Origin of the sequence: Bacillus cereus group sp. BfR-BA-01331 (genome assembly GCF_022663915.1) — a bacterium.
GTDB classification, from domain to species: Bacteria; Bacillota; Bacilli; order Bacillales; family Bacillaceae_G; genus Bacillus_A; species Bacillus_A mycoides.
This window is the reverse complement of the sequence record NZ_JAKUGJ010000023.1, coordinates 1-57,671: the sequence shown is the minus strand read 5'-3', so window position 1 is coordinate 57,671 and position 57,671 is coordinate 1. Positions and strand designations below refer to the sequence as shown.

Sequence of the window (57,671 nt, the reverse complement as noted above, 5' to 3'; positions counted from 1 at the left end):
GATTTTCTTTTTCGCTTCTAATGGATACTCTTTTACAGATTTCCCACCAACTTTTATATCACCACTATCGTATGGAATTAACCCGCAAATCATTGATATCGTCGTTGATTTCCCCGCTCCATTTGGTCCAAGCAACCCAAATGTTTCACCTTTTTTCACTTCAAAAGAAACATTCTTTACGATTTCCTTCTTGCCAAATGATTTCGTAATATGATCTATGACTAACATATTGATTCAGCCCCTTTGTATTCATCTACACTTTCATTGTAGAAAAATTTCTTTTCTTCTCCATCAGCCTTAAGATAGAAATACAAAATAAAAAAGCAGCAAATTCCGCTGCTTTTTCACACTTATATATGCCAAAAGTCATGTGTACATCGTGACGCCATACCTTACTGCGTATATCGCAGCTTGTGTTCGATCTCTCAGTTCTAGCTTACTAATCAAATTAGAAACATGATTCTTAACAGTTCCCTCGGTAATAAATAGCTTTTCGGCAATCTCTTTATTATTTAACCCCAGTCCAATTGCTCTTAAAACATCTACTTCTCGCTCAGTTAATTGTTTTAGTTGTTCTGGTGGGTTACACTCTACTGCCACTTTCGTCTTTTTTAATTCCTCTATAATTTGCGCTGTTATATCCTGAGGAAGCACAACCCCGCCACTATGCACCGTTAAAATTGCTTGCGCGATTGCATCTGTCTCCATATCCTTCAATAAATAACCACTCGCTCCTTGCTCCAATGCTTCAAAAATAAGCTCACTATCATTGAATGTCGTCAACATAAGAACCTTTATATGAGGGAACTGTTCTCTAACTAAACGTGTTCCTTCAACACCATTCATACGAGGCATCCGAATATCCATCAAAATAATTTCAGGATGTAGCTCTTTCACTTTTTGTAGCACTTCGTCTCCATCCGTAGCCGTTCCCACTACTTCAAGTTCTGGACGTAAATTTAATAACATCGCTAAACCATCGCGAATGAGTGATTGATCATCAACAATCATAATGCGAATCATACCGTTCCCCCTATTACCCATGTTTTCTCCTGAAGCGGAAATTCAATCTGTAACTGGAAGCCTTTTTCTATCTCACTCTCAAATTGAATAGTTCCACCATGTTCCTCTACACGTTCTTTCATATTAAGTAAACCAAAACCTGGACTTACCTCGTTGACTCCCACACCATTATCCGAAATACAGAGTTTAACTTGTTTCATTGAACAAGTTAAACTCACTTCACATAAACTCGCTTTCCCGTGACGTTTTGCATTTGTTAAAGACTCTTGCATAATACGAAGTAATGTAGGATGTAGCGACAATGGAATTGTAACAGGATCTCCTTGCAATCGAAAAGATGCTTGTACTTTCGTCATTTTAGAATATTCATTCAACATTCCACGCATATTTTCTACTATGTTTCCTAGTTTGCTTTCCTCTTTTAAAGCATGAACAGAAGCTCTTACTTCTTGAAGTGACTTTCTAGCCAGTTCATAACATGTATGTAAAACCGTTTCTGTCGTATCTGAGTTTTGCTTCCATAGCGCTTCCGCTAGTTGCAACTGCACAAGCAAAGCTGTCATATTATGACCCACGGTATCATGAATTTCTCGGGCAATATCATTTCGCTCCCGAACCGCCGTCAATTCCTCTACCTCTTTGGCATATAGCCTTAATTGTTCATGTGCTTCTTTTAAAGCTGTATGGGATAATGCTAATTCCTCATATTGCTCATCTACCATTTTCCGCGCAGCTGTAAGTTTTTTTATTAAGTTTCCAGCTAAAGCACTGAAAATGATAAACATAAAGTTAATTGCATTACTCTCCAATTCCAGACTCTCTGTATGTTGATACGTATGTAGTATATTTATAAACCAACAAAGAAAGAAAAAAGCGATAAAAAAATAAGTCATCCTTTTACGCCAATCATGAATAAATAATCCTACCGCATCAATTCCAAATATAATTAAATACAAACATGTCTCGGGAAATAAAAACCCTAATAACGCTGTGACAATACCATTTGTGAGCAAGGTATAAAAAACAAGTTTCCTACTCCCTTTTGCTTTTACAAGCAAAATATGATTCACAATATAAATAAAAAGTGCAATACCGACAAAAATTTGTAAATTTTCTGTTTCACGTGAAACATGATTTGCGTAAACTAAGCAAATCATGACGATTGTAGCAATCCGCGCATATCCTAACATAAAATTCTCCCCACGTTTTAGTGACCTAAAGTTCATTCTCTTATCACATTAACAAGAAAATTATACCAATTTTTCTACTTTCATTATACTAAAAAGAGCAAGCCCTCCCCAAAAATATGAGAAAACAACTTGCTCTTTTTCATTCTATTTTCTTTACTCCACAATATTCTCTAACTCATTATATAACTCCGCTCGCAAAAACTCGTTTTTCGTTTTTTCTTCATACAATTGTTCAAGCATTTCAACATCAACTACATGTTCCATTTTACATTCGAGTGCATATATATCTTCTTCTATATGCATTAACTCGTTTTCAACTTCCTCTAAATTCCTAGACTCCTTCTTTTTTATAGGCATTACTTTTAACACTTTATTCCCTTGCTGTTGCTGCTTCTGTTTTGCTACTTGTTTCTCAATTCTTTCTTCCCACTTTTGACGAGCCCATGCATAGTTCCCTGCAAACTCAAATAATTTGTGCTCATCAATCCAATATGTTTTTTCAAATAACTTATTTAAGAAATAACGATCATGTGAAACAGCTAAAATAGTCCCATTATATTGTTCAAGGGCCTCCTCTAAAACTTCCCTTGATTCAATATCAAGATGATTCGTCGGTTCATCTAAAATAAGAAAATTAACATCTTGATACATAAGTTGCGCGAGTCTTAACCTCATTTTTTCTCCGCCGCTAAGTTGCGTTACTTTCTTAAAAACAGCTGGACCATAAAATAAAAATCGCGCTAATATATGTCTTGCTTCTCCCTCTGTTACAGCCACGCAATCTCTGAAAGCTTCCAATACATTGTTCTTCATATTCCCGTGCGCATGTTGCGATAAATAACCGATTTTCACACTACTACCAATTCGAATTTCTCCAGCATCTTGCTGCATTTCTTTTAGTAATAGTTTTAATAGCGTAGTTTTTCCTGTACCATTACGTCCAACGATAGCTGCGCGCTCCTGAAAACGAAGATGCAAATTTACTTTCTCAAATAAAGATCGTTCAGCAAATCCTTTACTCACTTCTTTCATTACAACAACATCTTTCCCGCTTCTCTCTTGCCCTTCAAACTGAAGTCCCATCTGTTTTCTATCCAAAATGGGTCTCTTTAGTTTCTCTATACGCTCTAATGCACGTTCCATATTTCTCGCTCTCTTATGCAATCCTTCATTCGGCGGATTCGCTTGATTTGCCCATTCACGTAGACGCTTAATTGCTTCTTTCATTTTCTTTATTTTCTTTTGCTGTTCTTGATACGCTTGAAATTCTTGAAGCAGCCTTTCTTCCTTTTCCTCAACAAACTGTGAATAGTTCGTATGATATACGTGAATTTCTCCATCTTCTAAATCAAAAATTTTCGTTACAACTTCATCAAGGAAATAGCGATCGTGCGAAATGACCATAACTGTTCCTGTATATTCTTTTAGAAATTGCTCTAACCACTCGACTGCAAATAAGTCCAAATGATTTGTTGGTTCATCTAACAAAAGTAGATCTGGTTTCTGCAATAGCATATACGCAAGGCTTACTTTTGTTTGTTCTCCACCACTTATCTCCATAAATGACCTTCGAAATAGTTCCGTCACCTGTAGACCATTTGCTACCTTCATAATATTCGCTTCTATTTCATAACCACCGAGAAACGCGTACCTTTCTTGAATTACTCCGTATCTCTCCATCAATTTTTGTAAAGCAGATGATTCCTGTTCTTCTGCCATATTTTTTTCTAAAGCATGCATTTCTATCTCCAACTCTTTTTCCTTTTTAAAAGCGGAGCTTAATACATCATATACATTCATTTCATTATTGAATTTTGGAATTTGTGCTACATGACCGATGCATGTACCTTTCTTCATATGAATGGCTCCTGCATCCAAACTCTCCATTCCTGTTAGAAGCTGAAAGATAGTTGTCTTCCCACTACCGTTACGACCAACTAATCCAATACGTTCTCCATTCTTTATTTCAAGCGATATATTTTCAAATATGATGTTTCCACCAAAAGATTTCTTTACATTATTTACACTACAAATTGTCATTTTCCGTACTCCTTTCAATATAAAAAACCATGGGAAAGAAACATTCCCCATGGTTTTTGTCATAGAAAAAGGAAGCCAAATAGCTCCCTTTTCACACGTTTATCAAAAATGGGTGAAGAGACCTCTATCGTTCAATAGCTACTATGCAATTGTTAAAAAAGGGCATACGTATCCCGTTAACAACTACATCATGAAAAATCGCACGACAAATATAGATATAATCTAAAAATTTTGCGCGCGTAGCTAAAGAACATTTCATCTCATTCACTCCTTTCGTACGGAATTTAATACTTACTTCTTTATTATACTTCCCCGATTTATGTTTGAATAGTCATTTTTCTGAAAATAATGAAGATAGACTAAACATTTCAATAAGTGACATCAAATCTTACAAAACTGTTATGTTCACGTAATGGAAAGCGATAGTACGAAAAGATGCCTCCCTATACAATAAAGATATAAACAAGAGAGACAAAAACAAGGAGGAAACAATCATGATGAAAGAACTCGTAAAAGCAATCTTTGAGGTATTAGTGAACGGACAAGCAGTTGTAAAAGAACTAAACGAACTATAAAAGGGAGGAAAGAACTATGATGAACATGGTAAAAATGATCTTACATGCTTTAGTTGATGCGAAAGCAGTTAGCCAAGAATTAAACCAACAATAAAAAGGGGTATATGAATATGAAGAAAGCCATTATTGTAATCGCAAGTACAGCAATTGCCTTATACACAATAAAAAATAGAAAAAAGAAACAAAATGAAAATGAAAATGCTCTATATTATCCATACACACTATTAAAGAAAAAATAAAAGACAAGGTACCCTATTGCAATGAGGATATCTTGTCTTTTATTTTTCCCTATTCCCTTTAAAGGATTTCCTTCTCCTTTTCCCGAATGTATTAAGCGGGATTTTTACATATATTTTAAAGGGGCATATATACAAATGGATACACAACAACTATATTTTTTAAACGATATCGGTAAACAAAAACCAGAAAGCATTCGGAACAGACGTGCTGCATGTCCTTTTTGTGACAGAAAAAATTTAACGGATATTTTAGCAACTGAGGGCTCTATTATTTGGTTAAAAAATAAATTCCCTACATTAAAGGATACCTTTCAAACCGTGCTAATCGAAACAGATAATTGCGAAGACCATATCGCAACATATACAGAAGAACATATGAGAAAACTAATTCGCTTCTCTATTCTCCATTGGTTAAACTTACAGGAAAATGAAGAATTCACTTCTGTGATTTTATACAAAAATCATGGTCCATTTTCAGGCGGAAGTTTGCATCATGCACATATGCAAATTATCGGAATGAAACATGTAGACTATCTTGAAAATATTGAAGAAGCAAATTTTCAAGGGGTAATTGTTCAAAAAAATGAACGCATTGAACTCAACATTTCAGGGCGTCCTATTATCGGCTTTACTGAATTTAATATCATCATTGAAGATATTGCATTTATAGATGAAATGGCCAATTATATTCAGCAAACTGTACGTTACATACTGACAGATTTCCATAAAGGATGTAGTAGTTATAACTTATTCTTCTATCATCTAAATGGAAAAATGATTTGTAAAGTTGTTCCTAGGTTTGTCGTTTCACCGTTGTATGTAGGATATAAAATACCACAAGTTTCTACAAAACTAGAAGAGGTGAAAATACAACTAGCGCAGTATTTCACGAAAGAAAAGGATGAAATTATTCATAAAAAAACAGAGTAGGTATAAAAAACCTACTCTTTGATTACACCTTTATTTCGATAGTATACATCCTCTAATCCGATGTTATACTTCATATTGTTATCCGTCCACTCTGGTCCTAAATTCCCTGGCCATCCAGATGTATTCGCTATATATTTCAGTAATGCAAAATCAGTCAAACCTTTTTGCACCCCGCGCTTATAACCTTTCATTAAATGCGGCATTGCAATTTGCGCATTTGTACGTGGATCTTTCAGCTCTTCATCAGTTAAATGATCTGGCGCAAGCCCACCACCGCGGTGTAATTGAAACAATCCGAATGAAGTTCCGTTATCTCCAACACTTCTTGGATTTAACCTACTTTCGTGTTCGGCAATTGTAAGAGGTATCCATTCCGGAAGGTTTACTTTCTTTGCTTCCTCTATAATGATTTGTTTCATCTGTTTTGCTTCTTCTGAATCAACATAGCTTGTCTCATTCATTAGCTTACCCATTCCTTCAGACTTTCCTTGGAAATATAAATACACTCCAAGAACAACTAAAAATCCTACAAAGAATTTCTTCACTACCTCTACCTCTTTCTCCGCTGAAATTTGTCCCCTTTCAGCCTTTCTTTTACAATTACCAACACTCTATCATTCTCTTACCTTTCAATCATAGCAAATTACTATACATATTATCATCATGCTTTAGACCGATTTTGCGAAAAAACATATGGTAAATACGTGCAAAAATGTAACTTACATGGACTATAACTTATTTCTTGTATATAATTGTAAATTGAATTCCATATATAGAATAGGAGCATAAATAAATGAAAAGAACTCTACTAATCTTTTTCAGCATTTTACTACTCATTCCTATACATACCTCTGCACAAACATCATCAAAATCAAAAGTACTCGTTTTGTATAGTACAGAAGACAACAAAATTACAAACAATGTACAAATCCTTAATACTCAGTTAGGGCACTTTACAAAAGATATAACAGTAAAAAGCTTAAAGGAAGTAAAGGAAATTACTGAATCATCTTCTTATACACATATTGTTTATATCGGAGAGAAAAAAGAAGATTTTTCTATTGCAGCAAAACAATTTCTAGAAAACTTCTCAGGTCCCATATTAGTTTTAGGACAAAATGTTGAACAATTATCTAATCGTTTTTCTTTCATTACCTCGAAAGAAACCGATATACGAATTCACACTATAGAATATCCGACTAACCAGTTAAAAAATGAATTACATGAAGAACGCTTAATGAAGAAAATTGAAACAAAAGGAACAACTCTTGCTTACGCCTTGAGTGCTGATGGAACTCATCCGTTAATCATTCAGCAAGGAACATCCTATTATGTTGCAACTCCAAACCTTTTCGATTGGATGTCTCATTACGTCGGTGAAATGTTATTTTCTTATTTCGGACAAAAACCTGAAACAAATAAAACTTCAGCTTATTTACGTCTTGAAGACGTTCATCCAGCTGTAGATGTAAAGCAATTAAAAGAAATCGCTGAATTACTAAAAGAGAAAAAGCTCCCTTATATGATTACCGTTATCCCTGTTTACAAAGATCCAGACACAGGAAAAACAGTACATTTAAAGGATAACTCTGAATTAATCGATGTTTTACACTTTATGCAAGATAATGGTGGCTCTATCGTTATGCATGGTTACACACATCAGTTTTATGATAGTGAAACTGGCGAAGGTTTTGAATTTTGGGATGTAAAAACAGATCAACCAATTCGCCAACCAAACCATGAAAAATCAAAAACAAAAAAAGATTTTCAGTCTACAGAAGACTATAATAAATACGTAAAAAACGGGAAAGCCTTCGAAGAAAAATATATTAAAGATCATATTGAAAAAGGGATTACAGAGCTTGTAGAAGCTAAATTATATCCAGTTGCCTTTGAAGCTCCGCACTATACAATGTCTCAAAAAGGATATGAAATACTATCACAATATTTTTCAACTTATGTAGGACAAATACAACTAAACGATACAACTTGGAAATCAATGCACTCACCGGCTTATATAAGTACACCGTCATTTTTACATGGGATGAAATTAATTCCTGAAACTGTTGGCTTTATTGAAGAAGGGAAGCCACAAGCTATAGCAAAAATGAAAGAACGTGCTTTATCTATCACTAAACTATCTGATGGAATTATCGGTGCATTTTATCATCCTTACTTGGGCGTTGAACCATTAAAAGAAGTATTAAAAGAACTAGAAAGTATTCCAAACATAGAGTGGATTGATTTACAAAAAGAAACAAATGAAGTAAAAATGAAAGATATTCATATTACTACTAATAAAGACGGCATTCACGTTGAAAAACCAACAAGTGCGAATGACATAATTGATTATATAAAACAATATGGGTTCTTCCTTATAATTGGGTTCATTATAATTGTCTTTCTTTTATTATTAAGACGTGCGAAAAAATTAGAGTCATAAAAAAACACCAAGCGAGATGCTTGGTGTTTTTTTATGACTCACTAACTTTATAAAATCGCACCGTATTCGCATATATTTGCTCAGTAACTTTCTCTACTGATATTTTTTTTATTATACTAATTTCTTGTAATACATCTTTTATCATATAAGGATGTGTCATCGTATCCTTCTGAAATTCCCACGGCCCATCTGTTTCTACCATCATATATTCAAGCGGATAATACGAAACGATTTTTCTAATTTTCTCCTTATGTAAAACATCCGGTGTGATAGAAATATAATAACCGTTCCTCATCATCCGTTTCATTGTCTCTTCACTTCCTTTAAACCAATGAAAGTGTGCACGCGAAACTTTATATTCTTCAAGTAAACCACATACAGTGTCAGTATCTTCATAAACCGCATGCAATATAATTGGTAAATCGTATTTACTAGCTAGTTCCACAAACTTTTTTAACACCGCTATGTATGGATCAATAGCAATATTTTCATCTTCTTTCCTTAAATAATATGGCAAGCCCACTTCACCAATCGCAACGATTTCCTCTACATGATCTTCAATTAATTTATAAATTTGTTCACATTCCTCTTTATGAATCGGCTGCTCCGGATGAAAACCTATTGCTGGATGTACAAAAGGATATCGCTTTGCTAAAGATAAAGTTTCTAGACATGATTGATAATTCATAGATACTGCAATAAGCCCTTGTATCTCTTTACTGTTTTCCACATCTATAAATAATCTACTTTTCTCTTCATTCTCATATTGATCAACATGTATATGGCTATCAATCAATTTCATCTTTATGCCCCCATAAAAAAAACAAGAAAGGGTCTTCCTTCTTGTTTTATCATCTATATTAGTTAACAATTAAATTTGTTATTATATCAAATAATCCAATACATACTACGGCAACAGTAAAGTAGCTACAGAAATCTTTAATTGGAAACTTCACTACTTCTTCTTTACGCATCCCAGTTTTCTCCCTTCTTAATATATCCCTAATTATTTTTTATCTATTTGTATCTATTATGCAAAAAATATGACAAATTTACTATCGAATTAACTTACGTAAACCTTACAATGTTGTAAGGTTTGAAAAAGAGCCTCATCTAAATAGAGATGAGGGCTATTAAAAATTAGTTGGTTTTTCATTCTTCATTAACATTACAAACAGAAAGTGATACAGTGAGACTTTCTAGTTACACTATATGAAATTTACTATATTTTAACCATCGAATTACATTACAGAAGGCTTACATGTTTGTAAGCTATGTGTAATGTAATTCGATAGTTTCCCTTACCTATATTTCTTACAATAAAGTTAGAAAGTAAGCCAAATAAGAAGAACACTCACATAACCAAATTACATTGCTAGTAGCCGACTCTTCTTATACCTTTCACTCATGCTACTACAATGTACCCCCTTTCCCTTTATATAATAAGAAAAGCCTTAGTCCATATGGACTAAGGCTTTTTCACGAACCTAAAATACCCCTACCTAGTATTTTTATTTTCGACAAAAAATAGGCGGGGGTATAATTCGCTATCTCATCGTTAAAAGTTTACTCTTCGCATTAATAGGAATATTTACAGCTTCAATTTCTTCAATTGCCTCGCCGTAGCGTCCTTTTGCGTACACCTTTAATGCTTCATCTCTCTTTAACATATGCTTAACAGTCTTCTTTACTTTTTGTTCTCTTCCACGTTCATCAAATGCAATAAATTCATATTCATACCATTCATCACCGACATGCTGACCAATCGCATCCACAATTGTATAGTATTCTTTCGTCGTATAAAGCGGATTATATTTATCAATAACTGGTCCAAGTTTCGTAGGTAGTAATACTACTAGTATCACTACCATAGCTATTACAGTAGTAATTATTTTTTTCTTCATAATACTGATCTTCCTCCTCTGCAGGATAGTTATATATCCATTCTAAAGAGCAGGAATTTAATCTACCATTCAATCCCATTACATTACCCTTACATTTTTGTAAGAATAAAGTGGAGCCTTAATCAGCCCTCACCAATCGGGCGTTTACGGGCAGTGGATCTCCCACCTAACTTCTTTGCTCCAGCTGAATTTTGAGGTGGGAGTTCTACTACCCGTTAATGCGGGATAAAAAAAGATGAACGAATTTTCTCGTTCACCTTTTAGCTTGCTTTAAAGCCACCGCCAAGTACATCACGCACATCGTGAATGACAACGAAGGCATCTTCATCAACTCTACTAATAACTTGCTTTAACTTAACAAGCTCTTGTTTATTAATAACGATATATAAAACTTCTTTATTTTTACCAGTATATCCGCCGCGTCCTTCTAATACAGTGACACCGCGTGTCATGTTTTTTGTAATAGTTTCACGTATTAAATCCGGTTGATTTGAAATGATTGTAACAGCTGTTTTTGTATCCATACCTTCCACGATGAAATCAATTACTTTCGCTCCGACAAATACAGCTACAAGTGTATACATTGCCTTTTCTTGTCCTATTATAAATACAGAACCCGCAATTACAACGATATCAATAATAAGTACGCCTTTACCAACGCTCCAACCTAAATATTGATTTGCTAGTCGAGCTAAAATTGCCGATCCTCCTGATGTACCTCCAGCTTTGAACATACAGCCTAATCCGATACCTACAAATACACCAGCAAATAAAGCTGCTAGTAACGTATCACTATTTACTTGATATTCGATATGTTCTGTAACATATAAAAACAAAGATGTTTCCACAATACCTATAATTGTGTAAACCATCGTTTTCTTATCAAAAAATTTATAACCTACAGCTAATAAAATTGCATTCAAACCAAAATTCACAATTCCCGGTGACCAATCAAATAAATAGTACGTAACAACTGTTAAACCAATAATTCCACCCTCTGATAAACGGTTTGGAATTGCAAAGTAATTAATACCAATTGCGAATAATAATGAACCAATTGTAATTAGTGTTATTTCCTTTATACGTTGATTAACCATAGTTCATACCTCCCCCCATTTGACATTGTATCACTATCTCCTAGAGGTTTAGAAGTTGTTTTTATTCCGCATTTCCCCTCACAAAGACCAAGATATTATGTTTAAACAAAGGGGTGATTAATTATTCATATTCGCTCTAACTGTACGGACAAAGCGCTCCACATTCCCACTCTGAATATACTTAGCTCTAATGGTTTCACGATTACAAGTACATTCGAAATATGGACGGAAATCTATGTCATCTATATGCAAATACGAATACTCTTCAAATATCGCAGGATAGCACGGAAATTTCCCGTAAAATAGAAGACGTCTAGTAGTGGCAACAAAAATCCCATGTTGATAACATAAAGTAAAGTCATCCTTTTCAAATATCCCTACGACAAACGCTAAAATCTTTTCGTCATCCTCTACATATTTTTTCATACTTAATAAAAGTTCATTCATGCATATCCCTCCAAATTCTATTCATTGTTTTAACACTTGAAAAGAATCCATGGATTATTACAGACCGGTGTAACTCTTTTATAAAGTATGAAACGCGTTTCCTGTCAAAGACATTTCAAAAAATAATCCGTTATGTGATTATACACATAACGGATTATGACTAAACTGTAGAACGTTCCACAAGTTTATATGGAATTTCCATCTTTTCTTGTTTAGAACTCTCATCACTTACTTGCCTGTAAAACATTTCAAAAGCCGTCTTACCTATTCCCTTTAAATTTTGGTCAATGGTTGTCAGTTGTAAAACTTGAGAAATCGGTTGGTTATCAAAACCAATAATCGCTAAATCCTCTGGAACTTTAATACCTAATTTTTCAACTTCTGTCATGATCCCAATAGCGACCTCATCTCCTGCCACTATTAATGCTTCAGGAGGATTCTCCATCTCCTTGAATTGATGTGCAACTCTTACACCATCTTCTAACGTAAAGCATTCTGTGAAAATCCAATCTTCCATCACTTCTTCATCTATTAATTGTAGCTGTTGTTTATAAGCATCAAAACGTTTCTTACTACTTGGCCCTAACTTTCTTCCCGTACAATATCCAATCTTCTTATAACCTTTTTCAATAAGGTAACTCATCCCTAATTGAAAGGCATTAAAATGATCTGTATATACACTCGATATGCTTTCAATATCATTATCCTCACAAGCAATAACCGCCCCATACGCTGCATAAGGCTCTATAGTTTCCCACTCATTAGCACGAGAACAAATGATAAGACCGTCTAGTTGCTTTGTTTTCAACATATGTAAACTTTTCATTTCTTCTTTTTTATTGTAGTTCGTTTGACAAAGAAGCACTCGATAGTTGTGAGCTAACGCAACTTCCATCATTCCACCCACCATCGCATCAAAAGACGGATGATTAATATAAGGTAAAATCACGCCAACAATATTCGTCTTCCCTTTTGATAAATGAACAGCATTTGCATTTTGCGAGTAATTCAATTTCTCAACTATTTCTAAAACAACTTTCCTTTTTTCTTCACTTACATATGGATGATCATTTAATACCCTCGAAACAGTCGTAACTGAAACCCCAGCCATCTTTGCAATATCTTTAATATTAGCCATACACTCACCTCTACTTTTAACTTAATGAATCACATGAACATATGTCAAATCTTCTCATCATGACACTTTCATTCGTTTTTCTTACAAAAGTGTAATTTCCCTGTAAGCTAATTCGATAGTGACTCTCCGCAACATTTCATATAATTAAGTCAGAAACAGGGCAACAACCATTTGAAAAGGAGCGGATCTATATGATGAACAAAATGAAAATGAACAATTTCTTAAATACAATGAGCTTAGTATTTTCCGCTCTTATCGATGCAAAAGCTGTTGCTTCTACATTAAACAAGTAAGGAGAATTTATAATGAATAACATGACTTTTAACAAATTAGATTTTTTAGGACTGGCTAGCGGCTCGATTCTTCTTACTGCTTTCATTTACGCTGCTACGCTTATATAACTTTGTGTCCCCTTTCCCCTTTATATAAATAATAATAGAAAAGACGACCGTCTATACCCGGTCGTCTTTTTTAGCTTTGATTCGGCTGCAAAACTTCCTTTAGTTCTTCAAACTTTGCATTTAATTCATCTGTCATCATCTTCATAGCCGTTTTTCGATCTATTTGTTCTTCAGCATCAATTTGAATTGGGTCTCCAAAAACTAATCGCGCTTTTTTTCCTTTTATCAATTCTTTTATACTTGATGGACCAACATAAGCTGCCGGTATTAACGGAACGTTAGAACGCATTGCAATCGTAACAGCCCCAGCTTTTAGTGAAACGTCTTCTGATGACCTCGTCCCACTCGGGAAAATCCCTACTACTTTTCCTTCTTTTAATAAACGTGATGGAATTTTTAATGTGCTTGGCCCTGGATTCGCACGGTCTACAGGGAATGCATTTACATTTTTAAAAAACCAATTTTTAAATTTCCCTTCAAACAATTCTTTTTTTGCCATGTAATGAATTTGGGTTGGGTACATTCCTGCCGCTAACATTAAAACATCCATAAAACTTGTATGTGTACATGCAACAACGTAAGGGCCATCTTCCGGTAATTTCTCTCTCCCTTGTACTTCTACCTTCCCAGCCATTTTAAATATATATTTCAACGAAAATGTAATTGGTTTATACATTTGTTTCGTTCCTTTCTGAATATCCGAAGTATAATCATTTTCTTACAACGATTATAACACTAAGTTTTAGGAGTTGGTAATAAAAATAAGTATTTATTGTTAAATTTCAATTCTTACAAAAGTGTAATTTTCTTGTAAGCTAATTCGATAGTGACTCCCTCCACTATCTTATACAATTAAGTTAGAAAGTAACAACAACCATTTGAAAAGGAGCGGATCTATATGATGAACAAAATGAAAACGAACAATTTCTTAAATACAATGGGCATGGTATTTTCCGCTCTTATCGATGCAAAAGCTGTTGCTTCTACATTAAACAAGTAAGGAGAATTTATAATGAATAACATGACTTTTAACAAATTAGATTTTTTAGGACTGGCTAGCGGCTCGATTCTTCTTACTGCTTTCATTTACGCTGCTACGCTTATATAACTTTGTGTCCCCTTTCCCCTTTATATAAATAATAATAGAAAAGACGACCGTCTATGCCCGGTCGTCTTTTTAATTTTTTCTTTCCTTCAAGTCTTTTAAAAGCTGTATCAGTTCAGCTTGTTGTTTTATATTTTTACGACCGTTTCGATTAATTGCTGCAAGCTCGCAGGCAACTCCAGCAGCAAAGAAAAACAATAAACTTTCTAACATATAAAATCCTCCAGTTGCCTATTAAACAGCTTGACGCAATTGCTTTTCTTGCAAAATTTGTTTATTTATATTTTCTTCTTTTCTCTGACAAACATTATTACGAATAAGCGCTGCAATAACAAATAATGTTCCTAATACATCAAATGTCGTTATTTTATATCCTTGTATCATCATAATAACTAAAGTAGTAATTGGCACAAAGTTAATAAATAAAATACCATTAATTGATGATAAGATTTTCACACCGTAGTTCCAAGCAAGTAGCGCTACAATACCTGGTAATGTCATCATAAATAATAAATCATATTTCACAATAGAAATCGTTTCCATACTTGGGACTGAAACGTATCCAAGCGCCGTAATGATTACCGTTATAATTCCTGTGACAGCCGTACCAAATACACAGGTCAACGTAGAATAACGTAACGTAGACCAATCACTACACGTTTGACCACCCATCGTATAAATAACCCATCCTACAACACCAACAAATATAAATGCTAGTGAAAACATGTTATCTTTCAATGTTAAAAAGAAACTCATATCACCTTTCGTAATAACAAATACAGCCCCTACAAATGCGATAATCATGCTCGTTATCATATACTTCTTCGGCTTTATATTTTTATATCCCCATAAAATACAAATTGAAATCATCGGCATAAGCGCCTCCATAATAGAAGCTACCATCACACCTGATTTTCCCATTAACATTTGTCCTAGAAAAATTAATACATTATATACGGTAAACGCCATTGTTCCAAAAAAGACGAGTAACTTTCCTCTTCCTTCTAAGCGAAATGCTTTCTTTCCTTCTTTCATTAGCAATAATACAATCAGTACAATTGCTACCGCTCCATAGCGAATAAGTGAAAAATAAAATGGATCTATGTATTCTAGAGCATGATCAGCAACCGGAAACATTGCTCCCCATGACATACTTGCAACTAAACATGCCAACGCACCTATTATCATTTGACTTCTTCTCACCGCAATCCCTCACTTCTTTCTATTTGCACAAAGAGAATTGTAAAAGAAAAAATATATCACGTAAAATGATTCAAAATGATGTTAACTATCATTTATAATGATAGTTAACATCAAGGAGGAGCATAAAATGGAATTACGAGACTTACAAATCTTCCAGAGCGTTGCCGACCGCGGTAGTGTAAGCGGCGCAGCAAAGGAATTAAATTATGTACAATCAAATGTAACCGCACGTATTAAACAATTAGAAAACGAGCTGAAAACACCTCTCTTTTACCGTCATAAGCGAGGCATGACTTTAACAGCTGAAGGAAGAAAGATGCTCGTTTACGTTCATAAAATTTTGCAAGATGTTGAAGAGCTAAAACAAGTGTTTTTAGATAGTGAAACACCATCTGGCATATTAAAAATTGGTACAGTTGAAACAGTCAGTACATTACCTACCATCTTGTCTTCTTACTATAAAAGCTATCCAAATGTCGATTTATCATTACAAGCCGGTCTAACGGAAGAACTTATTAGAGAAGTACTTGATCATCAATTAGATGGCGCCTTTATATCAGGTCCTATTAAACATCCACTAATTGAACAATACGATGTTAGTACTGAGAAATTAATGCTTGTTACACAAAATAAAGCTTTTCATATAGAAGAATTTACTACGACGCCCCTACTCGTTTTTAATCAAGGATGTGGATACCGTTCAAAATTAGAGCGATGGCTTAAAGATGAAGGTTTGCTGCCAAAAAGAATTATGGAATTTAATATATTAGAAACAATACTAAACAGTGTTGCACTTGGCCTTGGTATTACACTCGTACCGCAGTCTGCTGTCCACCATCTTTCTAAAGCTGGTAAGGTACATTGTCATGCAATCCCTGAAAAATACGGTAGTATTTCAACGGTTTTCATACGCCGCAAAGATAGCTACATGACCAATTCAATGCGTAGCTTTTTAAAAACAATTGAAGAGCATCATCATATCAATATGCTGTGAAGGACATTCTTACACGAATGTCTTTTTTTCTTACAAAAGTGTAAGTCTCCCGTAAGCTAATTCGATAGTTGTAACTGATCATATTTCCTATAATTAAGACATAAGCAGGGCAACAACAATTCGAAAAGGAGCGGATACGCATGATGAACAAAATGAAATCAAACAAATTTTTAAATACAATGGGCATGGTGCTATCCGCACTTGTCGATGCAAAAGCAGTTGCAACTACATTAAACAAATAAGGAGAGATTATTATGAACATCATTACATTTAACAAATCAGACTTTATCGGACTTGCAAGTGGAGCTACTCTTCTTACTGCATTCATTTATGCACTTGCTCAAAGTCTTATTTAACACTTTGTTTCCCCCAACCCCTTTATATATAGAAAAGGCTGCTCGTCTTATAGACAAGCAGCTTTTTAGTTTGTTTCATATATAATTTGGCCTGTTTTGCTTATATCATATCCACCAATTGCTTTTAATTCATTGTGAAACTCTTCAGATTGCAAAACCTCTTTTATAACCTCAATAAGTTCCTCATTTTCTCTATTCTTCAGAAGTACTAAATCATACTGTTCTTTCATTATTGGAATAAAGTCTACATTTACAATTTGCGAAAACTTTTCTGACCCTACTCCAACATCAGCTTTTCCATTCGCAACTTGCGAAGCAACACCAAGGTGATTCGATTCTTCCCATTCATAACCGCTAATATCTTCTTTATTTATTTTTTGAATTCGCAATTGCTCATCCACTAATACCCTAATACCGGAACCCTTTTCTCGATTTACAAATCGTATAGATGACTGAGATAAATCAGCCCATGTTTTTATATTTTTGGGATTCCCTTTTTGCACATAAAACCCTACATTCCTTGATAATAAATTAATCATAATACATGGTTGTCCAACTAAAATACGTTTTACGTAAGGAACATTATATGTACCCGTTTCACCATCAAATAAGTGTAAACTAACGACGCTTCCTTCTCCTTGGTACATCTTCACTAAACTCGTTAAACTACCTTGATACGCTCTCAATATATTAGAATTTGGCAATCGATTTTCTATATGCTTTGCCAACATATCTAACGTTAGTTCTTGACCACTAATGATGCGTGTATTCGAACTACTAATTTCGTCCTTCTTTACAGGAGTAAATTGTACCTTCCCTGTTTTCATTTGCTTTATATATTGTTCTAAATCAGCTGCATCAATGCGCATTTGTCTACCAACCCTATAAGAAGGAAGTTCTCCCTTTTTAATCAAGTCATATACAGTTAATTTTGATACCTTTAATCGCTTCGCTACTTCTTCCGTTGTGTAGGAATGATGATCCATAGACGATTCCTCACTTTCTTCCTTCATTGTAACAAAGAAAAGAATATTTCTCCTAGTTTTAAAAAACAACTATACCGTTCAAATTATATTCAATTATAACTAGTTATAATTAGTTATAATTAGTTATAATTGAATATATCAAAACAAAAGGGGATTTTTTTATGAATAAGTTTACATTACGATCCATTGGGGCACTTATACTTTCTTTTCTTCTTATATTTAGTGCTGCATGTACAAGCGGAGAAAAGAAAGAGAAATCAACTGCCAAAGAAGGAAAAACAGTAGAACTTACTATATCCGCTGCTGCAAGCTTACAAGATGCACTAAAAGAAATTGAAACAAAATATAAAGAAAAAGAACCTAATATTAAACTTTCTTTTAACTTCGGTGCTTCTGGTGCACTTCAACAACAAATTGAGCAAGGTGCACCTGCTGATTTATTCTTCTCTGCAGCAGAGGATAAATTCCAAACTCTTGTTAAAAAAGGATTTATTAATGAAAAAGAAGGAAAAAACCTTCTTGGAAATGAACTAGTTCTAGTCGTTCCAAAAGATAGTGCTCTTACAAGATTTCAAGATTTAAAGGATGAGAAAATCAAGAAAATCGCACTTGGTACACCCGAATCTGTACCTGCAGGAAAATATGCAAAAGCTTCTCTCACATATGAAAATCTTTGGAATGACGTTCAAAATAAAATCGTATTTACAAAAGATGTTCGCCAAGTGTTAACATATGTAGAAACAGGTAATGTTGATGCTGGTATTGTATATAAAACAGACGCTCTCGTTTCAGACAAGGTAAAAATTGTAGAAGCGGTAGCAGCTAATTCTCATGAGCCAATCCACTATCCTTTAGGTGTTATAAAGGAATCTAAGCATAAGAAAGAGGCGACTTCATTCTATGAGTATTTACAATCAAAAGATGCACAATCTATCTTTAAGAAATATGGATTTACAATCCTGCCATAATCGCTATGAGCTTTGATGCAATTTTGTCACCTGTCTTTCTATCCTTGCGAGTAGCTGCGTGCGCCACAATAATCGTTACGATCTTAGGAACGATTATTGGACGAGCATTAGCGCGCTCCTCGTGGCGATATAAAGTACTACTAGAAACTATTTTCTTATTACCAATGGTGCTTCCACCAACTGTTATCGGCTTTTTTCTAATTATCATTTTTGGAAATAACAGTCCCATTGGAAAGTGGATTGAATCATTATTTCAGCAGTCCATTATGTTTACATCTACTGCTGCTATCATTGCTTCTACAGTCGTTGCATTTCCGCTCATGTACCAATCAGCAAAAACAGGATTTTCTATCGCAAATGTACAAATTGAAGATGGCGCGCGCGATCTTGGTGCAAGTGAATATCAAGTTTTTCTACATGTTACACTCCCGCTTGCATTCCCCGCACTACTTAGCGGTATGATTTTAAGCTTTGTTCGCGCACTCGGTGAATTTGGTGCAACTTTAATGTTTGCAGGAAATATACCTGGCAAAACTCAGACGATTCCAACGGCGATTTATATGGCTATTGATGCGAGTAATATGCAACTAGCTTGGACACTTGTAATCATAACGATTAGTATGTCCCTTCTATTCTTACTATGCATTCAACTCATTAATAGAAGAATTACTACTTCTTAAAGCAACTTTCGACAAAAGTTGCTTTTTATTTCCCGAAAAATAAAATGATTTGATTAATAACTGAATTTTTACCCTTATTTAAATATACATTTTATTTGAATTCACTTTCTAAAATAGGTAATTTCCTGTTATTATATGAAAGTGTTTCAAAAAATGAAGAAATGAAAACGCATTTATATCGTAAATTCTTCATCCTGTTTTAGCGATCGGTAATCTTCTACTCTATTAGTGGGGCATTACCGATCGTTAGAACGATATGTAATTATATTGGTATAGAAAACCGAAGGGAGTCTTGTAATGGACATTTTATTAGCGCTTCTTCCTGCAATCGCATGGGGAAACATCTTATTAGTAAGCGTAAAAATGGGCGGTGGTGCATATAGCCAAACGGTAGGTATGACAATCGGTGCTCTATTCTTCGCAACAACTATGTATGTATTTACTCAACCAACTTTAACAATGACAGTCTTGATTGTTGGCTTTATTTCAGGTTTATTCTGGGCTTTAGGACAAGTAAACCAATTAAAAACAGTTGAAAAACTAGGTGTTTCAACTACTGTAACTATTTCTACTGGTATGCAACTTGTTGCAACTTCTATCTTTGGAGTTATCGCTTTTCGTGAGTGGACTACTACTACAACGATTGTTCTGGGAACGATTGCAATCCTATTAATCGTAGTTGGTGTAGTATTCACATCACTAGATGATAAAGAAAATGCACAGCCACCAGGACAATTGAAAAAGGGACTTCTTACTTTAATTGTTTCTACTTTCGGTTATCTTGTATATGTAATTATTATTCGTTGGTATAACATTGATGGTTGGTCTGCTATTTTACCACAGGCAGTTGGTATGTTCGTTGGTGCGGTTGTACTGACGTCTAAACATAAACCATTTAACAAATATGCAATTCGTAATGCTGTATCTGGTTTACTTTGGGGAACAGGAAACTTATTCTTACTTCTTTCATTACCACGTGTCGGAGTAGCGACAAGCTTCCCATTATCTCAAACTGGAATCGTTATCTCAACATTCGGTGCGATTGTCTTCTTAGGTGAAAAGAAAACAAAACGTCAATTGATCTTTATTGCTCTAGGTAGTGTTTTAATTATCGGCGGCGCTGTATTGCTTGGTATGACAAAAGCATAAATTTATACTATATTTAAACCCCCTGAAACGTATATGCTTCAGGGGGTTTTTTGATTACAATTATTTTCTAAATATAATTATTTACACGTTCTCGCTCTTTATGGTTTTTCTTCCATTCTAGCAAGCCATCGATACATAAAAATAGATTAATAATAGCTAATACTAACATGACGTATAAGCCCGTTGAAATATAAATCACAATGCTAACTATGTTATACAAAATCCATAAATGCCAATTTTCTAAGATTTTTCGGCTCAGCATAAATTGAGCTACTAATCCTAATACAGCGTTTAAAGCATCTAAATATGGACTTGTCGATTCTAAATAACGGACTTGATAATATCCCCAACCAATCCAAGCAACTAAAATAAAAAGTATATAAATAATCCATCCTTTCAAATCTAAGCGAACTGTCGGTTTTACCTTCTCCTCCCCACTACGCGCAATCCAGTAATACCAACCGTACACATTAAATATAAATTGGAAGGCTGCTAATACTGCCATTGCGTATAAGCCTTGTGTAGTGAAAATATACAGAAATACCGCAACTGTAATCATCCCAAATAAAAAGTTTGATACCTTTTCCCTTGCAAGTAACCAAACATTAATAATCCCCATAACCGATGCGAAAATTTCAATATAACTTGATCGGATATAGAATCCAACTAATATGCAAATAATACTAGAAATGAGTAAAAAAAGTGGACTTCTAACCATATTTATCTCTCCCCAGATATGTAATAAACTCCCTATCAACAGTATAAGAAATAACTCTTATACTTACTATAAATTTTCTCCTGTAAAACTCCCCACTCATCTATTCCACTTACGATAAGCCGTTTCTTTTTACAAAATTCTCTTAAAAATGGTATCGTTTTTTATAACATATTCTCATCAGAAAGGAATAAAGGATATGCCTAATAAACATCGAATTTTATTTATTGGTGCCGGTCGTATGGCAGAAGCTATATTTGCTGGACTACTTACAACAAGTAAAGAATACATCGAAGAAATTATTGTTTCCAACCGAAGTAACATAGAAAAACTAACGCAATTACAAACTCAATATGATCTATCGATTACAACAGATTGGAAACAGCATATTAAATCTGTAGATACAATCGTTTTAGCAATGCCGCCTGTCGCACATGAACAGCTATTAGCGGATCTATCCCCTCTTCTAACTAATCAATTTGTCGTGACAGTTGCTGCCGGAATCGGACCATCTTATCTAGAAGAAAGACTTCCCCAAGGGACACCTGTTGCTTGGATTATGCCAAATACAGCTGCTGGAATTGGAAAGTCTATCTCCTTATATACGACGGGACATTCTGTAGCTGAAACACATCAAGAAACGTTACAACTTCTTTTAAAAGGTATCGGTACCTCACAGTTTTGTACCGAAGAGGAAGTTCACCAACTTACCGCAGTTACTGGTAGTGCACCCGCTTTTCTCTATCACTTTGCTGAAGGGTTAATTGAAGCAACGAAAAGCTATGGTATTGATGAGGAAACAGCAAAACACCTTGTTATTCAAATGATTGCTGGCTCTGCCGCTATGCTCCAGCAAAATCAGGATCCAGCTATGCTCCGCGAACAAGTAACAACACCAGGAGGTTCAACGGCTGAAGGCTTAAAAGTTCTATATGAAAATAATTTTTCAGAAGTCATTCAACAAGCAGTTGCAGCGACCAATAAAAAAGCTAGGGGGAATTAATATGACTTTAACAAGTTTAAACGACTATACAACATTACATAACGGCGTGAAAATGCCTTGGTTCGGCTTGGGTGTTTTTAAAGTTGAAGATGGTACAGAAGTAATTGATTCTGTAAAAGCAGCTATAAAAAATGGATATCGTAGTATCGATACTGCTGCGATATATAAAAACGAAGAAGGCGTTGGACAGGCAATTCAAGAATCTGGTATTCCTCGTGAAGAGTTATTCATCACTTCAAAAGTGTGGAATAGTGATCAAGGTTACGAGTCAACACTACAAGCATTTGAAACTACATTAGAAAAATTAGGTCTAGAATATTTAGATCTATATTTAGTACATTGGCCTGTAAAAGGAAAATACACTGAATCATGGAAAGCTTTAGAGCAGCTTTATAAAGATGGTCGTGTTCGTGCTATCGGTGTGAGTAATTTCCATATTCACCATTTGCAAGACGTATTTGAAATTGCAGAAATTAAACCAATGGTTAACCAAGTGGAATACCACCCACGTTTAGCACAAGAAGAATTACATGCCTTCTGTAAAGAACATAACATCCAGCTTGAAGCTTGGTCACCATTAATGCAGGGGCAGCTACTTAATCACCCAACATTACAAGAAATCGCTACGAAATATAATAAATCGACTGCACAAGTTATTTTACGTTGGGATCTACAAAATGAAGTTGTAACAATCCCTAAGTCTATTAAAGAACACCGCATTATTGAAAATGCAAACATCTTTGACTTTGAATTAAGCTCGGATGATATGAAAGCAATTCAAGCTTTAAATGAAAATCATCGCGTTGGTCCGGATCCTGATAACTTTAACTTCTAGTAGGGAAACCACTGCCATATGCAGTGGTTTTTTTATTTTTAATAAAACTGAAAATTTAAACTATATTCCATTTGATTGACACTTCATTATCTAAGGTGTAAGATTTTGAATTATCAAAGAAACACAAAAATTAATAAAATTTATTTGTTTACTCATTGTATCAAGAGAGGTGGAGGGACTGGCCCTTTGAAACCTCGGCAGCAGGTTCATTTTGAATACTGTGCCACTTCCTGCAAGCTTTGTGCTTGAAAGATAGAATGAGGGACTTCGTTTATATACGGGTGCATAACTTGTACGTAAAAATCCCTCTTTCTCAATACGAAAAGAGGGATTTTTTATTTTTCATTTCCCTCATCATCATCCAAACTTAATTATTTAGGAGGAAAATCAAATGAAAAAGAAGTTTGTACCCGGTATTGCATCAGTTGTAGGAGTAAGTATTTTATTAACTGGTTGCGGTAGTTATAAAAACGAAGCGAGCGGAGCAAATGCAAAAGACGAGGCACCTAGTAAACAGGTTTTAAACTTATCTTCACCTACCGAAATACGAACAATGGATACGGCTCGTGCTACAGATACTGATTCTGGTCAAGTAATGAGAAACGTATTTGAAGGTTTGTATAATCTTGGCGAAGGTAACAAGCCTGTCCCTGGCGTTGCAAAATCTCATGAAATAAATGGCGATAAAACGAAATACACATTCCATTTACGAGATTCAAAATGGTCAAACGGCACTCCTGTTACAGCGAAAGATTTTGTCTTCGCTTGGCAAAGAGCTGTCGATCCAGCAACAGCCTCTGAATATGCATTTCTATTCTTTGATATTAAAAATGCAACAAAAATTAACAACAAAGAACTTCCTGCCGATCAACTTGGTATAAAAGCAGTTGATGACCATACGTTTGAAGTAGAATTAGAGCGCCCTGTTCCATATTTTATTAGCTTAACGGCGTTCCCAACATTTCTACCAATCAACGAGGAATTCTTTAAAGCACAAGGTGATAAGTACGCTTTAGAAGATAACAAAATCTTGTACAACGGAGCTTTTACACTAAGCGATTGGAAGCATGAACAAAGCTTTAAATTTAAGAAAAACCCTACCTATTGGGATAAAGATAATGTCAAACTCGAAGAAATCAATTTCAACGTTGTGAAAGAGAAATCAACAGAAGTAAATTTATTCGAATCCAAACAATTAGACCGTATAAAACTAACATCTGACTTCGTTGATAAATATAAAAAGGATGCTAACTTTAAAGAACGTCCGAACGTAGGCGTACAGTTTTTACGTATGAATCAGCAAAACAAAATACTTCAAAACGTTTCTGCACGCCAAGCAATCGATCAAACAATTGATCGAAAATCTTTTGTAAATACGTTATTAAATGATGGCTCTACACCAACCTTTAGTCTCGTGCCGAAAAACTTTGCAAAAGGGCCTGATGGAAAAGACTTCCGTACTGCAAACGGCGATTTAACAAAAGTTGATACAACATCTGCACAAGAATTATGGAAGAAAGCAAAAAAAGAACTTGGTTCTGAAAAGATAACATTAGAATTATTAACAAGTGATGGTGACCTTGAGAAGAAAACTGGTGAGTTCCTAAAAGGACAACTAGAAAAGAATTTAGATGGCTTAACGGTAAATATAAAACCGCAACCACGTAAACAACAAGTTTCACTCTTATTAAAAGGTGACTACGAGATTGGAATTGACGGTTGGAGCCCTGACTTTGCTGATCCAATTACATTCCTTGAACTATTTACGACGAATAACCCTTACAATTTAGATCATTACTCTAATAAAGAGTTTGATGACACAATTGAAAAAGTTAAAACTACTTTGGCTGGTGATGAAAAAGCTCGCTGGGAAGCGTTACTAGCATCAGAAAAAATCTTATTTAAGGACTCTGTTATTGCTCCTCTTTACCAAAAAGGAGAATCTTATCTAGAGCGTTCTTATGTGAAAGGCATTGTGCAAGTAGACTTTGCAGGTCAATTAAACTTCAAATGGGCAAAAATTGAAAAATAAAGTGAAACTTTAATCAGCCCTCACCAATCGGGCTTTTACGGGCAGTTGATCCCCCCTAACTTCTTTGCTTTCACTGAATTTTGAGGTGAGGATCTTACTGCCCGTTAATGCGGGATAAAATGCAACTTAGATCATCGTGTTCTCACCCACACCCATTGTTTTTTTAGCAAAATATATTAAAAGCAGATTCCCTAATATGAGGAAATCTGCTTTTTCAATATATTATTCCAAGAAATTAACACTCCACTTTTTATTATTGACATATAGTTCTTTCCAGTGTTAATATTCTAAATAATCAAAGAAACAAAATATTTTACCATCAAAATGTAATGTCTACTAAGTTGAAACATATAACGATAGATTATAGTTCAACATGTATATACATATAGAATACCTGATTACCTATATACACATATTTATAATAGGTTTTCTCTCCTTCTATAGCTACACTTCAAGACATGGACATTATGACGTTACGAACAACACATTTAGGGAGGAAAGAACAATGAAGAAAAAAGTTGTACCTGTTGTTGCATCTGTTTTAGGGGCAAGTCTACTACTAACTGCTTGCGGGGGAAATAAAGATAATGCAAGCGGAGCAAAAGCGAACGATAAAGCAAATGATAAACAAGCGATTAACTTATCATTTGCTTCAGAAATTCCAACAATGGATGTTGCAAAAGCAACGGATGGGGAATCCATGAACGTAATGCGAAATGTTTTTGAAGGTTTATATGCTATAGGAGAAGATAATAAACCGATTCCTGGTGTTGCTGAGTCGGTTGACGTAAGTCCCGATAAAACAAAATATACATTCCACCTGCGTGATTCAAAATGGTCAAACGGTACTCCTGTAACAGCAAAAGACTTTGTATTCGCTTGGCAACGTGCCGTAAACCCTGAAACAGCAGCTGAATATGCATTCTTATTCTTTGATATAAAAAATGCGAAACAAATAAATCAAAAAGAAGCAGCGATCGATCAATTAGGCGTTAAAGCTCTTGACGATAAAACTTTAGAAGTACAACTGGACCGCCCTGTTCCCTACTTCTTAAGCTTAACGACATTCTCAACATTCTTACCAATTAATGAAGACTATTTAAAATCTCAAGGCGATAAATACGGTTTAGAAACAAATCATTTAATTTACAATGGTGCTTTCACATTAGATAACTGGAAACATGAACAAAGCTTCCAATTGAAGAAGAACCCTAACTATTGGGATGCTAAAACTGTAAAACTAGAAGAAATCAACTTCAATGTCGTTAAAGATAAATCTACAGAAGTTAACTTATATGATTCAGGACAAATTGATCGCGTTGCTTTAACTGCGGAGTTTGTTGATAAGTATAAGAACGATACCAACTTCAAGGAACGTGCTGAAGTCGGTATCCAATTCTTACGACTAAATCAGAAAAATGCAGTATTAAAAAATCAACATGCACGCCTCGCTATTAACGAAGCAATGAATAAAAAAGCGTACGTAGAAACAATTTTAAATAACGGTGCAATTCCAGCCGAAGGAATGGTTCCTGCGAAGTTCGCAAAGAGCCCAGACGGCAACGACTTCCGTAAAGAGAATGGAAATCTAGTCAAAGATGATGTAAAAACGGCAAAAGAAAACTGGAAAAAAGCGAAACAAGAACTTGGTACTGACAAAGTAACAATTGAACTATTAACAAGTGATAATGCTTTAGCTAAAAAAACTGGCGAATATTTAAAAGGTGAACTAGAAAAAAATCTAGATGGATTAACAGTGAACTTAAAGCCTCAACCACGTAAGCAACAGTTAAAACTACTATTAAGTGGTGATTACGAAATCGGAATCGATGGCTGGGGTCCTGACTTCGCGGATCCTATTACATTCTTAGATCTATTCACAACAGATAGTGCTTATAACTTCGATAAATACTCTAACAAAGAGTACGACGAGCTTATTCGTAAAGTAAAAACTGATTTAGCTGGTGATGAAAAAGGTCGCTGGGAAGCAATGAAGCAAGCTGAAAAAATCTTATTACAAGATGGTGCTGTTGCTCCTTTATACCAACAAGGCCGTTCTTACCTACAACGCGGATTTATTAAAGGACTTGTAACAACTGACTTCGGTGGTGAATTTAACTACAAGTGGACAGAAGTTGCAAAATAATCAACGCTAGTAAAAAGGTATCCCATGAAGGATACCTTTTTTATTTTATATTTCTTTAACTACAGAACTTCTTCCCTTCACCATCTCTTTTATACCTATAGTAATTCCCGCTACCAATTGTGTAACTAGTATAATAAGTAATAATGAAATAATATTTTTCTCCAAACTAACTCCGCCGAATATTATTGTATAATAACCATTTACTGCGTATGTTGCGGGAAATAATTCGCCGATCGTTTAATATGTTTTAGAAAGCATCATTGCATTTCCAAATACAGTGATGCTTATTTGTGTTAATGATTAGAAAGCGTAAAGATATTTTTTAAAAATCCCCATATACATACAAATTACTTTCAATTTTATTAATAAGCATGTGTTCCCCTTAAGGAAATAATTTATTAGGCTTATACATAATTACATGAAATTAGGAAAAACTTGTATAGAAAGAAGTTACATAAGGAGGAATTTATAATGAGAATTTTACTATCAATTTTATTAGCTCTTATGCTAGTACCTGCATTAACAGGATGTAAAGCTCCTGCAAAAGAAGACACAACTTCTAATAAGAAAACGACTGAAGAAGCAAAAAATGAGGCTCCTGCAGATTTAAAACTAAACTTTAATGAATTTGATTTAAAAGCGGACTATCAGGATACAAAGAAAGACTACGAAGCTGATTATAAAAATGTAGCAGCCGATAAAAAAATGGAAGCAAAAGTTGAAGACCATAAAGCAGATGTAAAATTAACAGGCGACGAGGCTATTACAAAATTAAGCCCACTTCTACAAGAATTAAAATTTGATAAAGATACTCCTGACCAAGAAGTAATTGATCAAGTAGTAAACGTGTTCAAACTTGATAAAGACTACCAAAAATTCGCTTTAGAAGTTGTATTCTCTGATGGAACGAAAAAAGAATATAAAAGAGAAATAAAATAAAGAAGTAGGCGGTTGCCTACTTCTTTGTTTTATTTTTTAGCATATCGTAAGCTCGGTTGAGATCCTACGTAGTATTCTAATCCAGATACAGATGATTTTTGTAAATAAGAATCTGTTGGGAATACAAGTGGGATTAAAGGGTATTCTGTAAACATAATATCTTCTGCTTGATGTAATAAGTCAAAGCGTTTATTTTCGTCTTGTTCTAATTTTGCTTGATTAATTAAATTATCGAAGTCTTTATTAAACCATTTTGCATAGTTATTTGGTCCATCCCCTGCATAAATTTCTAATTGAGCAGCTGGATCTAATGTAGATCCTCCCCAGCCCATATATGCGATTTGGAAGTCACTTTGTTTATACATATCAATATAACTTTTCCACTCTTTACCTTCTATTTTTACATCTACACCAAGATTTTTCTTAAACATTTCTTGAAGTGTTTCAGCTATTTTCTTCTTATCTGAATATTTCACTGTCACTTCTGGAAGAGTAGTCCATCCTTCTTCTTTCATTCCTTCTTCTAATAACGTCTTAGCCACCGCAGGATCATATTTAAAATAGTCACCTTTCTCTTTACGGAAGTCGCGACCACTTTCTGTTTTTGCTCCTTCTGGTACAAATCCATATGCTTCTTTTGCATTATTCTTTAATACTTTCTCTACGATAAACTTACGATCTACAGCCAATGCAAAAGCTTTACGAATTTTCGCATTTGTAAATGGTGGCTTTTCTGAATTAAATGAGTAAATATGAGTTGAGTAGTCTTGCATTTTTTTAAACTCTTTATTGTTTTGTTCCTTTTCAATTAAATCTGTTGGTATGTGAGATAGTAAATCTAGTTCTCCAGATTTGTATAATTGATACGCTGTTTTACCTTCAGGAATAATACGGAATTCAATTTCTTTTGATGCTACTTTTTTATCATGAAACTCTTTATTTTTTTCTAGAATAATCGCTTGATTATGCTTCCATTCTTTCAATGTGAAAGGACCATTTGTAATTAATTCTTTTGGATCTACTTTTAGTTTACCTTTTTCATCAATAGATTTTTTATTAAGTGGAATATATAACGACTGAGATAATGTTCGTTTAATAGATGTTACTGGATGTTCAAATTGTAGCTTTAGAGTTACATCATCTACCGCTTGAATTCCTACTGCATCTTCTGCACCTTTCCCTGTATTAAATGCTTCTCCACCTTTAATGAAATATAGTTCTGTTGCATTCATAGAACCCGTTTTAGGATTTAATATTCTCTTCCAAGCGAATTCAAAATCTTTTGCTGTTAACGGGGAACCATCAGACCATTTCAATCCTTTTTTCAAATAGAATGTGTACTCTTTTCCATCTGCCCCAGCTTCCTCTTTCTCTACTAAATCCTTTTCAAATTTCCCATCAGTTGTCTGTCTATACAAAGTTGCAAATAAGTGCTCAATTACATAATTAGAGTTATTATCCGTTGAAATTGCTGAATCTAGCGTATAAGGATCACTACCAAGATTCGTCACAAAACGGTCTCCTTTACTAGCACTTGCTTTTGAAGTATCTTTCTTGCCACAAGCGACAGAAGTAATTGCTAATACGGTCATAATGACAAATAATAAAAACTTCTTCATCTTACATTCCCCTTTAACCTAAAATTTTTGGTGTTGATGTCAATAATGTTTTTGTATAAGAATGTTGTGGATTACGGAATACTTCGTCCGTATATCCAAATTCAACAAGTTCTCCTTTGTATAAGACAGCCACTTTTTCACATAAATAGTGAACCATCGGTAAATCATGTGCGATAAATAAATATGTATAGCCTTGTTCCTTTTGAATCTTTTGCAGCAAATGTACAATTTGGATTTGCAGTGAAACATCTAATGCTGAAATTGGTTCATCAAGGATTAATACTTCTGGCTCACATAATAGCGCTCTTGCAATGGCAATACGTTGACGTTGTCCTCCGCTAAATTCGTGTGGGTATCGATCAATATATCGCCTATCTAATCCAACACGTTCTAGCGCATCACCTGCCACCTTATCTTTCAATCCTTTATCTCCTAAACAGAATGAGATATATCCTTCTGTTACGCTATCTCGTACTTTCCAGCGCGGATTTAATGCAGCTGTGGAATCTTGAAAAATGAACTGTACTTTCTGCAAGAAATCCCGCTTATGAGCTGACTTCAGCTTGTGAACAACTTGACCGTTATAATCAATTTCACCAGACGTTGGACGCTCGATCCCAGCTATGAGCTTACCAAGTGTTGTCTTTCCAGAACCACTTTCTCCAATAATGCCAAGCGTTGTTCCTTTTGGGATAGAAAGTGATATACCTTTTAACGCTGCGATTTCTTTATTTTTACTTCCATACGTTTTCGTTACTTGCTTTACAGTAATTAAATCTGTCGTCATGAGGCATTCACCCTCTCTTTTGGTTTCGCTTTATTATGCTCCAGAATATGCTGCCAGCAATGTGAACTATGCTCCTCAGAATATGTTGTTCGCTCTGGGAAGCGATGAATACATTCTTTTATCGCTACAGGACAACGATTCACAAACGGGCATCCAAAACTATTTAACGTTTCAATTGAAGGCGTTGTTCCCTCAATTGCTCTAAGTACCTTTTCTGAATCATCCATATTCGGAATTGCTTGTAATAAACTTTTCGTATACGGATGCTTAGGTGAGCCAATTACTTCTTGAATCGTTCCTTTTTCAACAACACGTCCCCCGTACATAACTACTACTCGGTCAGCTACTTCACGTACAAGTGCCAAATCATGTGTAATTAATAAAATACTCGTATTTTGTTTTTCCTTTCTTTCTTTTAACAACTCCATAATTTGCTTTTGAATCGTTACATCTAATGCTGTTGTAGGTTCATCTGCAATAACGAGCTTCGGGTGACAAGCAAATGCAATTGCTAAACAAATACGTTGCCTCATACCTCCGCTTAATTGATGTGGGTATTGTTCAAAACGTTTCTCTGCTTCATGTATCCCTAAATCATTTAATAAGTTAATTGCAATTTTTTTTGCCTCTTTTTTCGATTTCTTTTCATGCTGCACAATTACTTCTGTAATTTGTCTTCCAACCTTCATCGTTGGATTTAAAGATGAAAGCGGGTCTTGAAAGATAAAGGAAATATCTTTCCCGCGAATTTGATTCCATTCTGATTCTTGTAAATCCGTTAATTCCTTTGATTGGAAAGATATATTTCCATCATCAATATGAATCGATTCTTGATTTAAGCCGATAATTGATTGTGCTGTAACACTTTTCCCTGAACCACTTTCTCCGACAAGTGCAACTATTTCACCTTCGTTAATAGAAAAGGAAACATGCTTCACAATTGCTTGCTTACTATTCTCTTTTTCAACGGCCAACGTTACGTTTTCTAAAGATAAGATTTGTGCCATGTTTTTTCTCCTTTCGATTACGTTTTGCGATTTTCGGATCAATCGCATCTTGCAAACCGTCACCAATTGCATTAAATGCGAACATGATGAGCGCAATCATCAGCGATGGGAAGAAAAGTTGCCACCATTCCCCGCTTAATAATGTCCCGAGCGCATCATTTGTCATCGTCCCCCAGCTCGCTGCTGGTGATTGTACCCCTAGTCCGATAAAGCTTAAAAATGATTCTGAGAAAATAGCTGCTGGAATTGTAAATGATAAATTTACGATAATAATACCTGTTAAATTCGGAATGATATGTCCGTATATAATCTTCATATGCGATGTACCTAATCGTTCTGCCGCAATAACAAATTCTCTTTGCTTTAAAGATAAGACTTGCGCCCTAACGAGACGTGCCATACCAATCCAACCTGTTAATGCAAGAGCAATAATGATTGTAAAAAGTCCTGGTTTCATAATGATTAGTAGTAAAATAACAATTAATAAATATGGAATACCGTATAGTACTTCAATCCCTCGTACAATCCACTCATCAATTAACGTTCCAAGGCGATTACGCCCTCTCACATATCCACTAAAGCCCCCAATTAGTACACCAAGTCCTATATCAAGAACGGCCGCTACTAATCCAACTACTAATGAAATTTTCCCTCCAGCCCAAGTACGTGCCCAAATATCCCGACCTAAATCATCTGTTCCAAACCAATGCTCACTACTAGGAGGTAAATTTGTCGCCTCTTTTACTTGTTCACTCGCAGTAAAAGGAGTTAAACTTTCACCGATAAGAGAGAAAATAATAATGAGTAATAATGTCACCGTTCCTAGAACTGCGATTGGATTTGATACAAACTTACGAAACACTTCTTTTTTTCGGCTAATCGTTTGCTGCTCTTTATTTATTGTTAATTCTTTTTTCTCTTCATTCGTTAATAGCTGTTTATTGATTTCATAAGCTCCCATTTAAATATCCTCCCTCCTTATGTAATAGAACGAATACGCGGATCAACAATACGGTGAATAATATCTGTAATAAAAATACAAGAAATTAATAATGAACTATAGAAGATTGTTGTTCCCATAATGACTGGATAATCCCGGTTAAAAATACTATCTACAAAATATTTTCCGAGACCAGGAATTGCAAAAATCTTTTCAATAATGAACGTCCCTGTTAAAAGCCCAGCCATTAACGGCCCAACAAACGTTAGTACTGGAACAATCGCATTTCGAAGGGCATGCCTTATAATAATCTTCTTAATTGGTATACCTTTCGCTCTTGCTAATTTAATATAATCACTCTGCAAAACTTCAATCATATTAGAGCGAACAAATCTTGTAATAACCGCGATTGGCCCTAATGCTAATGCAAAGGATGGCAATACCGTATGTTCGAATGTGCCCCAAGATGCAACCGGTAAGAGTTCAAATTGAATAGCAAATACTTGTATAAACAATGGTGCTAAAATAAAACTTGGAATAGAAATACCGAGAATCGCAAGTAAGCTCACACTATAATCAATTACTTTCCCATGATATAGAGCTGCAAATGTACCTGCTGCAATTCCGACTAATAATGAAATAACAAGTGCTTGTAAACCAATAATCGCTGATGGACCAAATCCTGTCGTTATAATTTCTGATACGCCTTGCCCCGTCGATTGAACGGATTCACCAAAATCAAAATGAACTACACCGTCTAAATAAGCAACATATTGATTCCATAATGGTTCATCAAGGTGATACTTCGCTCTCATATTCTGCACAACTTCCGCCGGAAAGATTTTCGCATCCGATGAAAATGGGTCCCCCGGAATAATGTGCATAATCAAAAATGTTACTGTTGTAATAATCCATAGTGTAAACACCATAACTGATAGTTTTTTAATAACATACACTTCAATAACCCCCTAAACAAATGAATTTACTTTGTTTTATTGGCATATTTGTTGCCATTACTCCTTCTCTACTTCTTAAAACACAAAAAGCCTTGATCTTAAAAAATAAGATCAAGGCTTAATAAACGAAGGCCCATCACTTATCTTTCAAGACTTGCTTGCTGGAATTAGCACGGTGTTCCTGTTACAGAACCCGCTGCTGAGGTGTCATAGGGCCAGTCCCTCTACCTCTCTGGATAAGTAAATTGCTATATTATTATTTGGTTCAAATTGTATATTTTGAATTATAATTCTGAAAAAATGAAAAGTCAATCAAATTGGATATATTTAGAAAAATTAGTTTTCTATTATATTAGTTATTGAAATTACAATCTTTCGCTTATAATAAAAAGAAATTGTATTAAAGGAGTTATAAGATGGATCCACTACTTCTGGCTACTATAGGATTGCCATTAACAATCGTCATACTCGTCATCATCGGCTTCTATAAACTCTTCATTAAAAAGAAAAGCATCACTTCTTTTTACACTCCATTCGATAATATTACTGGCCAAACAATTTCAGAATTTCACGAAGAACAGAAGGTATTAGTATCCGAGGATGAAGACGGAGATGGTAAAAAGAAAAAATAACCTTGCGCATGCGCAAGGTTATTTTTTCGCCTCTGTTTGAAAGCGTTTATAGTATGTCGATGCTGTTGAAAAATTAACTTCTATATCACGAATCAACGATGAATCTTCTTCTTTAGCTAACTTCTGTAATTTTTTCATCGCTTGTTCTGCTTCATTTAAGAAACCAACATATAGTTCATGTTCGTCCTCTTTCGACTTCGGCACACGAATTTCTTTACGCATATGATCAATATCTTCTAACATGCCCGTCGTTACCTTCTGCACCTCTTCTTTATATTTAGCATTCGTTATTTCCTTACCGCCCTTTTCTTTTGCCACTTCCCATAACTGTAATGCTTTATTAATTTCTTTGTTCATCTTCATATCATATTTTTCATGTATTTCGCGATACACTTTCATCTCTTCTGTTTGTTCAGTAGATTGCTCTACCTTTTCTTTCGGTTCTTTGGTATCTTTATTTCCATTACACCCTGCTAGAAGGAGCATACTTCCCATTACAGCAATACCCAAAACCTTCTTCATCTCTTCTTCTCCTTTTATCTACAGCTATTACTCATTATAGTTTCTTTTATCTCCACTTGTTATTATACCGAGAACACCCTACTTTTTACACTTAAGACGAGATCTTAATATACACACCAACATTTTTGTCACAGTATCGTCACTTTATGCAAATAACTTTTGCATCACCTTACAACACTGTATAAGTTATTTCAAAGAAATGAAAAAAGAGCTGATTCAACACATGTTTGAATCAGCTCTTTTTTATAAATTAAGCCTCTAAATTTTGTCTTTGTTGCAGTTCAAACTGCTTCTCACTTCTTCTGGCCATAAATAGATAACATAACACAGCACCAATTTCACAAAGCGCTATCACAACCCCCATCGGTAATGCGGTATTGCTTCCGCCAATACCTACTAATGGTGCAACAAGTGCTCCTGAAATGAACTGTAATAAACCTAGTAAAGCTGATGCTGTTCCTGCTGCTTGTTTTTGATTTCTCATCGCTAACGAGAAGCCGGTTGTTGATACAACCCCAACACTTGATACAACAAGAAATAGCGAGCATAAAACACCGATTAGCCCTATTCCAAGTGCGATTGTAAGTAGTAATGATAGACCGCCAACAGCCGCAATAATAATACCAGCAACAAATAAAGTTTTCTCATTAACTTTCCCCGCTAAGCGGCCAGTAACTTGGCTAGCAATAATAATACCAATACCGTTAATTGCAAAGAACAAACTAAACTGTTGTGGTGATGCCCCGTATATATTTTGCAACACGAACGGTGAACCAGAAATATAAGCAAACATTGCAGCTGTTACTAACCCTTGCGACAATGCATATCCCATAAATAAACGATCTTTCAGAAGCTTTCCGTATGTTGCCAGCGTTCCTGATAATCCACCTGTCTCTCTTTCTTCAGGAGGTAATGTTTCACGTAATACGAAAGTAGCTGATATTAGCATGAATACACTAATTGCTCCAAGCACGATAAAGACGCCGCGCCATGATGTGAACTGTAATAATTGTCCTCCAATAATCGGTGCCAAAATAGGTGCTGCCCCGTTTACTAACATAAGTAATGAGAAAAACTTCGTCATTTCAGAACCTGAATACATATCGCGTACCATTGCACGTGATATAACAATACCAGCAGATCCTGAAGCACCTTGTAAGAAACGTAAAAGCACTAAACTCCAAATAGATGGTGCAACAGCACAAAGTAACGAAGAAGCAACATAAATAATAAGAGCGATAATAAGAGGTTTGCGCCTTCCGTAAATGTCACTGATTGAACCAATAAATAACTGCCCTACTGAAAGCCCAAGCAGACAAGCAGTTAATGTAAGCTGCGCGAGGGATGCACCCGTTTGTAAATCATCCGTTAACTTTGGTAAAGAAGGCAAATACATATCAATAGATAATGGCCCAATTGCCGTAAGTGTCCCTAATACAAGAATCATCCATAACCTGTTTGTCTTTACAGGTTTATATACTTCGTGATTAACTCCATTCACTTTTTCCATTCACCCTTTCATATAAATACTCAATCGTAACAATTATAGTTACAACATAAATATACGTCAAGTATACCGTATTTTCCTGTTTAATAATGTAAAAAAAAGCGATAGAATCTCTATCGCTTTACTTTTTCAAATTACTATTTGTAAATTTAGATACAGATGCCATCATTTCCCCTGTGTCTAAATATGTGATTTGAATTGGATCTCCTACTTCTGTAAACATTGCATATGGGAATTTCTTCGCCGGTACCATGAATACTTTTTGCTCGTTTTCTAATAGTACGTACACAATCGTATTTTCACCTGATTTTTCTTTATACACACGTTGTACAGTACCTTCTTTTTGCGCTTCTTTCCCATTTGAAGTCGGTCTAAATGAATCACCACTTCCGCTCAGCGCATTTTTATAATTCTCAAGTGCTTCTTTTTGCGTTGAACCTGTTGCAAACACTTTTGCATTAGAAGCATATATGACAGTATGAGCACGTACTAATCCGCCGTCATCAATAACCGGTACAATCCAAGAAGGTTTACCATATACGTTATAAATAACCGGCATTGTTCCATGCCATTTCTCTCTCTTAAAGGAATTATCCACTACTTCTGTAGCAGCCGAACCGTCCATAATTCCCTTCACTTCTTTTCCGTTATAGTAATACAACTTTCCTGTACGTGCATCAACTAATGAGTAACCGAGAGCAGAATCTACTCCTTCTTTCGGAGAGGTAAAGTCTGTAAAGTAATACAATTTACCATCCTTCCCGAAGATTGGCGTAACGCCTTCCTTCGTCCCCCACTCAGTCGGCATCTTCATGTCAGTTTGTGAGAATTTCGTATTCCAAAATCCGTGAATATATTTTCCGAAGTACGTATTTAACGTAGATGCTGTTTCATGATTTAATACACCATCAATGAATTTAGGTGCATTCCCTTTATCATATCGTTTCACATCACCTGTTTGTGCATCAACAACGACAACGCCTTCTACTTCAAACCCTGATCTTCCTGAAATAAACTCACCGTATGTCATTGTATAATACGGTTTTCCTTTATCATCAACTTCAAATTTTGGTTTCCCTTTAAAAACTAAATCTGGCTCTGCTTTTCGAACGACACGTTCTAATTTATTACCGAAAAACATACTTGGTACATACTTCATTTTATATCCAAGATGTAATTTCGCTTCCGCATCAGGATTTGTACCTGACATTGTTACGTAACCTGGAATTGTTTCCGCTTTACGTGCTTTAAAAAATCCCGAAACTTCTATCGGTGCTACATACAATGCTTCACCATTTACCATTTGTGGCGTTAATTCCCCTAGCTCAAAATAAGCTACTTTCGGAATATCACCAAATACCTTTTTCATTTTATTCTCCGCTGTTTTAGGCGGAACTGTAAACGGTTGGTCATTTTCAGTAAATGGCTCTGAAATATCTTTCTCTACTTTCACGACCGAATCATATTTCTTTTGCGAGATTACTATATCGTGCAAATAACCAAAATAGCCGTAACTTGCGAGTAAAACGAACATTAGAAGTCCTTTTAGCGTACCTTCTAATTTCCCTACCTGCTCTTGTGAGAATAAAACAAGCCCAATTAAAATCGCTACTGCAACAGAATAATGAGTAAGAATAGAATCTGCTCGATCATCAATTAGCCAAAAATATTCATAGATTGCAATACCTATCCAAAATAAAACAGGAATAACTAAAATAGATGATTTCTTACCCTTTACAACTTTCTCATTTCCTCCTTTATCCACCGCGCGAATTTTATTACCGCTTCTAGTCCATGGAATCAAAAACAAAGTGAGAATAGCTAAAACTATAAATTTCATCAAAGGCAATGTCCCCTTTTCTTTTGTCTTCTCCATAAGTATAACAAATAAAGGGTAATCAGGTAAAAATGGGTATGATTATATTTTTTTGCTACTTAATACAATTCCACTCACTGCATATAAAATAGATGCAATATAAAAAATGGTGCCAATCGTAAAGAAATCTACTAAATATCCCGTTGCAATAACTGCTACTGCTCCTCCAACCGATGTCCACACATGATATTTTCCAATCTCATAACCAGCTTTTTTCTGTTCTACCTTTCGTGCTAACGACGTCTTCTCCGTATTGCGCTGCACAGCACCTAAAATACCCATTAAAATTTGGAGAATGTATACATGCCAAACTTCTGTTGCAATAGGAAAACAAAGCATTAATATAGCCATAGACCAAGCGTATACAATTAATAGCTTTCTATCTCCCACTCTGTCAGAAATTCTCCCAACTAACGGATATACTAGAGCTGAAGTTAAGGCAAATAAGCCGTACGCCCAGCCAAATTGCGAGAAACTATTTCCTACATTTCGAAGCAATAGTATATAAAAAGGAAATACCATACTACCCGCCATCATAATAATGCTTTGTGAGGCTACAAATCTTCTATATGTCATTTGCTATACTCCTTATAAAATAAATTCACAAACCTTTCCTCTGGATCTACTTCCTTCTTCTTCCGAAGGAATTCTTCTATGCGAGGATACGCTTTCTTTAGTTGCCCCTTTTCCGGATAAGAATAATACGGTAAATAATAACTTCCATTATGCTTTAAAGTAACATCAATCATCTTCTGAATGACCACTTTTGTTTTCTTTATTTCATCCTCAGAACGCCCTTGATTAATTAGAAGCACAAGCGCAAACATATCATCTTTCGCATAAGATAGCACCGCATTCTCATTCTTTTCTACATAGCGGATTGTAATGTTAAGAAGGTTTAATTCCTCTTCATTTAAAACTATTCGCAAATCATCTATATACTCTGCAAAACCATCTATCGGTACAAAGTACTCTTGTAAAACTTCGGTCAAGTTTGGATTATCGTATTCCATAAAAGCACTATCTGATCTCATTACGTTATTTCGAGTTTCGTACTTACCATCTGTACGTTCAAAATAACTTCTTTGTATATCCCAAAATGCGCCCTTTCCCCAGTCACTATAACGCGATAACCCAAGTAAGAATTTCGGCGCAGCTATAATATTTTCTTCTTTTAATTTGCTGTACTCTTTCAACTTCTGTTGATCTTCTGCCAGTACATAATCTGTCACATACATTTCTTTTAAAAATGAATTTGGGGCAACAGAAATACGTGCTAAATGCATACGTATATTCTCGTCCCTTCGCACTTTATTCTTAAAGTATGAAGAGTATTCTTTATAATCTAGTACCTTCGTATGCGTTTCATACAATTCATCGTTTGTTAACTGTAGCGTCACATCTAAAATCACACCAAACAATCCGTATCCCCCAATTACATACGGAAACAAGTCAGCATTTTCTTCTCTACTTACATTACGTACTGTACCATCTGCCATTAACAATCTGAACGACTCTACTGTATCAATCAATGCTTCATGACGAATATCACGCCCATGTACATTTACACTTAATGAACCACCAACAGTAAAAATATTTTGAGATTGCATCACTTGAACTGCAAGACCATATGGATTGATTTTCTTTTGAATGTCATTCCATGTGACACCGCTTTGCACCCTAATCCTCTTCTTCTCCGGATCGAATTCTAATATTTCATTATACCCTTTCATATCAAGCATCGTACCGTTCGGATAATACGTCTGTCCGCCTTGGCTATGTTGCATACCTGCAATAGAAATCTTCTCTCCAGAAACAGTTGCATCTTGTACTAACTTTTTTAATGAACTTTCATCCTCAGCATTTTCAACACGTTTAATTTTCGTTGGAAGCAACTTCCCTACATCACTCATAATAGGATGATCCAGTTGCTCTTTGTATGTATATATAGAAGTCGCGAGCAACACTGTATACGCTACAATAACAACTACTATCTTTCTTTTTTCCAAATGGCACTCTCCTCGTTTGAAATTCTAATCTCACTAGTACTTCTCTCTATTCTTATTGTACCTACTTTCTTAAAAGGAAAATACTACACTGTAAAAAAGAACTAGCTTTCTTTTACTTATTATGAAGTGAAACTATAAGCATGATTTAAAAAATACTTAAATATGATGTAAATAAAAACAACTAAATTCAGGAGGTCATTATGAAAGCAATTATTTGCACAAAATACGGGCCACCTAACGTTCTCAAGCTTCAAGACGTAAAGAAACCCACTCCTAAAAAGAATGAAGTGTTAGTTAAGATTCACGCAACAAGTGTAACTACTGGAGATTGTAGAATGCGAAGCTTTACTAGTCCCCTTTTATTTTGGATTCCTATGCGAATTGTATTAGGTTTTAGAAAACCAAGAAAGCCTATACTCGGTGTAGAGTTATCTGGTGAAATTGAGGAAGTAGGAACGGATGTAACTCAATTCAAAAAAGGAGATTACATCTTTGCATTAACAGGACTTAACGTTGGTGGTTATGCTGAATACACATGTGTACATGAAAGCGGATTGATAGCATTAAAACCTACCAATGTGACGTATGATGAAGCTGCAGTTATTCCTTTCGGCGGAACTTCAGCATTACATTTTTTGAGAAAAGGACACATAAAAAAAGGACAGCAAGTACTTATATATGGCGCTTCCGGATCAGTAGGTACTGCCGCTGTACAACTTGCTAAATATTTCGGCGCGACTGTTACAGCTGTTTGTAGTAATTCAAATTTTGAGCTAGTGCAATCTTTAGGGGCTGATAACGTAATTGATTATATGAAAGAAGATTTTGCTGAACGAGGCGAACGCTACGATATTATATTTGATGCAGTTGGAAAGTATAAAAAATCCCTTTGTGAAAGAGCGTTAACGCCTAATGGAAAATACGTATCTGTTAATGGAACAATGGCAAAGGTCAGTAAAGACGATATGAACCTATTAAAACAACTAGCTGAAACAGAAAAGCTAAAACCTGTTATTGATAGAACTTACCGATTGGAAGAAGTTTCAGAAGCTCATACGTATGTAGAGATGGGACATAAGAAAGGCAATGTTTCGATTACCTTAAAATAAAATATATTCAGAAAATAACATTGACAATTCCTTTTGTAAGATTTACTATTAGTACCATATTTAAAAACTACATACACATACTCTTATCAAGAGTGGCGGAGGGACTGGCCCGATGATGCCCGGCAACCGAGCTTATAACATATAAGCTAAGGTGCTAATTCCTGCAGAACGATTTTCGTTTTGGAAGATAAGAGAGGAACCTATTTCGTCTATTCGGCACCTCTCTTATTTTTGAGAGGTGCTTTTTATTTTGGAACGTATATTAAGGGGGAATTATAGATGAAAAAGATATTATTAAGTATTGTAAGTGGAGCTGTATTATTGTTAGGTGCATGTGGTGCTAATTCTGATAAAGAGGTAAAAGCATTAGATGAGAAAAAGATTACAGTTGGTGTAACAGGCGGACCGCATGAACAAATTTTTGAAAAGGTGAAAGAAGTTGCAGCAAAAGATGGCCTCCAAATCGATATAAAGGTATTTAATGATTATGTAGCACCAAACGTATCTTTAGATGAAAAAAGCCTCGATGTAAATAGCTACCAAACAAAATCTTATTTAGACGTATTTAAAGCTGAACGTAATATGAAATTAACTGAAGTATTTTCCACAGTAACATTCCCTATGGGTATATACTCTAAAAACTTAAAAGATGTAAAAGAATTAAAAGAGGGCGACGCAATTGCTGTCCCAAATGACCCAACAAATGAGTTGCGTGCTTTAAAGCTATTTGAAAAAGCAGGTGTTTTAAAAGTTGATCCAAAAGCTACAGAAAAAGCGACTGCAAAAGATGTAATTGAAAATCCGAAAAATTTAAAGATTGTTGAATTAGAGGCATCTCAATTACCAACGCAGCTAGGTGAAGTGAAAACAGCTGCAATTAATACAAACTTTGCATTAGGTGCAAAATTAAGCCCAGCAAAAGACTCCATTTTCCGCGAAGGAAAAGATTCACCATATGTGAATTGGGTCGTTGTTCGTACTGAAAATAAAGATGATGCTGTTGTTAATAAATTAAAGAAAGCTTATCAATCTAAAGAAGTAAAAGATTTCATTGAGAAAAAATTCGATGGTTCTGTTTTACCGTCTTGGTAGGAGCTGACTATAATGATTGAATTAAAAAACGTCTCCAAAGTATTTACAACAAAAAAAGGGAATGTTGAGGCCCTTAAACCAACTTCCCTTAAAGTAAAAAAGGGTGAAGTATTTGGAATCATCGGATATAGCGGCGCTGGTAAAAGCACATTAATTCGTTGTGTAAATTTATTAGAAAAACCAACGACAGGAAATATCATTATAAACGAACAAGATTTAACCACCTTATCGACGAAAGAACTCGCAAAAGCGAGACAAAAAATCGGCATGATTTTTCAAGGATTCAATTTACTTAAAACCGTTACCGTTTATGAAAACATCGCACTACCCTTACGTCTATCTGGTCTTCCCAAAAATGAAATTGAAAAAAGGGTAGAAAAGTATTTACGCATTGTTGATCTCTTTAATAAAAAAGATGCTTATCCAAGTGAATTATCTGGTGGTCAAAAACAACGTGTAGCAATCGCTCGCGCACTATCTCATGAGCCAGAAGTTTTATTAAGTGATGAAGCAACGAGCGCATTAGATCCGGAAACGACCGATTCTATTCTTGATTTATTATTAAAGATCAACGAAGAAATCGGAATTACGATTTTGCTAATTACACACGAAATGAATGTCATCCAGCGTATTTGTGACCAAGTTGCTGTAATGGAACATGGATCTGTCGTTGAAAGTGGAACAGTGAAGGACATTTTTACAGATCCACAACATGTAACAACGAAGAAATTTGTAAATAGCGCGTTTGCAGCTAAAATTCCAGAAGAGGTACAGAAAGAACTACAAAGCACCGGGGAAATCGTAACACTTTCATTTATAGGAACCGCTTCAGGAGAACCAGCGTTAGCTGTCGCTACAAAACGTTTCCACGTATATCCTAATATTTTATCAGGCAATATTACGCAGTTAAAACATGAGGCATATGGGAAACTGGTCGTTCATATGCAAGGTGAAAAAAGTGAAGTACACCGTGCCTTATCATTTTTACAAGAACAAGGAATTATCGTAGAAGGAGGTAGAACAGATTATGGGAAACAAGTCCTTTTTGGATGAGTGGGGTAACGTAATATGGGAAGCAACAATTCAAACCTTTCAAATGACATCTATTTCACTACTTATCTCTATTCTTATTGCATTACCACTCGGCGTCACACTTGTTTTAACGAGACCTGGTGGACAGCGAGAAAATAAAATTATCTATCCTATTCTTAATACAGTTATTAATATCATTCGTTCTCTTCCATTTATCATTCTATTATTCTTCATTTTACCTTTTACAAAGTTTCTAATGGGAACGTCCATTGGCGTGCAAGGTGTTATCGTACCACTTGTTGTCTTCACAGCCCCTTACATTGCCCGTTTAATGGAAACTGCTTTATTAGAAGTGGACCGTGGTGTCATTGAAGCATATCAAGCAATGGGAGTCTCTACTTTAAAAATCATTTGGCACGTTATGGTTAAAGAAGCTCGCCCGTCTCTCGTACTTGGATTAACAATCGCAACGATCGGCTTAATCGGTGCAACAGCAATGGCTGGACTTGTAGGTGCTGGCGGCCTTGGTGATTTAGCATATCGATTCGGGCATTTACGCTACGAACCTGAAGTAATGTATGCAACAGTCTTTATTTTGATTATCCTCGTTCAAGGATTACAGTCATTAGGGAATGGTGTTGCACGAAGATTGAAGAAAGATTAAAAAGAAGGTATCTCACGGAAATGAGATACCTTCTTTTTAATTATAAAATTATCTCTTAAATCCACCTTCTGAATGAATAACTTGCCCTGTAATCCATTCGGCTTCTTCGCTCACTAAAAACTTAATAAGTCTTGCTGCATCCTTTGGCTCACCAATTCTGCCGAAAGGAAACATCGGTCTTAATCCTTGCTTTATCTCCTCAGTCATCCATCCTGTACTAGTTGGACCTGGATTAATTGCATTCACTGTTATCCCTAAATGGGCCACTTCCGCTGACAACGTACTAGTAAGAGCGTCAATTGCTCCCTTCGTTGTTGCATACGCTAATTCTCCTGCCATAGGTCCTTTAAATTGTCCCGACGTCATATTCACAATTCTACCACCAGATTTCTTATCAAAACCTTGGGCAAATTGACTACTTAACAATGTAGTCGCACGAACATTTACCATGTAGTGCTTATCTAGTTCTTCAGCAGTCAAATTAGAGAAATCATTATTTGTAGAATATGCTGCATTATTAATTAATATATGAGGGTACCCTAATTGTTCAGTAACTTTATTTATAAGCTGATTTGATGCATCATTCTGAGTTAGATCTAACTCCATGCTCGATACTTTGACACCGTTTTGTATCAACTTTTCTTTTAATTGTATTTGTTCATTTTTATCAACGCCCCAAGGCATCTCTTTATCGTATTCTGTCCAATACGTAAAAAATATATCGTATCCGGCCTCTGCTAACTCCGTGCAAATAGCTGCTCCTATACCGTCTAGACGACTTACACCTGTAACAACAGCTACTTTATTTTTTAATTGATTCATCATATACTCCTCCAAAGTTAAAGGGCGCATATTTTATATAAGAGATATAAATTTCCCCACATAGGCATCTATCCTTACAAAAGGGATTTACAAGCTAAATATGCAGTCCTTGAATGATTTACAGATAGCTAAATAAACCCTCACTTACGAGAGAAAAATTCATCTATCTAATTTCTAATCATTACAAGTTCATCCACATATCTACTCTTTGCCTCCTTTTGATATATCTCCATTATTAGTCTACCAAAATAGATGAAATGTTACAAAAAATATAACAATTACTCCTAACCTATTTTTGTTCACATTTCCTCCATTGTGAATTTATTCACAATGGATATATAATAAACATGTAAATACAATACATTGGAGGGATTTCAATGGTTATCAATTTTTTAAGAACTGATAAACGCGCTACTTTCATATTATTATTTTTACGACTTTACATAGGATATGCATGGCTCGCTGCTGGAATAGGAAAAGTTTTTGGACAGTCTTTTGATGCAAGTGGTTTTCTAAAAGGAGCTATCGCTCAAGCATCAGGTGACCACCCTGCAGTACAAGGTTGGTGGGCAGATTTTCTTCAACATTTTGTTCTTCCAAACGCAGACCTATTTAGCTTTTTAGTTCAATGGGGAGAAATTTTAGTAGGGCTAGGTTTGATTTTAGGTGGATTAACAAAAACAGCTGCATTTTTCGGCATCATAATGAACTTTTCATTTTTATTAAGCGGAACTGTTAGTGTAAACCCAAACCTGCTTATTTTAACTATGTTCATTTTAGTTGCAGGACATAATGCTGGACGTATTGGATTAGATGGTTATGTTTTCCCAAAACTTTTCAAAAAAAATAACCGTGAAGCATATAAATTAAATAAAACTGCATAAGAATAGTTCATCTTTTAAATATAAATAAGGAAAGAGCCTACATTCAGGCTCTTTTCTCATTTACACCAAAACATTTCACAGTTTGCCTTATCCGAAATGTTAAACTCAATCCTATATAACCGAATAAATGTGTACGACTTTATTTCAAGCACCTAAAAAGCTTAAAGACTAAAACAAGCCATTATAAAACCCTAAATTCTTTCATACTTTCTCCAAGAATATAGTGTGAAAACCACATCAAGTTCTGCTTCATAATAGCCACATTAATTCCTGGCTGGTCAGAACTATATGCCATTCCTTTAAAAATAATTAATTCTGTATCAACTTCCATATCCCTTAACCCTTGATATAGCTCATATGCATTGGAAGTTGGAATCCTTGCATCCTTTTCGCCATGTTGGATTAAGGTAGGCGTACAGGCTGATTTAATATATGTCATTGGCGATGTTTTCGTATATATATCTGGATCATTCCATGGAGTATTTCCTAAATGCATTCTAATAAAGTAAGGGATATCTGTATTTACATAATGGGTACTCCAGTTAGTAATTCCGCCCCCAACTGAAATAGCTTTAAATCTATTACTAAACGTAGAACAGAAGGCTGATATATATCCTCCGTTACTCCATCCCATAACCCCTACTCTATCTTTATCTGCAATCCCTTGCTCAACTAGTTTATCCACTCCAGATATAACATCATCGTAGTCAGCAATTCCCTGTTTTCTATAGTTTGCTTTTAAAAATTCATTACCATAACCAGAACTTCCCCTATAGTTTGGCTCTAAAACGATAAAGCCTTTTTCAACAAACTGTTCAATCGGATATTTCTCATTAAAACAGTCTGAAAATATCGGAAAGGATGCCCAAGCCGGACCACCATGGATTACTACTAATAAAGGATATTTTTTATTTATATCAAACTCTACTGGGGTTGATATAACACCCTCTATTTCAAGACCATCACTACTTTTCCATGAGATTATTTCCCTATTACTTTTAAGCTTTCCTTCGAAAAAGATATTTTCATTCGTTATTTTTTTATCGTCTAAATAGATTTCAAAGGTTTCATTTGTAATAGCTTTATTATAGGATATATGTTTTCCATCCCTTGTTATAGAAGCATCCATTATAAAGCCATCTACGTTTTCACTTAACATTTCTACAGTGCCTTCCTCACATAGCAACCCAATGAGATAATTAGTTTTATCCTGCCATCTAATTAAAATCCCCTTATCTGTCCACTGTAATGGCATAACCGTACTATCAAAGTTTGTTAGAGGCTGAATTACCTCTCCAGTATTCATATCATATATCTCTAATGTACTGTCTTGTATATGAGTCTTATAGTACTCCTTCTCCCTTATGCTTGCTGAGTAACATATTTTGCTACCTTCAGGAGAAAAGCAAACGCTCCCTCCCAACAACTTATCTATATTCATCTTTTGTAGTTCTCCAGCTTCAATATCTAATATGTATAAATCACCATTCATATAATCGTTTAGGCTTGGTGTAGCTATAAATACAACCTTTTTCCCATCATTTGAAATATCAAAGTTATGTATATAAAAATCCTTACCCTCAGTTAATTGATAAAGACCGCTAACCTCTCGTTCCTCTTTATCATTTTGTATCACTTTTTCTATTTCAATGTAATATAAACAATTATTCCGATGTTCCTTACCTGCATGTTGGAAGTCCCCATATAGCTCTTTACGTTTCTTTATTTCCTCACATTCTTTTGACTGTGCAACATAATAAAAACCTTTACCAGTAGGCTCCCATTTGAATGTACTGACCCCTTCTTCCTCATCAGTAATTTGTAACTCACTATAACCATCTATTGACTTAACAAAGATTTGATTTTTCTTATTATCCCCCTCACCAACTGGGCTAAGGTATGCGATATCCCTAGAATCTGGGGACCATAATGGGTGTATACTGTCTATATCCCCAGTTGTTAATGGGTAACTCTGCTCCTTATCTTTTTCATATATCCATATATGATTCCTATATGTATTGTCTTTCCAGTTAGCTGTCTTCTTAACAAATGCTACGCCTTTGCCGTCATCACTTATATTTGTACTTGATAAGGTTGGTAATGAAATAATCTCTTCTATACTTAAATATGTTTTTTCTTTCACCTTCATTAATAAACCCCCTCGTAATGTCTAGTAATCTAATTTGTTCAATAAAGTGAAACTTTAATCAGTGTTTTTTTTCCATCAACGAATATCTGAAAAAACAACAGAAAATTCAGTTAAATAAAAGTAGTTCCGTCCCAAATCCGATAAAACCTCATGCTGTCTGCCGGTTTTTATACTTTTTAAATCCCACTGCCAGTTCCTTGCCCCTCTTTAATCCACTTATCGATTTTAGATGTTCTTTTTTTTCGACACAAAAATGCCCCTTTAGATAATCATATCCAAAGGGGCAAAGCTTCACAACTTTTTTATAAACGTCGTGACTTTATTTTAAATTTACAATAATCTAGTTACTCTATCAATCTCCTACTCAACAGTAACAGATTTAGCTAAGTTACGTGGCTTATCAACGTCACATTCGCGGTGAAGCGCTGCGTAGTATGAGATAAGTTGGAATGGAATAACTGCTACTAGCGGTGCTAGTGCTTCGTGTACAGCTGGTAATACGAAGCTGTCTCCTTCCATTTCTAAGCCTTTCATTGAAATGATACATGGGTTAGCTCCGCGTGCTACTACTTCTTTCACGTTACCACGAATTCCAAGGTTTACGTGCTCTTGTGTAGCAAGGGCGATAACTGGTGTACCGTTTTCGATTAAGGCGATTGTACCGTGTTTTAATTCTCCTCCAGCAAATCCTTCTGCTTGGATGTAAGAGATTTCTTTTAGTTTTAACGCACCTTCTAAACCTACGAAGAAGTCTACGCTACGTCCGATGAAGAAGCAGTTACGCGTTGTTGCTAAAAATTGTTTTGCTAATGCGTCCATCTCTTCTTTTTGATCACAAAGTACTACCATTGCATTTGCTACAAGTCCTAATTCATGTGTTAAATCGAAATCAAGAACCTCACCTTTTGCTTTTGCAATGTCAGCCGCTAAGATTGAAAGTACTGCAAGCTGTGCTGTGTATGCTTTCGTCGATGCAACTGCGATTTCTGGTCCCGCATATAAAGGAAGTGTATAATCAGCTTCACGAGAAAGCGTAGAACCAGGTACGTTTGTAATTGTTAATGCTTTATGACCCATTTCATTTGTTTGCACAAGTACTGCACGGCTATCAGCTGTTTCACCACTTTGTGAAATGTAAATGAAGAATGGTCTTTCTGTTAATAATGGCATGTTGTAAGAGAATTCACTTGCTACATGTACTTCAACTGGTACTTTCGCAAATTTCTCAATGAATTGTTTTCCAACAAGACCTGCATGGTAACTTGTTCCACATGCAATGATGTAAATACGATCGCTATCTAAAATCGCATTACGGATATCTTGATCTAATTCAATTTCGCCATTTTCATCTTGGTACTTTTGAATAATATTACGGATTACAAGTGGTTGCTCGTCGATTTCTTTTAGCATGAAATGAGGATACGTTCCTTTTTCAATATCACTTGCGTCTAATTCCGCTGTAAACGGTGCACGTTCAATCGTTTCACCTTGTAAGTTTTTAATTGTAATGCTTTCTTTTGTTACGATTACCATTTCTTTATCCATTAACTCGATAAATTGATCTGTAACTTGTAACATCGCCATAGCGTCGCTTGCAATAACATTAAAGTTATCACCAGCACCTACTAATAGCGGGCTTTTGTTTTTAGCAACATAAATCATGTTTGGATTTTCAGCATCAAGTAGTCCGATTGCGTAAGAACCATGTAAAAGAGATAACGTTTTTCGGAACGCATCTTCTACACTTAGTCCTGTACTTACTTGTTGTTCCATAAGCTGCACGATAATTTCTGTATCTGTTTCACTTACGAACGTTACATCTTGTAAATATTCTTTTTTCACTAATTCATAGTTTTCAATTACACCGTTATGAACTAGTGTAAAACGTTTTGATGTACTTTGATGCGGATGCGCGTTTAATTTGCTTGGAACACCGTGTGTAGCCCAGCGTGTGTGACCGATTCCCACGCTTGCTGCTACATTCTCTTCTACGACTTCGCGAAGTTTTGCAATACGGCCTTTTTCTTTGTATACAATAACACCGTTCTCTGCTTGTACTGCAATACCTGCTGAATCATATCCGCGATATTCTAGCTTTTCTAAACCTTTTAATAAAATTTCCTTTGCATCTTGCTCTCCAATAAATCCTACGATTCCACACATGTTTAGTCGCCGTTACAAATGCTTACACTGCTCTGCGAACATGTAACGACATAGTCCGATACCATTTTTATTTATACTAAAAAACGGATTACATATTGCTAGCCCTGTAAGCTTGTAACGGCTTTCACCTTCCTCTCGATTGGGTTAAAGTCCGTATATACTTATACAGCTAGTATTCATCCGTTCCTCTTCTCTCATCACACTTTCACCTTTGTCCACTAAGTCACCTTAATGTTTTAAGTAAAAGATTGCGGTTGTGATGAACAACCGGGAGTCATCCGCCGAAATCTCGATAAACTCCACCTCGTCAACTACACTACTTGTAGTTCTGGCGCTTTTATAATTTACAATATTTCCTTTGAGAAAAAGAACAAGACCATCGTATAACAAACAATATAAATCGTCAATGAAATTTTTTTCATTGTCTATAAAAAATATGAAAAAGGAGCACTTTTTGTGCTCCTTTTAAATAAAATAGGCTAATTATTCAACGCCAACTTCAGCTTTCACAACTTCTACAATACGATGTACATACCCATCACAAATTTCTTGTGTCGGTGCTTCTGCCATTACACGAATAAGTGGTTCTGTTCCAGATGGACGAACAAGAATACGACCGTCTCCGTTCATTTCTTCCTCTACAACACGAATAATTTCTTTAATTTTCTCATTTTCTAGTGCTAGTTTCTTATCTGTTACACGAACATTTACTAGTAATTGTGGGAATTTTGTCATCTCGCCTGCAAGCTCAGATAATGGTTTTTTCGTCATTTTCATGATATTTACAAGTTGAAGTGCACTTAACATTCCATCACCAGTTGTAATGTAATCAAGTAAGATAATATGACCTGATTGTTCTCCGCCCAGGTTATATCCACCACGTTTCATCTCTTCCATTACGTAGCGATCACCAACTGCTGTTTTATCACTTGTAATATTGTTTGCTTCAAGCGCTTTGTAGAAACCTAAGTTACTCATAACTGTTGAAACAACTGTATTATGTTTCAATTGACCAGTTTCTTTCATATACTTCGCGCAAATAAACATAATTTGATCGCCATCAACGATGTTTCCTTTTTCGTCTACTGCGATTAAACGGTCTCCGTCACCATCAAAAGCAAGACCAATGTCAGCACCTTTTTCTTTTACTAATTCAGCTAATACTTCTGGATGCGTAGAACCTACTCCGGCGTTAATATTCATACCGTTCGGTGAAGTTCCCATTGTTGAAATATCAGCTTCTAAATCTGCAAATAAATATGGAGCTAAAGAAGATGTAGCACCATGTGCACAATCTAAAGCAATATGTAAACCAGAGAAATCTTCCTCTACAGTTTGTTTAATGTATTGTAAATATTTTTGTCCACCTTCAAAGTAATCACTCACTTGTCCAAGGTTAGTACCTGTTGGACGTGGTAGCTCATCAACTTCTTTGTCTAATAACGCTTCAATTTCTGCTTCTTGCTCATCTGTTAATTTAAATCCATCTGAACCGAAGAACTTAATTCCATTATCTTGTACTGGGTTATGAGATGCAGAGATCATAACACCTGCTTGCGCCCCTAACGCTTTTGTTAAATAAGCCACACCTGGTGTAGAAATAACACCAAGGCGCATTACTTCCGCTCCAGTTGATAATAGGCCTGCTACTAAAGCTCCTTCTAGCATATGTCCAGATACACGTGTATCACGGCCAATAATTACTTTTGGACGATCTGTATCTTTTGTTAATACATAGCCGCCAAAACGTCCTATTTTAAAAGCTAATTCAGGTGTTAATTCCTTATTTGCAACCCCACGTACTCCGTCTGTACCAAAATATTTACCCATTATTATTCGCTCCTTTTTCGTGCTCTTTTTGATTATCTACTGTTGGTTCTTGGCTCGTTTCTTGGCCATTTTCTTTTTCTTTGTCTTTATCTTTTTCCTGATCCTTTTCTGGATTAGGTTCAGGATTTTTTGGTTTTTCAGTTTGATTTTCTTGATTGTTTTTTGAATCTGGTTGTTCAATATTACCCTGTACTTCTTTATCCGGCTTTTCTTTCTTCACAATTGTGACTTTAGCACTTTTTTGTTTTGCTTCTATCGAAATATTACCAGGACCACTCACTTGAATAGAAACATCTTTCGTCCCCGGAGATACATTTTGCAGATTAATCGCCGCTGTTATTTGAGCAGCTGTTATTTTATCTACTATACTTGCTTCTCCTGAAATATCAACGCTTATCTTTCCATCTTGTGGCGAAAGTAGCTGCGCAGTAACATCATTCGGAATTCCACTTTTTTGAATCGGGATACCATCAATAGTTTTACTTTTCGTTTGTTTTACCTTTTGTACCCCTATGGAAACCTTCACTTGATTTGGTTTTGCACTTGTTACACCTTTTGGCAATAAAACAGAGGCATCGAATGTTGTAGAATCCGTCAATTGACTAAGATCTACCTCGACCCCCTCTATAGATTGTATATTATCCAAAATGTCTTTTGGACCTGCTATCGTTACTTCTTTTGGTTCAACACTAATATTTGTAACAGCTAAACCTTCTGGTAGATTCCCTTTTTTCGAATATGTTAAAGGAACTGTTTTTTCGACATTATTTGCTGTAGCTTGTGTCGCTACATTCACCGTTACACTTATTTTAGATGGACTTGTTTTTACATTTAAACGTTTTCCTTCTTTATTGTATAATGTAACGTCTGCTGTTTTTGTAACTGTTTTATTAACACCTTTTAAATCTATATATGCCTTAGCAGATGAAATACTTTCTATTTCTTCTTTTGTTCCAACTACTTCAACAGTGTCAGGCTTAATACTTGATTTCTCAATGGTAGCACCTGCTGGCATCTGGTCTTCATTTGATAATTTTAAATCTACATGAACATACTTTTTCGCTTTTTCATGAAGAGTGACTTTAATTGTTGCTGGCTGAACTGTCCCCTTCACATCATCTGGAAGCCCGTTCGCTTTTAAAGAAACTTCATAAGTTCCTTTTTGACTATCTCGCAAATCAACTGATATATCAAATTGTTTTTTTGCTTTTGCTGTAGCAACTGCTGATTTTGGGCCTTCCAACTTCACCTTGACTCCACCTGCTGGAATACCACTTACAATATATTTCTCTTCATCATACTTAAGGGTAATAGGATAATCAGTTAATGTTTCTTTCGTTTCATTTACGAAAGGTAATATACTCGATGTCGTATTTTTTTCAGTTAAAGTTGCTGACATAAAAAGCATACACGCCAATAGTAATGAGATTCCTTTTAAAAACCAATGATTCTCCATTAACTTATCCATGACGCTTTCTCCTCCAATTCCATAAAGACGAAGAAGTCGTTTTTTCGTTCCCACTAAATTCAGCTAACAACATATCCTTTAGCTGTTCTGTCTTCAAATCACGATGTAACTCACCGTTTTTCGTTAAAGAAATTTGGCCTGTTTCTTCCGACACAACTACTGTAATACTATCGGTGACTTCACTAACTCCCATTGCAGCACGATGCCTAGTTCCTAACTCCTTAGAAATAAATGGGCTTTCTGATAAAGGAAGGTAACATGCTGCTGCTTTAATTGTACTTCCCTGCATAATTACTGCTCCATCATGAAGAGGGGTATTAGGGATAAAAATATTAATGAGTAATTCCGATGATACATTTGCATTTAGCGGAATACCCGTTTCTACATAATCATCCATCCCAGTCTCTTTTGACAAAGTAATTAGTGCACCAATTCTACGTTTTCCCATATATTCCGTTGCTTTAGCTATCGCTGTTGCAACAATTTCAGGTTCATCTTCCCCCTGATTTCCCACACGCGAAAATAAGCTACCCCGTCCTAGCTGCTCAAGTGCTCTTCTCAATTCTGGCTGGAAGATAATAATAACGGCTAAAAATCCCCACGTTAATACTTGTTCCGTTAGCCAATATAGCGTATGCAATTCAAGTAAAATACTAATCATCCGGACGACAATAATAACTGTAATACCTTTTAAAAGTTGCACAGCCTTCGTGCCCCGAATTATAAGAATTAGCTTATATATAATAAACCATACAACAGCAATATCTAATGCCGTACTAAGATATTTCAAAATGGTCGTATCTTCAAAAGGCATGCTAACCCTTCCTCCTACTTACGAGCAATTCTATCCATATATTGAAATATTATTTTATGCTCTATCTGTATGTATTTCCAACAACTAGTTAATTATACCATACATGAACCAAACGACAATTACAAACGCCCTCCTTTAGCTTAAATTGGTAAGATGTCAAACTTTCTTATCCTACAGTATAATATAAGTCATTATTATACGCCTATTTTCAAATAAAAAAAGCAACTTCTCAGTTGCTTTTCTTACATTTATTTTAGTTTTTCACCGAATAAAGAACCCATTAAAGCAACCGCTGTTGTTGCTGTTCTATTTCTCTCATCTAAAATCGTATTTACTTCAACAAATTCAGCAGATGTAACAATATCAGCTTCTGCTAACATTTCCATCGCTAGGTGGCTTTCACGATACGATAGACCACCAATTACAGGTGTTCCAACTCCTGGTGCGTCATGAGGATCAAGCCCATCTAAATCTAATGATAAATGAACACCGTCAGTATGAGATAAATACGCAATTGTTTCTTCCATAACAGCCGTCATACCCATACGATCAATTTCATGCATTGAGAATACTTTAATGCCTTCTTCACGAATAAAGTCCTTTTCTCCTTCATCTAATGCACGTGCACCGATAATTACAACGTTCTCTTTCTTCACCTTTGGATATGACCCGTATAAGTCTACAAGTGAAGAATGTCCATATCCTAAACTTGCAGCAAGTGACATACCGTGAATATTTCCAGATGGTGAAGTCTCTTCTGTATTTAAATCACCGTGTGCATCGTACCAAATAACACCTAAATTTTTATAATGTTTCGCCACACCAGCTAACGTACCGATAGCAATACTATGATCGCCGCCCAATACAAGTGGAAAACGACCTTCTTCTATAATATGATCAACCTTAGTCGCTAGTTCGTTACATACAGTTGCAACTTGAGTAAGGTTTCGTAATTTTGTATTTTCATCTACTTCTTTTTCTCTCTCTATACATATATCTCCCATATCTTTTACGTCATATCCAATTTGTTCAATTCTTTCAACTACCCCTGCATAACGGATCGCGCTTGGTCCCATATCAACCCCACGACGCATCTGTCCTAAATCCATTGGAACTCCAATAACTGAGATTTCTTTTTTCATAGATAGTATCCCCCTTTTATGCCTTCACTAAATATTTTAAATCTTTTATATAGTCTGACTCAACTCGACATTTTTCTGCATGGATATACATTTTATTCACTTATATTTACGATAGAATCCCAATTTTTAAACCATTCTATGTATAAAGTTAACTTAATGAACCAACTAACTTTTCTATCAGCTAATATTTTTATCAGTGCTTTTCTCCATCACCACCTAGGATTACACAAGATACCCTCAAATAACTGGATAAAAAAAACACTTCTACATTTAGAAGCGTTTTTTTGATGCTAGTTTCCACACTGCTGCAATATTTTTTGCTGTCATTTCGATATTCTCTTCTGCCGCTTTATATGCTTCTTCTAATGTCATTGGGCTAGCCGTAATACTAAACACTGCATCAATTCCCTTTTCGTAAACAGTCGTATAATTCGAGGATACAGATCCACCAATAGCAATTACAGGAATATGACGACATTTCGCCCGCTTCGCGACACCAGCAGGAGCTTTTCCATAAGCTGTTTGTTCATCTATCCTTCCCTCACCAGTTACAATAAGATCGGCATCCTCTATACACTTATCAAAATTTGTATAATCTAATACAATTTCAATCCCTTTTCTTAGCTGTCCCTTTAGTACTGCAACGACAGCCGCTCCCATTCCTCCAGCTGCCCCTGCACCAGGTATTAGGGACACATCAAAAGATACATACTGTTTAAGTATATTAGCATAATGTTTTAAATTCCCGTCTAGCTCTTTCATCATCTCTACATTCGCACCCTTTTGTCTCCCAAATACGAAAGACGCTCCCTTTGGTCCAACTAATGGATTGTCGACATCACATGCTGCTTCTAGCTTTATATCCTTCAAACGTGTATCCATACGAGAAAGGTTAAGAGCAGTAATCAAATGTAATGTTCCTCCAGAGGGCTCAATTACTTCACCTTTCCTATTAATAAACTCTACGCCTAAAGCAGACAACATACCTGCCCCACCATCATTTGTAGCACTTCCTCCAAGCCCTAAAATAATGTGTTTAGCTCCTTGACCTAATGCATGTAATATCAGTTCGCCTGTCCCTTTTGTCGTTGTAATAAGTGGGTTTCTCTTTTCAATTGAAACGTGTTGTAATCCTGATGCTGCCGCCATTTCAATAAATGCTGTCTCCCTATCCTTAGACATACCATAATAGGCTTGCACGCTCTCTCCAAGCGGCCCTGTCACATTAAGTGATATAATTTCCCCCATTGTAGCACCAACAAGAGATTCGACCGTTCCTTCACCTCCATCTCCAATTGGTACTTTAACGTACTCTGCTTTAGGAAAAACTGCTGCAAAGCCCCTTTCAATAGCTTCACATACCTCTATAGCTTTCAGGCTTTCTTTATATGAATCCGATGCAATGACAACTTTCATAATTATCCCCCCTTATTCAATCCCTTTTTTTCATTTTAAACGATATACGGAAAAGTTTCCTTTTTGAGTGAAATTTAAACACAAAAAAAGCTTACATCATTTGATGTAAGCTTTCCCTATTTATATGGAGCCTAGCGGGATCGAACCGCTGACCTCCTGCGTGCAAGGCAGGCGCTCTCCCAGCTGAGCTAAGGCCCCTTAGTAATTAAGCGGAAGACGGGATTCGAACCCGCGACCCCAACCTTGGCAAGGTTGTATTCTACCACTGAACTACTTCCGCGAAAATGATGAGCCATGAAGGATTCGAACCTTCGACCCTCTGATTAAAAGTCAGATGCTCTACCAACTGAGCTAATGGCTCGTAAATGGCTGGGCTAGCTGGATTCGAACCAGCGCATGACGGAGTCAAAGTCCGTTGCCTTACCGCTTGGCTATAGCCCATTAATATTTACTAGTATGGTTATCTTTTCAAAAAAATAAACCCTCTCAGGTTATTTTAAAGAAAATGGTGGAGGGGGGCAGATTCGAACTGCCGAACCCAAAGGAGCGGATTTACAGTCCGCCGCGTTTAGCCACTTCGCTACCCCTCCGACATTTAAAAATATATGGTGGAGGATGACGGGATCGAACCGCCGACCCCCTGCTTGTAAGGCAGGTGCTCTCCCAGCTGAGCTAATCCTCCAAAAGTGGTGA

Annotated in this window: 55 protein-coding genes, 6 tRNA genes, 3 pseudogenes and 3 riboswitches (1 of these 67 running past the window's edge); of the genes and pseudogenes, 21 read left to right on the top strand and 43 right to left on the bottom strand. The window is 35.5% G+C overall.

The features are described from left to right. The 5 genes from MR155_RS25795 to MR155_RS32085 all read right to left on the bottom strand — a co-directional run. Nucleotides 1-228, bottom strand: partial view of an ABC transporter ATP-binding protein gene (locus MR155_RS25795; protein ID WP_000960163.1) — the beginning only. It extends 705 nt beyond the left edge of the window; the window shows 228 of its 933 coding nt (coding positions 1-228); it begins with the start codon at nt 226-228; its stop codon lies beyond the left edge, outside the window. A 138-nt stretch (nt 229-366) separates the two neighbouring features. Beyond that, a complete protein-coding gene (locus MR155_RS25790) occupies nt 367-1,023 on the bottom strand; it encodes a response regulator (RefSeq protein ID WP_242311470.1) in 657 nt (218 codons plus the stop codon). Further along, entirely contained in the window at nt 1,020-2,213 is a 1,194-nt protein-coding gene (locus MR155_RS25785; protein ID WP_078185466.1) for a sensor histidine kinase, read from the bottom strand. Before MR155_RS25785 ends, MR155_RS25790 begins: the two co-directional genes overlap by 4 nt. A gap of 153 nt (nt 2,214-2,366) precedes the next feature. After that, on the bottom strand, nt 2,367-4,253 hold the full coding sequence (gene abc-f / locus MR155_RS25780; protein WP_113938338.1) for a ribosomal protection-like ABC-F family protein: 1,887 nt from the start codon (nt 4,251-4,253) through the stop codon (nt 2,367-2,369). 124 nt (nt 4,254-4,377) lie between these two features. After that, on the bottom strand, nt 4,378-4,512 hold the full coding sequence (locus tag MR155_RS32085) for an RAxF-45 family protein (RefSeq protein WP_002139888.1): 135 nt from the start codon (nt 4,510-4,512) through the stop codon (nt 4,378-4,380). Nucleotides 4,513-4,932: 420 nt separating this feature from the next. Between MR155_RS32085 and MR155_RS25775 the strand changes: the two genes are divergently transcribed. Both MR155_RS25775 and MR155_RS25770 read left to right on the top strand, forming a co-directional pair. Further along, nucleotides 4,933-5,067 carry a spore coat protein B gene (locus MR155_RS25775; protein WP_219300618.1) on the top strand — a complete coding sequence of 45 codons (135 nt, stop codon included), beginning with the start codon at nt 4,933-4,935 and terminating at the stop codon, nt 5,065-5,067. A 135-nt stretch (nt 5,068-5,202) separates the two neighbouring features. Next, nucleotides 5,203-5,997 carry a DUF4931 domain-containing protein gene (locus MR155_RS25770; protein WP_472927180.1) on the top strand — a complete coding sequence of 265 codons (795 nt, stop codon included), beginning with the start codon at nt 5,203-5,205 and terminating at the stop codon, nt 5,995-5,997. An 11-nt stretch (nt 5,998-6,008) separates the two neighbouring features. Here MR155_RS25770 and MR155_RS25765 read toward each other — a convergent pair whose 3' ends face one another. Then, nucleotides 6,009-6,542: a transglycosylase SLT domain-containing protein gene (locus tag MR155_RS25765; protein WP_000713256.1), complete on the bottom strand. Its 534-nt coding sequence runs from the start codon at nt 6,540-6,542 to the stop codon at nt 6,009-6,011. 248 nt (nt 6,543-6,790) lie between these two features. On the opposite strand from MR155_RS25765, the gene MR155_RS25760 reads away from it, so the two are divergent. Then, entirely contained in the window at nt 6,791-8,440 is a 1,650-nt protein-coding gene (locus MR155_RS25760) for a DUF2334 domain-containing protein (protein ID WP_242311468.1), read from the top strand. A 31-nt stretch (nt 8,441-8,471) separates the two neighbouring features. Here MR155_RS25760 and MR155_RS25755 read toward each other — a convergent pair whose 3' ends face one another. The 5 genes from MR155_RS25755 to MR155_RS25735 form a co-directional block, all read right to left on the bottom strand. Further along, nucleotides 8,472-9,242 (bottom strand): TatD family hydrolase, encoded by a 771-nt coding sequence (locus tag MR155_RS25755; RefSeq protein ID WP_061689750.1) that lies wholly within the window; start codon nt 9,240-9,242, stop codon nt 8,472-8,474. A 745-nt stretch (nt 9,243-9,987) separates the two neighbouring features. After that, entirely contained in the window at nt 9,988-10,344 is a 357-nt protein-coding gene (locus tag MR155_RS25750) for a YxeA family protein (RefSeq protein ID WP_242311466.1), read from the bottom strand. A 260-nt stretch (nt 10,345-10,604) separates the two neighbouring features. Continuing rightward, complete coding sequence (locus MR155_RS25745; protein WP_002009911.1) at nt 10,605-11,441, bottom strand: YitT family protein; 837 nt, start codon at nt 11,439-11,441, stop codon at nt 10,605-10,607. Between the two features lie 117 nt (nt 11,442-11,558). Next, nucleotides 11,559-11,888: a PH domain-containing protein gene (locus MR155_RS25740; protein WP_002139893.1), complete on the bottom strand. Its 330-nt coding sequence runs from the start codon at nt 11,886-11,888 to the stop codon at nt 11,559-11,561. Nucleotides 11,889-12,048: 160 nt separating this feature from the next. Next, nucleotides 12,049-13,026 carry a LacI family DNA-binding transcriptional regulator gene (locus MR155_RS25735; protein WP_113938335.1) on the bottom strand — a complete coding sequence of 326 codons (978 nt, stop codon included), beginning with the start codon at nt 13,024-13,026 and terminating at the stop codon, nt 12,049-12,051. Nucleotides 13,027-13,331: 305 nt separating this feature from the next. Between MR155_RS25735 and MR155_RS25730 the strand changes: the two genes are divergently transcribed. After that, nucleotides 13,332-13,427 (top strand): DUF3948 family protein, encoded by a 96-nt coding sequence (locus MR155_RS25730; protein ID WP_002124767.1) that lies wholly within the window; start codon nt 13,332-13,334, stop codon nt 13,425-13,427. A gap of 70 nt (nt 13,428-13,497) precedes the next feature. On the opposite strand, the gene MR155_RS25725 is transcribed toward MR155_RS25730, so the two are convergent. Beyond that, the gene (locus MR155_RS25725; protein ID WP_002063482.1) at nt 13,498-14,103 is read right to left on the bottom strand and encodes a lysophospholipid acyltransferase family protein; all 606 of its coding nucleotides are present in this window, start codon (nt 14,101-14,103) and stop codon (nt 13,498-13,500) included. A gap of 336 nt (nt 14,104-14,439) precedes the next feature. Between MR155_RS25725 and MR155_RS25720 the strand changes: the two genes are divergently transcribed. Further along, complete coding sequence (locus MR155_RS25720; protein ID WP_002124767.1) at nt 14,440-14,535, top strand: DUF3948 family protein; 96 nt, start codon at nt 14,440-14,442, stop codon at nt 14,533-14,535. A gap of 69 nt (nt 14,536-14,604) precedes the next feature. Here the strand turns inward: MR155_RS25720 and MR155_RS25715 are convergent, their stop codons facing one another. Both MR155_RS25715 and MR155_RS25710 read right to left on the bottom strand, forming a co-directional pair. Then, nucleotides 14,605-14,745: a YrzO family protein gene (locus tag MR155_RS25715; protein ID WP_002063481.1), complete on the bottom strand. Its 141-nt coding sequence runs from the start codon at nt 14,743-14,745 to the stop codon at nt 14,605-14,607. A gap of 21 nt (nt 14,746-14,766) precedes the next feature. Continuing rightward, entirely contained in the window at nt 14,767-15,735 is a 969-nt protein-coding gene (locus MR155_RS25710) for a DMT family transporter (protein WP_219300625.1), read from the bottom strand. 127 nt (nt 15,736-15,862) lie between these two features. Between MR155_RS25710 and MR155_RS25705 the strand changes: the two genes are divergently transcribed. Then, entirely contained in the window at nt 15,863-16,729 is an 867-nt protein-coding gene (locus MR155_RS25705; protein ID WP_113938333.1) for a LysR family transcriptional regulator, read from the top strand. Nucleotides 16,730-16,983: 254 nt separating this feature from the next. Next, the gene (locus tag MR155_RS25700; RefSeq protein ID WP_219300629.1) at nt 16,984-17,085 is read left to right on the top strand and encodes a DUF3948 family protein; all 102 of its coding nucleotides are present in this window, start codon (nt 16,984-16,986) and stop codon (nt 17,083-17,085) included. A 65-nt stretch (nt 17,086-17,150) separates the two neighbouring features. On the opposite strand, the gene MR155_RS25695 is transcribed toward MR155_RS25700, so the two are convergent. Then, nucleotides 17,151-18,098, bottom strand: a complete 948-nt coding sequence (locus tag MR155_RS25695) for a helix-turn-helix transcriptional regulator (RefSeq protein WP_113938332.1) — start codon at nt 18,096-18,098, stop codon at nt 17,151-17,153. A gap of 134 nt (nt 18,099-18,232) precedes the next feature. Here MR155_RS25695 and modA point away from each other — a divergent pair, with 134 nt between their 5' ends. From modA to MR155_RS25680, 3 genes are all read left to right on the top strand, one after another. After that, entirely contained in the window at nt 18,233-19,039 is an 807-nt protein-coding gene (gene modA, locus MR155_RS25690) for a molybdate ABC transporter substrate-binding protein (RefSeq protein WP_242311464.1), read from the top strand. A gap of 5 nt (nt 19,040-19,044) precedes the next feature. Further along, a complete protein-coding gene (gene modB, locus MR155_RS25685) occupies nt 19,045-19,719 on the top strand; it encodes a molybdate ABC transporter permease subunit (RefSeq protein ID WP_002029397.1) in 675 nt (224 codons plus the stop codon). A gap of 297 nt (nt 19,720-20,016) precedes the next feature. Further along, a complete protein-coding gene (locus tag MR155_RS25680) occupies nt 20,017-20,868 on the top strand; it encodes a GRP family sugar transporter (protein ID WP_002009926.1) in 852 nt (283 codons plus the stop codon). 67 nt (nt 20,869-20,935) lie between these two features. On the opposite strand, the gene pnuC is transcribed toward MR155_RS25680, so the two are convergent. Then, nucleotides 20,936-21,586 carry a nicotinamide riboside transporter PnuC gene (gene pnuC / locus MR155_RS25675; protein WP_002091429.1) on the bottom strand — a complete coding sequence of 217 codons (651 nt, stop codon included), beginning with the start codon at nt 21,584-21,586 and terminating at the stop codon, nt 20,936-20,938. Nucleotides 21,587-21,782: 196 nt separating this feature from the next. Between pnuC and proC the strand changes: the two genes are divergently transcribed. From proC to MR155_RS25655, 4 genes are all read left to right on the top strand, one after another. Then, nucleotides 21,783-22,586, top strand: coding sequence for a pyrroline-5-carboxylate reductase (gene proC / locus MR155_RS25670; RefSeq protein WP_242311462.1), 804 nt, complete (start codon nt 21,783-21,785; stop codon nt 22,584-22,586). 1 nt (nt 22,587) lies between these two features. Next, entirely contained in the window at nt 22,588-23,421 is an 834-nt protein-coding gene (locus MR155_RS25665; protein WP_002063472.1) for an aldo/keto reductase, read from the top strand. Nucleotides 23,422-23,575: 154 nt separating this feature from the next. Continuing rightward, a riboswitch (SAM riboswitch) is annotated at nt 23,576-23,680 on the top strand. A 132-nt stretch (nt 23,681-23,812) separates the two neighbouring features. After that, complete coding sequence (locus tag MR155_RS25660) at nt 23,813-25,453, top strand: peptide ABC transporter substrate-binding protein (protein WP_219300633.1); 1,641 nt, start codon at nt 23,813-23,815, stop codon at nt 25,451-25,453. A gap of 505 nt (nt 25,454-25,958) precedes the next feature. Continuing rightward, a complete protein-coding gene (locus MR155_RS25655; RefSeq protein WP_242311460.1) occupies nt 25,959-27,599 on the top strand; it encodes a peptide ABC transporter substrate-binding protein in 1,641 nt (546 codons plus the stop codon). Between the two features lie 45 nt (nt 27,600-27,644). On the opposite strand, the pseudogene MR155_RS32080 reads toward MR155_RS25655, so the two are convergent. After that, nucleotides 27,645-27,887: pseudogene (locus MR155_RS32080) on the bottom strand (hypothetical protein). A gap of 183 nt (nt 27,888-28,070) precedes the next feature. Here MR155_RS32080 and MR155_RS25650 point away from each other — a divergent pair. Beyond that, on the top strand, nt 28,071-28,538 hold the full coding sequence (locus MR155_RS25650) for a YusW family protein (RefSeq protein ID WP_002139907.1): 468 nt from the start codon (nt 28,071-28,073) through the stop codon (nt 28,536-28,538). A 29-nt stretch (nt 28,539-28,567) separates the two neighbouring features. Here the strand turns inward: MR155_RS25650 and MR155_RS25645 are convergent, their stop codons facing one another. From MR155_RS25645 to MR155_RS25625, 5 genes are read right to left on the bottom strand one after another with little or no spacing between them, the layout of a single operon-like run. Next, entirely contained in the window at nt 28,568-30,157 is a 1,590-nt protein-coding gene (locus MR155_RS25645) for a peptide ABC transporter substrate-binding protein (protein WP_219300639.1), read from the bottom strand. A gap of 13 nt (nt 30,158-30,170) precedes the next feature. After that, nucleotides 30,171-30,944 carry an ABC transporter ATP-binding protein gene (locus MR155_RS25640; protein WP_242311458.1) on the bottom strand — a complete coding sequence of 258 codons (774 nt, stop codon included), beginning with the start codon at nt 30,942-30,944 and terminating at the stop codon, nt 30,171-30,173. Continuing rightward, the gene (locus MR155_RS25635; RefSeq protein WP_242311456.1) at nt 30,941-31,951 is read right to left on the bottom strand and encodes an ABC transporter ATP-binding protein; all 1,011 of its coding nucleotides are present in this window, start codon (nt 31,949-31,951) and stop codon (nt 30,941-30,943) included. The genes MR155_RS25640 and MR155_RS25635 overlap by 4 nt, the downstream gene beginning before the upstream one ends. Then, nucleotides 31,908-32,912: an ABC transporter permease gene (locus tag MR155_RS25630; protein WP_219300645.1), complete on the bottom strand. Its 1,005-nt coding sequence runs from the start codon at nt 32,910-32,912 to the stop codon at nt 31,908-31,910. Before MR155_RS25630 ends, MR155_RS25635 begins: the two co-directional genes overlap by 44 nt. Before the next feature lie 17 nt (nt 32,913-32,929). After that, nucleotides 32,930-33,847, bottom strand: coding sequence for an ABC transporter permease (locus MR155_RS25625; protein ID WP_113938320.1), 918 nt, complete (start codon nt 33,845-33,847; stop codon nt 32,930-32,932). Nucleotides 33,848-33,984: 137 nt separating this feature from the next. Then, a riboswitch (SAM riboswitch) is annotated at nt 33,985-34,090 on the bottom strand. A gap of 173 nt (nt 34,091-34,263) precedes the next feature. Here MR155_RS25625 and MR155_RS25620 point away from each other — a divergent pair. Next, the gene (locus tag MR155_RS25620) at nt 34,264-34,479 is read left to right on the top strand and encodes a DUF3951 domain-containing protein (protein ID WP_000371390.1); all 216 of its coding nucleotides are present in this window, start codon (nt 34,264-34,266) and stop codon (nt 34,477-34,479) included. Nucleotides 34,480-34,497: 18 nt separating this feature from the next. Here MR155_RS25620 and MR155_RS25615 read toward each other — a convergent pair whose 3' ends face one another. The 5 genes from MR155_RS25615 to MR155_RS25595 form a co-directional block, all read right to left on the bottom strand. Beyond that, nucleotides 34,498-35,001, bottom strand: a complete 504-nt coding sequence (locus tag MR155_RS25615; RefSeq protein ID WP_242311454.1) for a hypothetical protein — start codon at nt 34,999-35,001, stop codon at nt 34,498-34,500. A gap of 250 nt (nt 35,002-35,251) precedes the next feature. After that, entirely contained in the window at nt 35,252-36,511 is a 1,260-nt protein-coding gene (locus tag MR155_RS25610) for a multidrug effflux MFS transporter (protein ID WP_088038167.1), read from the bottom strand. Between the two features lie 118 nt (nt 36,512-36,629). Continuing rightward, nucleotides 36,630-38,348, bottom strand: a complete 1,719-nt coding sequence (locus tag MR155_RS25605; protein WP_012260186.1) for a DUF3981 domain-containing protein — start codon at nt 38,346-38,348, stop codon at nt 36,630-36,632. 78 nt (nt 38,349-38,426) lie between these two features. Further along, entirely contained in the window at nt 38,427-38,960 is a 534-nt protein-coding gene (locus tag MR155_RS25600) for an MFS transporter (RefSeq protein WP_242311453.1), read from the bottom strand. Continuing rightward, nucleotides 38,957-40,393, bottom strand: coding sequence for an FAD-binding oxidoreductase (locus tag MR155_RS25595; protein ID WP_219300651.1), 1,437 nt, complete (start codon nt 40,391-40,393; stop codon nt 38,957-38,959). Before MR155_RS25595 ends, MR155_RS25600 begins: the two co-directional genes overlap by 4 nt. Before the next feature lie 200 nt (nt 40,394-40,593). Between MR155_RS25595 and MR155_RS25590 the strand changes: the two genes are divergently transcribed. The 4 genes from MR155_RS25590 (at nt 40,594) to MR155_RS25575 (ending at nt 44,290) form a co-directional block, all read left to right on the top strand. After that, on the top strand, nt 40,594-41,502 hold the full coding sequence (locus MR155_RS25590; RefSeq protein ID WP_242311452.1) for an NAD(P)-dependent alcohol dehydrogenase: 909 nt from the start codon (nt 40,594-40,596) through the stop codon (nt 41,500-41,502). A gap of 80 nt (nt 41,503-41,582) precedes the next feature. After that, nucleotides 41,583-41,696, top strand: a riboswitch (SAM riboswitch). A gap of 85 nt (nt 41,697-41,781) precedes the next feature. Further along, on the top strand, nt 41,782-42,594 hold the full coding sequence (locus tag MR155_RS25585; protein ID WP_242311451.1) for a MetQ/NlpA family ABC transporter substrate-binding protein: 813 nt from the start codon (nt 41,782-41,784) through the stop codon (nt 42,592-42,594). A 12-nt stretch (nt 42,595-42,606) separates the two neighbouring features. Continuing rightward, a complete protein-coding gene (locus tag MR155_RS25580; protein ID WP_242311450.1) occupies nt 42,607-43,647 on the top strand; it encodes a methionine ABC transporter ATP-binding protein in 1,041 nt (346 codons plus the stop codon). After that, a complete protein-coding gene (locus MR155_RS25575; RefSeq protein WP_002124718.1) occupies nt 43,622-44,290 on the top strand; it encodes a methionine ABC transporter permease in 669 nt (222 codons plus the stop codon). The genes MR155_RS25580 and MR155_RS25575 overlap by 26 nt, the downstream gene beginning before the upstream one ends. Nucleotides 44,291-44,338: 48 nt before the next feature. Here MR155_RS25575 and MR155_RS25570 read toward each other — a convergent pair whose 3' ends face one another. Continuing rightward, on the bottom strand, nt 44,339-45,115 hold the full coding sequence (locus tag MR155_RS25570) for an SDR family oxidoreductase (RefSeq protein WP_002124715.1): 777 nt from the start codon (nt 45,113-45,115) through the stop codon (nt 44,339-44,341). Nucleotides 45,116-45,489: 374 nt separating this feature from the next. Between MR155_RS25570 and MR155_RS25565 the strand changes: the two genes are divergently transcribed. After that, a complete protein-coding gene (locus MR155_RS25565) occupies nt 45,490-45,996 on the top strand; it encodes a DoxX family membrane protein (RefSeq protein ID WP_242311449.1) in 507 nt (168 codons plus the stop codon). 181 nt (nt 45,997-46,177) lie between these two features. Here the strand turns inward: MR155_RS25565 and MR155_RS25560 are convergent, their stop codons facing one another. The 15 genes and pseudogenes from MR155_RS25560 to MR155_RS25495 form a co-directional block, all read right to left on the bottom strand. Beyond that, complete coding sequence (locus tag MR155_RS25560) at nt 46,178-48,145, bottom strand: S9 family peptidase (RefSeq protein ID WP_242311448.1); 1,968 nt, start codon at nt 48,143-48,145, stop codon at nt 46,178-46,180. A 78-nt stretch (nt 48,146-48,223) separates the two neighbouring features. After that, nucleotides 48,224-48,396: pseudogene (locus MR155_RS32075) on the bottom strand (TnsA endonuclease N-terminal domain-containing protein); the annotation flags it as partial. A 109-nt stretch (nt 48,397-48,505) separates the two neighbouring features. Then, on the bottom strand, nt 48,506-50,308 hold the full coding sequence (gene glmS / locus MR155_RS25555) for a glutamine--fructose-6-phosphate transaminase (isomerizing) (RefSeq protein WP_002139926.1): 1,803 nt from the start codon (nt 50,306-50,308) through the stop codon (nt 48,506-48,508). A gap of 12 nt (nt 50,309-50,320) precedes the next feature. After that, nucleotides 50,321-50,506: pseudogene (locus MR155_RS25550) on the bottom strand (hypothetical protein). A gap of 285 nt (nt 50,507-50,791) precedes the next feature. Continuing rightward, entirely contained in the window at nt 50,792-52,138 is a 1,347-nt protein-coding gene (gene glmM / locus MR155_RS25545) for a phosphoglucosamine mutase (RefSeq protein ID WP_002139928.1), read from the bottom strand. Further along, nucleotides 52,131-53,606, bottom strand: coding sequence for a CdaR family protein (locus MR155_RS25540; RefSeq protein WP_219300666.1), 1,476 nt, complete (start codon nt 53,604-53,606; stop codon nt 52,131-52,133). The genes glmM and MR155_RS25540 overlap by 8 nt, the downstream gene beginning before the upstream one ends. Further along, nucleotides 53,599-54,420, bottom strand: coding sequence for a diadenylate cyclase CdaA (cdaA, locus tag MR155_RS25535; RefSeq protein ID WP_002091475.1), 822 nt, complete (start codon nt 54,418-54,420; stop codon nt 53,599-53,601). The genes MR155_RS25540 and cdaA overlap by 8 nt, the downstream gene beginning before the upstream one ends. A 248-nt stretch (nt 54,421-54,668) precedes the next feature. Next, a complete protein-coding gene (gene rocF / locus MR155_RS25530; RefSeq protein ID WP_113938306.1) occupies nt 54,669-55,562 on the bottom strand; it encodes an arginase in 894 nt (297 codons plus the stop codon). 270 nt (nt 55,563-55,832) lie between these two features. After that, entirely contained in the window at nt 55,833-56,978 is a 1,146-nt protein-coding gene (locus MR155_RS25525) for a glycerate kinase (protein ID WP_242311447.1), read from the bottom strand. A gap of 125 nt (nt 56,979-57,103) precedes the next feature. Further along, nucleotides 57,104-57,176 (bottom strand) — tRNA-Ala (locus tag MR155_RS25520). Between the two features lie 10 nt (nt 57,177-57,186). Beyond that, nucleotides 57,187-57,258: transfer RNA gene (locus MR155_RS25515), tRNA-Gly, on the bottom strand. 8 nt (nt 57,259-57,266) lie between these two features. Continuing rightward, nucleotides 57,267-57,339 (bottom strand) — tRNA-Lys (locus MR155_RS25510). A gap of 5 nt (nt 57,340-57,344) precedes the next feature. Then, nucleotides 57,345-57,419, bottom strand: a tRNA-Gln gene (locus MR155_RS25505). A 65-nt stretch (nt 57,420-57,484) separates the two neighbouring features. Next, nucleotides 57,485-57,568, bottom strand: a tRNA-Tyr gene (locus tag MR155_RS25500). A 16-nt stretch (nt 57,569-57,584) separates the two neighbouring features. Then, nucleotides 57,585-57,660, bottom strand: a tRNA-Val gene (locus MR155_RS25495). Between the last annotated feature and the right edge of the window lie 11 nt (nt 57,661-57,671).

Bases quoted from the DNA above. Each gene is read 5' to 3' on its own strand.
- MR155_RS25790 (WP_242311470.1), bottom strand. From the start codon at position 1,023: ATGATTCGCATTATGATTGTTGATGATCAATCACTCATTCGCGATGGT.
- MR155_RS25785 (WP_078185466.1), bottom strand. From the start codon at position 2,213: ATGTTAGGATATGCGCGGATTGCTACAATCGTCATGATTTGCTTAGTT.
- abc-f (WP_113938338.1), bottom strand. From the start codon at position 4,253: ATGACAATTTGTAGTGTAAATAATGTAAAGAAATCTTTTGGTGGAAAC.
- MR155_RS32085 (WP_002139888.1), bottom strand. From the start codon at position 4,512: ATGAAATGTTCTTTAGCTACGCGCGCAAAATTTTTAGATTATATCTAT.
- MR155_RS25775 (WP_219300618.1), top strand. From the start codon at position 4,933: ATGAATATGAAGAAAGCCATTATTGTAATCGCAAGTACAGCAATTGCC.
- MR155_RS25770 (WP_472927180.1), top strand. From the start codon at position 5,203: ATGGATACACAACAACTATATTTTTTAAACGATATCGGTAAACAAAAA.
- MR155_RS25760 (WP_242311468.1), top strand. From the start codon at position 6,791: ATGAAAAGAACTCTACTAATCTTTTTCAGCATTTTACTACTCATTCCT.
- MR155_RS25755 (WP_061689750.1), bottom strand. From the start codon at position 9,242: ATGAAATTGATTGATAGCCATATACATGTTGATCAATATGAGAATGAA.
- MR155_RS25750 (WP_242311466.1), bottom strand. From the start codon at position 10,344: ATGAAGAAAAAAATAATTACTACTGTAATAGCTATGGTAGTGATACTA.
- MR155_RS25745 (WP_002009911.1), bottom strand. From the start codon at position 11,441: ATGGTTAATCAACGTATAAAGGAAATAACACTAATTACAATTGGTTCA.
- MR155_RS25740 (WP_002139893.1), bottom strand. From the start codon at position 11,888: ATGAATGAACTTTTATTAAGTATGAAAAAATATGTAGAGGATGACGAA.
- MR155_RS25735 (WP_113938335.1), bottom strand. From the start codon at position 13,026: ATGGCTAATATTAAAGATATTGCAAAGATGGCTGGGGTTTCAGTTACG.
- MR155_RS25730 (WP_002124767.1), top strand. From the start codon at position 13,332: ATGAATAACATGACTTTTAACAAATTAGATTTTTTAGGACTGGCTAGC.
- MR155_RS25725 (WP_002063482.1), bottom strand. From the start codon at position 14,103: ATGTATAAACCAATTACATTTTCGTTGAAATATATATTTAAAATGGCT.
- MR155_RS25720 (WP_002124767.1), top strand. From the start codon at position 14,440: ATGAATAACATGACTTTTAACAAATTAGATTTTTTAGGACTGGCTAGC.
- MR155_RS25715 (WP_002063481.1), bottom strand. From the start codon at position 14,745: ATGTTAGAAAGTTTATTGTTTTTCTTTGCTGCTGGAGTTGCCTGCGAG.
- MR155_RS25705 (WP_113938333.1), top strand. From the start codon at position 15,863: ATGGAATTACGAGACTTACAAATCTTCCAGAGCGTTGCCGACCGCGGT.
- MR155_RS25700 (WP_219300629.1), top strand. From the start codon at position 16,984: ATGAACATCATTACATTTAACAAATCAGACTTTATCGGACTTGCAAGT.
- MR155_RS25695 (WP_113938332.1), bottom strand. From the start codon at position 18,098: ATGAAGGAAGAAAGTGAGGAATCGTCTATGGATCATCATTCCTACACA.
- modA (WP_242311464.1), top strand. From the start codon at position 18,233: ATGAATAAGTTTACATTACGATCCATTGGGGCACTTATACTTTCTTTT.
- modB (WP_002029397.1), top strand. From the start codon at position 19,045: ATGAGCTTTGATGCAATTTTGTCACCTGTCTTTCTATCCTTGCGAGTA.
- MR155_RS25680 (WP_002009926.1), top strand. From the start codon at position 20,017: ATGGACATTTTATTAGCGCTTCTTCCTGCAATCGCATGGGGAAACATC.
- pnuC (WP_002091429.1), bottom strand. From the start codon at position 21,586: ATGGTTAGAAGTCCACTTTTTTTACTCATTTCTAGTATTATTTGCATA.
- proC (WP_242311462.1), top strand. From the start codon at position 21,783: ATGCCTAATAAACATCGAATTTTATTTATTGGTGCCGGTCGTATGGCA.
- MR155_RS25665 (WP_002063472.1), top strand. From the start codon at position 22,588: ATGACTTTAACAAGTTTAAACGACTATACAACATTACATAACGGCGTG.
- MR155_RS25660 (WP_219300633.1), top strand. From the start codon at position 23,813: ATGAAAAAGAAGTTTGTACCCGGTATTGCATCAGTTGTAGGAGTAAGT.
- MR155_RS25655 (WP_242311460.1), top strand. From the start codon at position 25,959: ATGAAGAAAAAAGTTGTACCTGTTGTTGCATCTGTTTTAGGGGCAAGT.
- MR155_RS25650 (WP_002139907.1), top strand. From the start codon at position 28,071: ATGAGAATTTTACTATCAATTTTATTAGCTCTTATGCTAGTACCTGCA.
- MR155_RS25645 (WP_219300639.1), bottom strand. From the start codon at position 30,157: ATGAAGAAGTTTTTATTATTTGTCATTATGACCGTATTAGCAATTACT.
- MR155_RS25640 (WP_242311458.1), bottom strand. From the start codon at position 30,944: ATGACGACAGATTTAATTACTGTAAAGCAAGTAACGAAAACGTATGGA.
- MR155_RS25635 (WP_242311456.1), bottom strand. From the start codon at position 31,951: ATGGCACAAATCTTATCTTTAGAAAACGTAACGTTGGCCGTTGAAAAA.
- MR155_RS25630 (WP_219300645.1), bottom strand. From the start codon at position 32,912: ATGGGAGCTTATGAAATCAATAAACAGCTATTAACGAATGAAGAGAAA.
- MR155_RS25620 (WP_000371390.1), top strand. From the start codon at position 34,264: ATGGATCCACTACTTCTGGCTACTATAGGATTGCCATTAACAATCGTC.
- MR155_RS25615 (WP_242311454.1), bottom strand. From the start codon at position 35,001: ATGAAGAAGGTTTTGGGTATTGCTGTAATGGGAAGTATGCTCCTTCTA.
- MR155_RS25610 (WP_088038167.1), bottom strand. From the start codon at position 36,511: ATGGAAAAAGTGAATGGAGTTAATCACGAAGTATATAAACCTGTAAAG.
- MR155_RS25605 (WP_012260186.1), bottom strand. From the start codon at position 38,348: ATGAAATTTATAGTTTTAGCTATTCTCACTTTGTTTTTGATTCCATGG.
- MR155_RS25600 (WP_242311453.1), bottom strand. From the start codon at position 38,960: ATGACATATAGAAGATTTGTAGCCTCACAAAGCATTATTATGATGGCG.
- MR155_RS25590 (WP_242311452.1), top strand. From the start codon at position 40,594: ATGAAAGCAATTATTTGCACAAAATACGGGCCACCTAACGTTCTCAAG.
- MR155_RS25585 (WP_242311451.1), top strand. From the start codon at position 41,782: ATGAAAAAGATATTATTAAGTATTGTAAGTGGAGCTGTATTATTGTTA.
- MR155_RS25580 (WP_242311450.1), top strand. From the start codon at position 42,607: ATGATTGAATTAAAAAACGTCTCCAAAGTATTTACAACAAAAAAAGGG.
- MR155_RS25575 (WP_002124718.1), top strand. From the start codon at position 43,622: ATGGGAAACAAGTCCTTTTTGGATGAGTGGGGTAACGTAATATGGGAA.
- MR155_RS25570 (WP_002124715.1), bottom strand. From the start codon at position 45,115: ATGATGAATCAATTAAAAAATAAAGTAGCTGTTGTTACAGGTGTAAGT.
- MR155_RS25565 (WP_242311449.1), top strand. From the start codon at position 45,490: ATGGTTATCAATTTTTTAAGAACTGATAAACGCGCTACTTTCATATTA.
- MR155_RS25560 (WP_242311448.1), bottom strand. From the start codon at position 48,145: ATGAAGGTGAAAGAAAAAACATATTTAAGTATAGAAGAGATTATTTCA.
- glmS (WP_002139926.1), bottom strand. From the start codon at position 50,308: ATGTGTGGAATCGTAGGATTTATTGGAGAGCAAGATGCAAAGGAAATT.
- glmM (WP_002139928.1), bottom strand. From the start codon at position 52,138: ATGGGTAAATATTTTGGTACAGACGGAGTACGTGGGGTTGCAAATAAG.
- MR155_RS25540 (WP_219300666.1), bottom strand. From the start codon at position 53,606: ATGGATAAGTTAATGGAGAATCATTGGTTTTTAAAAGGAATCTCATTA.
- cdaA (WP_002091475.1), bottom strand. From the start codon at position 54,420: ATGCCTTTTGAAGATACGACCATTTTGAAATATCTTAGTACGGCATTA.
- rocF (WP_113938306.1), bottom strand. From the start codon at position 55,562: ATGAAAAAAGAAATCTCAGTTATTGGAGTTCCAATGGATTTAGGACAG.
- MR155_RS25525 (WP_242311447.1), bottom strand. From the start codon at position 56,978: ATGAAAGTTGTCATTGCATCGGATTCATATAAAGAAAGCCTGAAAGCT.